Source organism: Amaricoccus solimangrovi (assembly GCF_006385685.1).
In the GTDB taxonomy this organism is placed as follows: Bacteria; Pseudomonadota; Alphaproteobacteria; order Rhodobacterales; family Rhodobacteraceae; genus Amaricoccus; species Amaricoccus solimangrovi.
The window spans coordinates 1-43,635 of record NZ_VFRP01000030.1; the positions used below are offsets into that span (position 1 = coordinate 1).

General features: G+C 69.4%; 32 protein-coding genes, 1 tRNA gene and 3 pseudogenes. 17 read left to right on the forward strand and 19 right to left on the reverse strand.

Translation table 11 applies throughout. From position 1 onward, the window contains the following. Positions 1-202: pseudogene (locus FJM51_RS19825) on the forward strand (IS110 family transposase); the annotation flags it as partial. A 94-nt stretch (positions 203-296) separates the two neighbouring features. Here FJM51_RS19825 and FJM51_RS19830 read toward each other — a convergent pair. The 6 genes from FJM51_RS19830 to FJM51_RS19855 form a co-directional block, all read right to left on the reverse strand. Beyond that, entirely contained in the window at positions 297-1,040 is a 744-nt protein-coding gene (locus tag FJM51_RS19830) for a siderophore-interacting protein (protein ID WP_140455876.1), read from the reverse strand. Positions 1,041-1,094: 54 nt separating this feature from the next. Next, on the reverse strand, positions 1,095-2,204 hold the full coding sequence (locus tag FJM51_RS19835; protein ID WP_140455877.1) for a transglutaminase-like domain-containing protein: 1,110 nt from the start codon (positions 2,202-2,204) through the stop codon (positions 1,095-1,097). 96 nt (positions 2,205-2,300) lie between these two features. Further along, positions 2,301-3,428 carry an ABC transporter ATP-binding protein gene (locus FJM51_RS19840; RefSeq protein ID WP_181164657.1) on the reverse strand — a complete coding sequence of 376 codons (1,128 nt, stop codon included), beginning with the start codon at positions 3,426-3,428 and terminating at the stop codon, positions 2,301-2,303. A 129-nt stretch (positions 3,429-3,557) separates the two neighbouring features. Further along, entirely contained in the window at positions 3,558-4,763 is a 1,206-nt protein-coding gene (locus tag FJM51_RS19845) for a CaiB/BaiF CoA transferase family protein (protein WP_140455879.1), read from the reverse strand. 11 nt (positions 4,764-4,774) lie between these two features. Then, positions 4,775-5,956 (reverse strand): CaiB/BaiF CoA transferase family protein, encoded by a 1,182-nt coding sequence (locus tag FJM51_RS19850; RefSeq protein ID WP_140455880.1) that lies wholly within the window; start codon positions 5,954-5,956, stop codon positions 4,775-4,777. Between the two features lie 2 nt (positions 5,957-5,958). Continuing rightward, a complete protein-coding gene (locus tag FJM51_RS19855) occupies positions 5,959-7,200 on the reverse strand; it encodes an FAS1-like dehydratase domain-containing protein (RefSeq protein WP_140455881.1) in 1,242 nt (413 codons plus the stop codon). Positions 7,201-7,414: 214 nt separating this feature from the next. On the opposite strand from FJM51_RS19855, the gene FJM51_RS19860 reads away from it, so the two are divergent. After that, the gene (locus FJM51_RS19860; protein WP_140455882.1) at positions 7,415-8,809 is read left to right on the forward strand and encodes a molybdopterin-dependent oxidoreductase; all 1,395 of its coding nucleotides are present in this window, start codon (positions 7,415-7,417) and stop codon (positions 8,807-8,809) included. A 55-nt stretch (positions 8,810-8,864) separates the two neighbouring features. Here the strand turns inward: FJM51_RS19860 and FJM51_RS19865 are convergent, their stop codons facing one another. Next, complete coding sequence (locus tag FJM51_RS19865; RefSeq protein ID WP_140455883.1) at positions 8,865-9,767, reverse strand: alpha/beta fold hydrolase; 903 nt, start codon at positions 9,765-9,767, stop codon at positions 8,865-8,867. Positions 9,768-9,789: 22 nt separating this feature from the next. Beyond that, positions 9,790-9,883: transfer RNA gene (locus FJM51_RS23915), tRNA-Sec, on the reverse strand. Positions 9,884-10,064: 181 nt separating this feature from the next. Here FJM51_RS23915 and FJM51_RS19870 point away from each other — a divergent pair. Next, a complete protein-coding gene (locus FJM51_RS19870) occupies positions 10,065-10,958 on the forward strand; it encodes an NAD(P)/FAD-dependent oxidoreductase (protein WP_140455884.1) in 894 nt (297 codons plus the stop codon). A 22-nt stretch (positions 10,959-10,980) separates the two neighbouring features. Continuing rightward, positions 10,981-12,597 carry an MFS transporter gene (locus FJM51_RS19875; RefSeq protein ID WP_140455885.1) on the forward strand — a complete coding sequence of 539 codons (1,617 nt, stop codon included), beginning with the start codon at positions 10,981-10,983 and terminating at the stop codon, positions 12,595-12,597. A 15-nt stretch (positions 12,598-12,612) separates the two neighbouring features. Here the strand turns inward: FJM51_RS19875 and FJM51_RS19880 are convergent, their stop codons facing one another. From FJM51_RS19880 to FJM51_RS19905, 6 genes are all read right to left on the reverse strand, one after another. Further along, positions 12,613-14,658, reverse strand: a complete 2,046-nt coding sequence (locus FJM51_RS19880) for a 3-hydroxyacyl-CoA dehydrogenase NAD-binding domain-containing protein (RefSeq protein ID WP_140455886.1) — start codon at positions 14,656-14,658, stop codon at positions 12,613-12,615. A 3-nt stretch (positions 14,659-14,661) separates the two neighbouring features. Further along, positions 14,662-15,462, reverse strand: a complete 801-nt coding sequence (locus FJM51_RS19885; protein WP_140455887.1) for an enoyl-CoA hydratase/isomerase family protein — start codon at positions 15,460-15,462, stop codon at positions 14,662-14,664. A gap of 10 nt (positions 15,463-15,472) precedes the next feature. After that, complete coding sequence (gene trxB, locus FJM51_RS19890; RefSeq protein WP_140455888.1) at positions 15,473-16,435, reverse strand: thioredoxin-disulfide reductase; 963 nt, start codon at positions 16,433-16,435, stop codon at positions 15,473-15,475. A gap of 118 nt (positions 16,436-16,553) precedes the next feature. Further along, positions 16,554-17,756, reverse strand: a complete 1,203-nt coding sequence (gene pcaF / locus FJM51_RS19895) for a 3-oxoadipyl-CoA thiolase (protein WP_140455889.1) — start codon at positions 17,754-17,756, stop codon at positions 16,554-16,556. Continuing rightward, positions 17,753-19,156 (reverse strand): L-seryl-tRNA(Sec) selenium transferase, encoded by a 1,404-nt coding sequence (gene selA / locus FJM51_RS19900; protein ID WP_140455890.1) that lies wholly within the window; start codon positions 19,154-19,156, stop codon positions 17,753-17,755. Before selA ends, pcaF begins: the two co-directional genes overlap by 4 nt. After that, entirely contained in the window at positions 19,149-20,339 is a 1,191-nt protein-coding gene (locus FJM51_RS19905; protein ID WP_140455891.1) for a lactonase family protein, read from the reverse strand. The genes selA and FJM51_RS19905 overlap by 8 nt, the downstream gene beginning before the upstream one ends. A 191-nt stretch (positions 20,340-20,530) precedes the next feature. Between FJM51_RS19905 and FJM51_RS19910 the strand changes: the two genes are divergently transcribed. After that, positions 20,531-21,778: a LysR family transcriptional regulator gene (locus FJM51_RS19910; protein WP_181164658.1), complete on the forward strand. Its 1,248-nt coding sequence runs from the start codon at positions 20,531-20,533 to the stop codon at positions 21,776-21,778. 5 nt (positions 21,779-21,783) lie between these two features. Here the strand turns inward: FJM51_RS19910 and selB are convergent, their stop codons facing one another. After that, complete coding sequence (selB, locus tag FJM51_RS19915) at positions 21,784-23,766, reverse strand: selenocysteine-specific translation elongation factor (protein ID WP_140455893.1); 1,983 nt, start codon at positions 23,764-23,766, stop codon at positions 21,784-21,786. Positions 23,767-23,937: 171 nt separating this feature from the next. Here selB and FJM51_RS19920 point away from each other — a divergent pair, with 171 nt between their 5' ends. The 12 genes and pseudogenes from FJM51_RS19920 to FJM51_RS19980 all read left to right on the forward strand — a co-directional run bounded on the left by FJM51_RS19920 (position 23,938) and on the right by FJM51_RS19980 (position 40,996). Then, positions 23,938-25,302 (forward strand): CapA family protein, encoded by a 1,365-nt coding sequence (locus FJM51_RS19920; RefSeq protein WP_181164659.1) that lies wholly within the window; start codon positions 23,938-23,940, stop codon positions 25,300-25,302. Positions 25,303-25,415: 113 nt separating this feature from the next. Continuing rightward, the gene (gene selD / locus FJM51_RS19930; RefSeq protein WP_140455894.1) at positions 25,416-26,489 is read left to right on the forward strand and encodes a selenide, water dikinase SelD; all 1,074 of its coding nucleotides are present in this window, start codon (positions 25,416-25,418) and stop codon (positions 26,487-26,489) included. Between the two features lie 43 nt (positions 26,490-26,532). Continuing rightward, on the forward strand, positions 26,533-28,233 hold the full coding sequence (locus tag FJM51_RS23920; protein ID WP_438502770.1) for a UGSC family (seleno)protein: 1,701 nt from the start codon (positions 26,533-26,535) through the stop codon (positions 28,231-28,233). Continuing rightward, positions 28,230-29,294, forward strand: a complete 1,065-nt coding sequence (locus FJM51_RS19940; protein ID WP_181164661.1) for an ABC transporter substrate-binding protein — start codon at positions 28,230-28,232, stop codon at positions 29,292-29,294. The genes FJM51_RS23920 and FJM51_RS19940 overlap by 4 nt, the downstream gene beginning before the upstream one ends. Positions 29,295-29,405: 111 nt before the next feature. Next, entirely contained in the window at positions 29,406-31,136 is a 1,731-nt protein-coding gene (locus FJM51_RS19945; protein ID WP_181164662.1) for an ABC transporter permease, read from the forward strand. Positions 31,137-31,214: 78 nt separating this feature from the next. Beyond that, entirely contained in the window at positions 31,215-31,880 is a 666-nt protein-coding gene (locus FJM51_RS19950; protein ID WP_140455898.1) for a lactate utilization protein, read from the forward strand. Between the two features lie 43 nt (positions 31,881-31,923). Continuing rightward, the gene (locus FJM51_RS19955) at positions 31,924-32,772 is read left to right on the forward strand and encodes an HpcH/HpaI aldolase/citrate lyase family protein (protein WP_140455899.1); all 849 of its coding nucleotides are present in this window, start codon (positions 31,924-31,926) and stop codon (positions 32,770-32,772) included. A gap of 191 nt (positions 32,773-32,963) precedes the next feature. Beyond that, the gene (locus FJM51_RS19960; protein ID WP_140455900.1) at positions 32,964-33,662 is read left to right on the forward strand and encodes a GntR family transcriptional regulator; all 699 of its coding nucleotides are present in this window, start codon (positions 32,964-32,966) and stop codon (positions 33,660-33,662) included. Between the two features lie 197 nt (positions 33,663-33,859). Then, positions 33,860-35,059 (forward strand): efflux RND transporter periplasmic adaptor subunit, encoded by a 1,200-nt coding sequence (locus FJM51_RS19965; RefSeq protein WP_140455901.1) that lies wholly within the window; start codon positions 33,860-33,862, stop codon positions 35,057-35,059. 4 nt (positions 35,060-35,063) lie between these two features. After that, complete coding sequence (locus FJM51_RS19970) at positions 35,064-38,189, forward strand: efflux RND transporter permease subunit (protein WP_140455902.1); 3,126 nt, start codon at positions 35,064-35,066, stop codon at positions 38,187-38,189. Beyond that, positions 38,186-39,559 (forward strand): efflux transporter outer membrane subunit, encoded by a 1,374-nt coding sequence (locus FJM51_RS19975; RefSeq protein ID WP_140455903.1) that lies wholly within the window; start codon positions 38,186-38,188, stop codon positions 39,557-39,559. Before FJM51_RS19970 ends, FJM51_RS19975 begins: the two co-directional genes overlap by 4 nt. 353 nt (positions 39,560-39,912) lie before the next feature. Continuing rightward, positions 39,913-40,996, forward strand: a pseudogene (locus FJM51_RS19980) (IS110 family RNA-guided transposase). A 34-nt stretch (positions 40,997-41,030) separates the two neighbouring features. Here FJM51_RS19980 and FJM51_RS19985 read toward each other — a convergent pair. The 4 genes and pseudogenes from FJM51_RS19985 to FJM51_RS20000 all read right to left on the reverse strand — a co-directional run. Further along, positions 41,031-42,521: an integrase catalytic domain-containing protein gene (locus tag FJM51_RS19985; RefSeq protein WP_181164663.1), complete on the reverse strand. Its 1,491-nt coding sequence runs from the start codon at positions 42,519-42,521 to the stop codon at positions 41,031-41,033. A 152-nt stretch (positions 42,522-42,673) separates the two neighbouring features. Beyond that, positions 42,674-42,862, reverse strand: a complete 189-nt coding sequence (locus FJM51_RS19990; protein WP_140455905.1) for a hypothetical protein — start codon at positions 42,860-42,862, stop codon at positions 42,674-42,676. 97 nt (positions 42,863-42,959) lie between these two features. After that, positions 42,960-43,232: pseudogene (gene eno / locus FJM51_RS19995) on the reverse strand (phosphopyruvate hydratase); the annotation flags it as partial. Between the two features lie 2 nt (positions 43,233-43,234). After that, a partial coding sequence (locus FJM51_RS20000; protein ID WP_306419453.1) for a pyruvate kinase alpha/beta domain-containing protein occupies positions 43,235-43,635 on the reverse strand: 401 nt, incomplete at its 5' end.

Consider the following 43,635-nt stretch of genomic DNA (forward strand, 5'->3'; position numbering starts at 1 on the left):
GCGCGCCCTCGTGCGCGAGGCGCTGTATATGCCGGCCCTCGTCGCCGCACGTTTCAACCCGAACCTGAAGGCGGTGCACGACAGACTCCTTGCAGCAGGAAAACCGGCGAAGGTCGCGATCACCGCCGTCATGCGAAAGCTCCTCATCGTTGCGAACGCATTGTTGCGCGATCAGCGGATATGGACGCCAACGCTGGCTTGACCAACACGGATATTCTAGCGCCTGACCCCGGCGTTGGAAGGCCCTGCCGAGGGTCACATTGACCTTCCGCCGCCGCCCTCCTCGGGCCCGCCTCTCAAACCTCAGTCCTTACATGCGCGTCGGCGACCTCGGCGAGCCAGTATCCGCTGGCCCGAAGCCACTGCTTGGGATGACCGCGGATGTCGAGCACGTGTGCCCGCAACGCCTTGGTCACCCCCGCCTCGGCCGCGATCCAGACGAAGCCCTCGCCCTCCGGCCAGTCGAGCTTAGCCAGCGCATCGAGCAGCGGCTCCGGGTCGGCCGCGCGCTCCTCCGGCCGGTGCACCCAGTGCGCCCGATGGTCTCCGGCCGTGTCGAAGCGCTGCTCCTCCTCCGGGCCGGTCACGGCGACGAGCGTCAGCAGACGCGCGCCGGGAGCGGCCTCCTCGACCCGGCGGCCGATCGCGGGAAGCGCGGTCTCGTCTCCGATCATGAGCCACCAGTCGAAGCTGTCCGAGACGACGACGGAGCCCCGCGGCCCGCCGATCTCGAGCCCATCGCCAAGCTTCGCCTCCATCGCCCAGCGGGTCGCGGGACCGGCCTCGTGGATGGCGAAATCGAGCGCCAGGGTTCCCGCCTCCGCGTCATGGCGGCGTGGCGTGTAGTCGCGCCGCAGCGGCTCCGCTTCTCCCGGCAGGAAGAGCTTCACGTGATCGTCGAAGCCCGCGCTGGCGAAGCCCTCGAGCTCCGGACCTTCGAGCACCACGCGGACCATTCCGGGGGTAACGAGGCTGACCGTCCGAACGGTCAGCCGGCGTCGCCGCGTCGCGTGACGGAGCCGGACGATTTCATGCTTCATGCGCGCCTCTCACGAGGGACTGCTCCGCCCGGCACCCCGATGGCGCCGGATCGATCACGCTCCGACTTCCTCGGCCGTGATCTTGTACGAGAACGTGTCCGCGGCAAGCTCGTCGAAGCGTCCGGCGCGGTTCTCTCCCTGAGGATACATGAGAAACGGCAGCGGGCCGGCGGACGATCCGGGCAGGATCACGTCGCTCGCGGTGTTGTAGGCGATCCAGTTGCCTTCCCAGTTTCCGAACAGCGCGGCGTCCACCGGGGCGATCAGCGGGTTCTCCCGGTCCTTGATCCAGTCCTCGCGCTCCTGACGCATGACCTTGAGCACGTCGGCGGGGTCCATCGCGACCCAGCCGTAATCTTCGAGCCAGACCTCGGCGCGGCAATGCTGGGCGCCGGAAAGCTTCTCGGGGGTACCACCGAGCTGCTTGTAGTCGAACGCCGAAGGAGCGACGCGAACCCCGTAGACATCGCGCGCCGGAACTCCCGACGCGCGGGCGAGCCCGACGAAGAGTCCGTTGAGATCGGCGCATTTGCCGGCGTAGCCGGTCTGGGTCAGGACGGCGGCGATATCGCCCGGCCCGCAGCCGGGAACGGAAGGCTCGCGATGGCAGGTCGCGACGATCCAGTCGTAGATTGCCCGCACCTTCTCGACGTCGGTGGTCGCCCCGGCGGTGATCGAGCGCGCGGTTTTGAGAACCACCCCGTCGAGCGGCTTCATCCGGCTCGGAGCGAGCGCGGCCCGAAGAACGGCGGGATCTTCCTGGGCGGGAGTGTTCGCGGACCAGTCGATCACGCGATCGCGGGTCTCGACCGTGCTGATCAGCGTGAGCGTGGGCGCCGCCTCGTCGGCGGCGAAGGAGGCGCGAAGCATGCGGGCGCCGGAGGCCGGATCCGTCACGATCTCCGTCTTCATCGCGTTCCCGGACCAGCGGTCGTCGCGCGTCCTCTGCCAGTCCGTGGCGAGATCGGGCAGCGGCAGCCAGACCTGCGTCGCGCCCTGACCGGCGGGCGGGACGATCGTCGTCCTGAGCTCGAACGTCCGCCAGGCCGTGCGCGCGGGCGCGTAGACCCGAGCGCCCTCCGCGCGGAGGATGCCGGGCAACGCGGATGCGACCCCGGCGAGAAGGCCGAGCTTCAGAAAGCCGCGACGGCTGGAATAGGTCATGGAAATGCTCCTCCCCGATGATGTCGGGTACCATAGGCGCGCGCCCCCGCGCGCGCCATTGTCAGGCTGTCAGTCCGCGCTCAAAAACAGTGATCGTCAGCCGGCGTCCTGGAACACGCGCACGACATCCGGATCGACGCTCACGGTCACGCCGCGCCCGTCCTCCATGCGCGCGGCAGACATCGAGCGGGCGGCGAGATAGCCCTCGCCGATCCTCAGCCGGTATTCGACGTGGCTGCCGAGGAAGACGCGCTGTTCGACGCTGGCCGCGAAGCTGTTCGGGCCGTTCACGGGTCCGTCGCGCAGCTGGCCATGTTCCGGGCGGAACATGACCTTGACGGGCGCGCCCGTCGCCGTTGGCGCGTCCGCGACCGTGCCGAGAAGGCGTCCGACCGGGGTGTCGACCGCGAGATGGTTGCCCTCCCAGCCCGCGACGGTGCCGCTAAGCTCGTTCACGCAGCCGACGAAATCCGCGACGTATCGGGAATGCGGCTCGTTGAAGATCGCCTCCGGCTCGCCAAGCTGCGCGACCTCGCCCACCTGCATCACCGCGATGCGGTCCGCGAGCGCCGCGGCCTCGACCTGGTCGTGGGTGACGTAGATGGCCGTGAAGCCGAAGCGCCGCTGCATCGCGATGAGCTCGTCGCGAAGGCGCTCGCGCACCTTGGCGTCGAGGTTGGAGAGCGGCTCGTCGAAAAGGATGAGCCCATCGTTCGCAACCAGTGCGCGGGCGAGCGCGACGCGCTGCTGCTGGCCGCCGCTCATCTGGCCGGGGTACTTCAGCGCGTGCTGCTGGAGCCCGGTAAGGTCGAGGATCTTCCGGACGCGCTCGCGGACCTCCGCCTCGGGCACCTTGGAGACGCGCAGCGGATAGCCGACATTGTCGGCGACCGTCATGTGCGGCCAGAGCGCGTAGGACTGGAAAACCATGCTGAGATTGCGCTTCTCGGGCGGCAGGGAGAGGTTGTGCTCGGAGGAAAAAACCGTCTGGCCGCGCACCGTGATGGTGCCGGTCGTCGGCTGCTCAAGTCCCGCGACGGAGCGCAGCAGAGTCGTCTTGCCGCAGCCCGACGGCCCGAGGAGCACGAGAACCTCGCCCTCGTAGATGTCGATGTCGACGCCCTTGAGCGCGTGCACCGCGCCGTAGGCCTTGCTCAGATCGCGGATGCTTACCATGACCTTCCGGTCCTGGGCCGCGGCTGGCGGGATGTCTGCGGTGGTCATGCGGGACTCCGTGCTGGCGGATTGCCGTTGCGGAAGCACGGTAACCGTCGTTTCAGCTGCGATCGCCATCCTTGCTTCCTCCCTCTTCTTTGTAACCGCTCTCCGATTCCGGATCGGCGGGCATGCCGATCAATAGACGACCTTCTCCGCCGCCAATCGATCCATCTCCTCCTGCGACAGTCCGAGGCCGCCCCCGAGGATCTCCGCGTTGTCGGCCCCGATGAAGGGCGCCGAGCCGCGGATCCGCGTCGGGGTTTCGGAGAAGCGGTACGGCGCCGTTATCGTCCTGCGCCGCCCGAGTACCGGGTGATCGACCTCCTCCACCTGCCCGCGGGCGAGGACGTGGGGGTCATTGAAGAGATCCTCGGCCTTGAACGACGGCGTGGCGGGCACGCCCTCCGCCTGGAGCAGGCGCATGGCCTCCACATAGGTCTTGTCCGCCGTCCAGGCCGAGATGCGGGCGTCGAGCGCCGCCTCGTTCGCCTTGCGGTCCGGGGCCGTCGCGAAGCCCGGCTCGGCGGTCCAGTCCGGCGTACCGAGCGCGCGGACGAGGCCGCGCCACTCCTCCTCGTCGCCGACGGCGATCGAGACCCACTCGTCCTTGCCGGCGCAGCGGTAGACGCCGTGCGGCGCCATCCTGGGATCCGCGTTGCCGTGGCGCTTCGGGGAGCGGCCGTTCATCGCGAAGTCCATCATCTGGTCGCCGATCATCGAGTTGATGACCTCGCAGGACGACGAGTCGATGTAGGAGCCCTTGCCGGTCTGCTGGCGGAACCTGAGCGCGACGAGCGCGGCGAAGACGGCCGCGGTGCCCGCGCGGGCGTCGCCGCCCGAGTTCGTCATCGTGTTCGGCTTCTTCTCGGCATAGCCGGTCAGGTGCGAGACGCCGCCGACGCTGGTGAAGCACGGGTTGTAGGCGGCGTAGCGCCGCAGCGGCCCGGTCGCCCCGAAGCCCGAGAGCGACAGCATGATCAGATCGGGCTTCACCTTCACGAGCGCGTCGTAGTCGAGGCCGAGCTTCGTCATCACGCCCGGGCGCATGTTCTCGAGCACGATGTCCGCGGTCGCGACGAGCCGTTTCGCGAGGTCCCGCCCCTGCTCGGTGGTCAGGTTGAGCGTGACGCTCTTCTTGCCGAGGTTGACCTCGAAGAAGTTCGAATTGGCCTCGAGATTGTCCGCGGCGCCATGCCCGTGCTGCGCGCGCTGCTCGTCCGGTCGGGAGCGGGTCTCGACCTTGATCACCTCCGCGCCGAGCGAGGCGAGCTGCATCGTGCACCACGGCCCGGCGAGAACGTGGCCGAAATCGATGACGCGGATGCCCTGAAGTGCGTCCATGATCCCCTCCCTCAGACGGACTGGCGCGCCGGGGCGCGGTCACGAAGTTGGGCGAGCACCTCCTCGGTATGCTCCCCGAGCAGCGGCGCGCGCCGCTTCGCCGGCAAGTCAATGCCCACCGGCCGGGTCGGCTGGCCGATGTATTCGAGCGGGCCCGCCACCGGATGATCGATGGTGACGAAATGGCCGCGTTCGCGGAACTGCGCCAGCTTGAAGACACCCTCGGCCGTCAGGATCGGCGCCGCCGCCGAGCCTTCACGCTGGATCGCGTGGAAGAGCTCGTCCTGCGTCACGGTGCCGGCCCATTCGTTCAGGCGCGCCCGGAGTTCGGCGTAGTTGTCGGACCGGCCCTTCTGGGTATCGAACGGGGGCTTCATGCCCCATTCCGGCTCCCCCATCGCGCGCCAAAGCCCGAGCCACTGCTGCTGCGAGGACAGGATGACCACTGCGAACTCGCCGTCCGAGCACTGGACAAGGCTCTCGAGCAGGCGGCCCTTGCCGGTCCGGTTCGGGCTGACACCGTCGTCGATGAACCGCCGGAGCTGGGACCGCTCGAGCGCCATCATCGCGTGCTGGATGGACACGTCGATGTGCTGTCCGGTACCACTGGCGTCGCGCCAGAAGAGCGCGGCCAGCGTCGCCGTCGCGCCGGCCATGCCGCCGTCGAAGAAGCCGAGATACCCCGGCCCCTGGCAGGGCGGCACGTCGAGATTGATCGCCCACATCGGCAGCAGGTAGCCCTGCCCGCTCGCGTGGTAGAGGTTGAGGTGGCGCGCCTTGTAGTCCCTGTACGGCCCGACCTGCCCGAAGGGCGTGATCGAGGTCACGATCAGGTTCGGGTTCAGCGCCCGCAGATCCTCGTAGCCGAGGCCGAGCTTCGCGAGCTCGCCCGGCATTTGGTCCTCGATCAGCACGTCCGCGTCGCGGAGCAGCGCGCGCAGCGTGTCCCGACCCTCGTCCGTCTCGATGTCGAGCTCGACCGAGCGCTTGCCCGTGTTGAGGTAGAGAAAGGTCCCCGAGGCTTCCGGGTTCGGCACGTCGTCCTTGAACGGTCCGAGGTGGCGCGCGTCGTCGCCGCGACCCGGCCGTTCGATCTTGATCACGTCCGCGCCGAAGTCCGCGAGAAGCTTGCCGCAGTAGGGCCCGGCGACGAAATCGGCGAGCTCGATGACCTTGACGTTGAGCGTATCCATGGTCAGTCCGCCTTCGACGGCAGCTTCACGTGCACCTTCGCCTGCGTGTGCGTGTCGCCGTCCTGGTTCACCGCCCTGACGTCGAGCTCGACGAGGCGCCTGCCCTGGTCGTCGGTGAACTTGCGCGCGACGCTGCCCTTCACCCAGGTCGAGTCGCCGAAGAAGTTGAAGCGGCGGTCTTGGCTGTCCATCGACACCACGAAGCCGTCGTCGCCCATCCAGTCGGTGACGGGATGCACCAGCATCATCTCGTTGTGGATGCCGCCGGCGTTGGCGAGCGGCGAGCCGAACATCTGCGCGGCCCGGTCGGAATAGTGCCAGTCGCGGCGGAAGCGGTGCTCGCCGGTCAGCGGGTCGATCGGGTGGGTCTGCAGGTGGCCCCGCATCGCGGCCCACTTGATCGCGAAGGCGTAGACGTAGCAGGAGACCACCGTCCGGGCCGAGCTGTCGCAGACATCGTAGATGCCCTTGGCGATCGTCGGCAGTTCCTCGCCCTCGACGACGTCCTCCCAGTAGCGGATCTTCGCGCCGCGGCGCTTGGTGCCGGCGAGCTGGGCGTCGAAGTCGTCGTGGATCTCCTTGAGCTCCGCCTCGGAATACTTCCGGTAGTCCTTGCCCGCGTACTTGGCGCCGACCTTCGATTCCTTGCCGCCTTCCTTGGCCTTGCGCTTCGAGGGCGGCGTCGCGAGGTAGATGTTGCGCCCCGTGGCGACTGCGATCGTCTCGTCGCGCTGGTTGACGAAGTAGCGCGGCACGCTCTCGATGAACATCCGGTAGGGCTTGCCCTCGACCTTCTTCTCCTCGAAGCCCGCGTACTTGTCGTAGACGTGGAACTCGTCGCCCGGGCGGAACGGCGCGAAGTATTCGTGCTTGTTGCCGGCGGCGAGGCGGCCGACGCCGGGCACGCGCAGGCGCCCGCCAAAGGACGATCCGAAGGCGATGCAGCTCTCGTAGAGGGGCGGCGCGATGATGCCGCCCCAGCGCGTGCTCTGCGCATAGGTCCGGTTGCGCCAGATCGGATTCGGGTCGCCGATCGCGTCGGCGAAGTGGCGGATCAGATCCTCGGTGACGAGCGCGTTCAGCACGCCGCGCTCGTACTCGTTGTCCATGATGTCGTGGACGGGAACCGGCAGCTTGAGCTCGCCGCGGCCTTCGTTGAACTGCGCGATCAGCTTGTCGAGGCGCTCGTTCCACTCACCGTCGGACAGGTGGTCCCAATCGCGATCCTGCGCCTGGACGTTCATGATGCGCCTCCCCTCGGATGCTCGGCGCCTGTGCCTTGGGCGCTCTGTGTTGATCAATATTGTCTAACAATACCGATGTGCCTAATGATTCGTCAACCCGCCGGATGCGCGGACGCGCCCATGCTCACAAATCCGCACCGACACCTAACCATCGCGGAACGCGCGGGTTCGTCCCGTCCGGCTAAGACCCATCCCATCCAAGAAGGAGGACGCCATGGCCAACCGTCATGTTATCGAAACGCGGTCCGGAGTCGCGGCGGAGCCGAGGTCGCCGGGTCGGCGACGGTTCTTCGTCGGCGCCGCCAGTCTGGCCGCCGGCGCGGTCGCGGCGGGCGCCACTGGCTGGGCCGCCGAAGCGGCGGAAGCGCCGCTCACGATCGCCGAGGGCGGGCGCGGCCCGACGCGGCTTCACCCGTCCTTCGTCAAGGACGTGGGACTGCTGACGGACCTCAACAAGACCAACCAGGGCGGTGCCTGGTGGAACTTCGACACCTACATCACCCCGGTCGAACAGTTCTACATCCGCAACGAGTATCCGACGCCGCGCGCCGAGATCGACCGGCGCGTCGACCCGCGCCACTGGCGGCTCAGGATCCACGGCGACGCGGTCGAGCGCCCGCTGGAAATTACCTACGACGACCTGCTCCGCATGCCGTCCCGCTCGATCATGAGCGTCATGCAATGCGCCGGAAACGGGCGAACGCTGTTCTGGGAGCAGGAGGGCATGACCGCCGAGCCCACCAAGGTTGGCGGCAACGGCTGGGGGCTTGGCGGCGTCGGGATGGCGGAATGGCAGTACGTCCCGATGAGCCACATCCTCGGGCTCGTCGGGCTGAGGCCGAACGCCAAGGCGTGCCTCTTCTGGTCCGGGGTAGACGGCAAGGCCCCGAACACCGAGTCCGACACCGGGCGCCCACTCCCGGTCCGCGAGCTGATCGAGCGGGGCGATGACATCGGCCTCGCGTTCAAGATGAACGGCATGCCCCTGCCTCCCGACCACGGAGCGCCGGTCCGCGCGCTGGTGCCGGGCTGGTGCGGCGGCGCCTCGACCAAGTGGCTGACCGAGATCAAGATCGCCTCGCACGACTTCTGGGTGCGGCTGAACACGCTCGGGCATTCCAACATCGGCCCCGATTATACGCCGCCGATCCCCGCGCCCGACGACGAGTTCCGCTTCGTCACGCCGAAGGACGTGGTGGGGGTTCCGGTGACCTGGCACGTGGCCCGCTCCATGCTGACCATCCCCCTCGTGCTCGAACGGCAGCCCGACATGCCGGGCAACTATCCGCTGGCCCGGGGCGAATGGCCTGCGATGCCCGCCGGTCCCCAGACGCTGCGCGGCTATGCCTGGGCGCCCCGGTACGGCGTCGAGCGCGTGGACGCGCGGGTGAACGGCGGCGAGTGGCAGGCGGCGCGGATCATCGACGTGGAGCCGAACCGCTATTCCTGGGTCCGTTTCGAGCTCCCGTTCGCGCCGCTGCCGGGCGAGTACCTGATCGAGACCCGCGTGACGGACCGGAACGGCGGGGTCCAGCCGGTATCCGTGCCCTACAACAAGGGCGGCTACGACTATGGCGCGATTCCGATCTTCAAGGCGCGGTTCGCCTGACCGGCCCGGCGGCGGGCATCCATCCCGCCGCCCCGCCCGCCGATCGGCGGACGGCTCATACGTTTCCGCGCCGCAGAAAGGCGAGCACGGCATCCGTGAACGGACCCGGCGCCTCCTCGGGGACCGCGTGTCCGCAGGGGAGCGCGGCGCCCGCGACGTCGAGCGCCTTCTCGCGCCAGGTCCCAAGCACGTCGTAGGACTGGCCGACGACCCCGAGCGCGCCCCAGAGCGCGAGCAGCGGCGCGGTGACGCGGGCTTCCGCGTCGGCGGCGTCGTGGACCAGGTCGATCCCGGCCGCGGCGCGATAGTCCTCGCAGATCGCGTGGATGGTCCTCGGATCACGGTAGCAGCGCAGGTACTCGGCGAAGGCCTCGGGTTCGACGGCGCCCGGCGTCGCCGACTGCCCGGCCAAGTGTCGCCGGAGGAAGTACTCCGGGTCATATCCGATCATCCGCTCGGGCAGATCGAACGGCTGGATCAGGAAGAACCACCAGAAATAGCGGGTCGCGAAAGCCTTGTCGGTGCGCGCGTACATCGTCGCCGTCGGAGCGATATCGACGACGACGAGACGCTCGACCGCCTCCGGATGGTCGAGGGCCATCCGGTGGGCGACGCGACCTCCACGATCGTGTCCGACCACCGCGAACCGGTCGAAGCCGAGCTCCCGCATCAGCGCGACCTGATCGCGGGCCATCGCGCGTTTCGAATAGTCGAGGTTGTCTGGACCGCCGGCGGGCTTGTCGCTGTCTCCGTAGCCGCGGAGATCGGCCGCGACCACCGTGTACCCCGCCGCGACGAGCCGCGGCGCGACCTTGCGCCAGACGACGAGCGTCTGCGGATGTCCGTGCAGCAGCAGCACCGGCGGTCCCTCGCCGGCGACGGCCGCCCGGATCGTCACCTCCCCAGCGTCGACGCGGCGGATGTCGAAACCGGGCATCAGGGCCGAGAGCGCGTCCATGGCGGTCACTCCGGGACATGGGTGGCGGAAGAGGAAGGAGTCGAACCTACCGGAGACGCGAGGCGCCTCCCACCGGATTTGAAGTCCGGGCGCCCCACCGGGGACGTTGCTCTTCCGGGAACGAGCGGTAGCGCGAGGGTGTCCGCGCTGTCAACGCGGCCAGCGGCGCCGCGGGCTGGGTTATCACAGAGTTCGAGCGCCCCTTCACGAAGCCGATGCGGCGGGACGCGGGCCTAGCCTCTATTGATCCTGCCAAGGCGCCCAAGGGGGCGCGGGTGAGATCGGGGAGGCAAGAGGATGCGGAATTTCGATGTCGTCGTGATCGGTCAGGGCTACGCGGGGCTGATGGCCGCCAGGCTCGCCGCCGAGCGGGGCCTCAGCACCGCCAATGTCGAGGCGATGTTCGCGGGCGGGCTGGTGATGAGCATCAACGAACTCGAGCCTTCGCCCGATGCCGGCGCGGAGGGCGGCGGCGATCTGACCAGCACGATCGCGATGGAGAACATGGATCGCGGCATCGAGACCATATCGAGCCCGGTCGCCGCCGTCGAGCGGAACGGGACCGGCTGGAAGGTTCGCACCGACGAGGGCGAGCTGGGCGCGAAGAACGTCATCGTGGCCTCGGGGGCGCGCCTGCGCAAGCTCGGCGTGCCGGGCGAGGAGGAATTCTTCGGCCGCGGCGTCTCGGAATGCGCCGATTGCGACGGCCCGATGTATGGCGGCGCCACCTGCGTCGTGGTCGGAGGCGGGGATTCCGCGTTTCAGGAAGCCCTCGCGCTCACCCATTACGCCGAGAGCGTGAAGATCCTGCTGCGCGGGGCGGCGCCCCGGGCGCGCACCGACCTCGTGGAGCGCGTGGCCCGGGAGCCGAAGATCAGCGTGATCACCGGCACGGAGGTCCGCGAGGTCGTCGGTGATGCGAGCGGCGTGACGGGCGTGCGGGTCGCGAACGGGTTGGGCGAGGAGACGCTACCCTGCGCCGGTGTCTTCGTGTTCGTCGGCCTCGACCCGGTCAGCGGATTCCTTCCAGGAGAGGTCGAGCGCGACGCGAGCGGCGCCGTGCTCGCGGACGCGGCTGGCCGCGCCACCCTGCCCGGGCTCTTCGCCATCGGCGCCGTCCGGGCGGGCTTCGGCGGCCTCCTGACCGACGCGGCCGATGACGCCGCCCGCGCCGTGGCCGGGATCGCATGACCTCGCAGGGAAGCTCCGTGACGTGACCGACGCCGTCTCGCCGCTCGCGCCGTTCCGCAACCGGCTCTATCTCGCCTACTGGCTCACCGGCCTGATGGCGAATTTCGGCTGGCTGATCCAGATGGTCGGGGCATCGTGGCTCATGACCTCGATCGGCGGATCGCCGGAGATGGTGGCGCTCGTCCAGACCAGCGTGGCGCTTCCGACGATGCTCTTCTCGCTCGCCGCGGGCGCGATGGCCGACAACTTCGGCCGGCGGACGATGATCCTCGTATCGCAGTCCTTCCTGCTGGTGATCTCGTCGGTGCTCGCCTTCCTGTCCTGGGCGGGATGGGTCAATCCGTGGATGCTGCTCTGCTTCACCTTCCTGATCGGCAGCGGCAAGGCGCTGAACAATCCGGCCTGGCAGACCTACGTCACCGAGTTCATGCCGCGCGAAGACCTGCCGGAGGCGATCGCCGCGAACAGCGTCGGCTTCAACCTCGCGCGCAGCGTCGGGCCGGCCATCGGGGGCGCGATCGTCGCCTCCGTCGGCGCCTTCGCCGCCTTCGCGGTCAACGCGGTCAGCAACATCGGCATGATCGTCGTGATGCTGGGCCGCGGGACAACCGCCTCCGCGTCCGATCTGCCGCCGGAGCGGGTCGGCAGCGCCATGCTCGCGGGCATCCGCTACGTCGCCATGTCGCCGCATCTGCTCGTCGTCATGGTCCGCGGCGCGGTCTTCAACTTCGCCGCGATCTCGGTCATGGCGCTGCTGCCGCTCGTCGCCCGCGATCTGGTCGAGGGCGGCCCCCGCACCTACGGCATCCTGCTCGGCGGCTTCGGGGTTGGGGCGGTGATCGGCGCCCTCGCCGGGGCGCGTCTGCGCCACATGATGTCGCTCGAATGGCTGGTCAGGACCGGATTTCTCGCCTTCGCCGTGGCGGTGGCGGTGATCGCGACGAGCAGCGTCGCGCCGCTCAGCATCCTGGCGTCGGCCTGTGCCGGGGCGAGCTGGTTGCTGACGCTCTCGACGTTCAACACGACGGTGCAGATGACCTCGCCGCGCTGGGTCGTGAGCCGGGCGCACGCGCTTTACCAGGCCGCCTCCTTCGGCGGGAACGCGCTCGGAAGCTGGGTCTGGGGAATGCTCGCCGCGAGCTACGGGATACCGACGTCGCTCCTCGCCGCGGCGGCGGTCCTCGTCTTCGGCGCGGGCCTCGGCCTAGGGCTTCGCCTGCGCGAACTCGGACCGCTCGGCCTCGATCCGTCGGGCCGCTGGGTCGCGCCAAGGGGCGCGGCGGACCTGCGGCCGCGCAGCGGGCCGATCCTGACCTCCATCGAGTACCGGATCGCGCCGGAGGACATCGACGCCTTTCTTCGGATCATGGCCGAGCGGCGGCGCAGCCGGGCGCGGGATGGCGCGCGCGCCTGGAGCCTCGCGCGTGACATGGACGATTCCGAGATCTGGACCGAGCGCTACCAGACACCGACCTGGCTCGACACCCAGCGGTTCCACAGCCGCCGCACGCAGGCGGACGCGGAGCTTTCGGACAGGCTCAAGGCGCTGCACGGCGGGCAGGCGCCGACGATCCGTCACGAGATCGAGCGCCAGCCCGGCAGGCCGGCGCCCGACTGGACCGGCCTCGCCGACCACTGATCCGCGGGGGACGCCTCAGACGGGCTCCGCGGCGAAGATCGCAGCCAGATCGCCGCGCTGGAAGCCGGCCCCGCTCGCCTCCTCGAGCCGGTCGAGATTGCGGGCGACCATGGCAGCGCCGCGCTCGGTCGCCCAGAACACCGGACCCCCTTCCCATTTCGGGAAGCCGTAGCCGTTGGTCAGCACCACGTCGACGTCGCTGGCGCGCGGGGCGACGCCCTCGCCGAGCAGCAGGCATGCCTCGTTCACCATCGCGAGCAGCGCGCGCTCGACGATCTCCTCGGCCGCGATCGCCCGGGGCACGATGCCCTTCTCCGCCCGCGCGGCGTCGATGATCGCCACCGTGGCGGGATCCGGCTGGCGCTTGCCGTCCTCGTAGCGGTAATAGCCTGCGCCGGTCTTCCGGCCGAGGCGCCCGGCCTCGCAGAGCCGGTCGGGGATCGTCACGTAACGGTGCGACGGATCGCGGCTCGCCGCGGTGCTCTGGCGCATGCGCCAGGCGATGTCGAGGCCCGACATGTCCCCGACCGCGAACGGGCCCATAGCGAAGCCGAAGCCCTCGAGCGCGGCGTCGACCTCGGCCGGCGAGGCGCCCTCCTCGAGCAGGAACTCGCACTGGCGGCGGTAGGCCGCGTAGATCCGGTTGCCGATGAAGCCGAAGGCGTTCCCCGACACCACGGAGACCTTGCCGAGCCTGCGCCCGAGCGCGAGCCCGGTCGCGAGCGTGTCCGGCGCGGTCTTCGCGCCCCGCACGACTTCGAGCAGGCGCATGACGTTCGCCGGGCTGAAGAAGTGCAGGCCGACCACGTCCTCGGGACGGCTCGTCGCGGCGGCGATCGCGTCGAGGTCGAGATAGGAGGTGTTGGAGGCGAGCACCGCGCCTGGGCGGGCGACCGCGTCGAGACGCTTGAAGACCTCGCGCTTCACGTCGAGGTCCTCGAAGACCGCCTCGATGACGAGATCGACCTCGCCGAGGCTGTCCCAGTCGAGCGTCGGGGTAAGCCGCCCCTCACGCGCGGCGGCCGCCTCCGCCGTCAGCGCGCCCCTGGCGACCCGCCCCGCGTAGAAGTCGCTGATCCGCGCCCGCCCGCGGTCGAGCGCGGCCGCGTCCTGCTCGACGAGCGTCACCGGCAGCCCCGCGTCGAGCGAGGAGATCGCGATTCCGGTGCCCATGGTGCCCGCGCCCAGCACGGCTACCCTCGCGAGGGGCCGCGGCTTCGCGTCAAGCCCGGGCAACTTCGCCGCCTCGCGCTCCGCGAAGAACTGGTGGCGCAGCGCCCGCGCCTCGCGCGAGGTCCGCAATTCCTGGAACGCGGCGCGCTCGGCCGCCAGCCCCTCGTCGATCGGCGTCTCCGCCGCGACGGTGATGGCCGCGATGGCCGCGCGCACCGCCGGCCGGCCGCGGCCCGCCTTGAGCGCGGCGGCGGCGGCGGCCTCGATCGCCTCGGGGGACGCGTCGGGCACCGGCCGGTCGCGGAGCCGGTTCTTCCCGATCATGGCGCGCGCATGGGCGACGGCCGCCGCGCGCAGCTCCGCCGGCGCGACCGCGTCGATCATCCCGAGCGCCAGCGCCTCCTCGGTGCCGATCCGCGCGCCCTTGCAGACGAGTTCGACCGCCTTCGGGATCCCGGTCAAGCGCGGCAGCCGCTGCGTGCCGCCCGCGCCCGGGATGATCCCGAGCGTGACTTCGGGGAGCCCGACCTTGGTCTCCGCGAGGGCGACGCGGGCATCGCAGCCGAGCGCGATCTCGAAGCCGCCGCCGAGCGCCGCGCCATGCAGCGCGGCGACCACCGGCTTCGCACAGGCCTCGATCGCGGCGATCACGGCCGGGTTCTGCGGATCGGCGAGCGGCTGGCCGAACTCTTTCAGGTCCGCCCCCGCGATGAAGGTGGACCCCGCGCCGATCAGCACGACCGCGTTGACCGCGGGATCCGCAGCGGCGGCTTCGACCGCCGCGAGAATGCCGGCGCGCACGCTGAGCGAACTCGCGTTGATCGGCGGATTGTCGATCACCACGACCGCGACGTCGCCCTCGGGTTCGACCCGCACTACGTCGGCCACCCCTTATGCTCCCGCCTTGGCGCGCCGGGCCTCCGCGGCCGCGGCGAAGGCGCGGACCGAGGCCTGGTGCTCCTCGCTCGTGTAGCATATGCCCTGCGCGGCGCTGCCCTTGGCGAAGACGTCCTCGAGGCTCAGTTCGAAGCTTTGGTCGAGGATGGATTTTCCGAGCGCGAGCGCGGTCGGCGAATTCGCCGCGATCTCGGCGGCGAAGGCCCGCGCCTCCGCAACGTGGTCGTCGCAGAGGCGATCGGCGATCCCGAGCGAGACCGCCTCATCGGCGGCGACCTGGCGCCCGGTGAAGATCAGTTCCTTCGCCTTCGCGAGCCCGATCCGCCGCGGCAGGAAGTACATGCCGCCGCCGTCCGGGATCAGCCCGCGCTTGATGTAGCCCCAGGAGAAGGCCGCGTCCTTCGCGGCGAAGACGAAGTCGCAGGCGAGCGCCGTGTCGGCGCCGAGGCCGGCGGCCGGGCCATGGACCGCGGCGATGGTCGGGACCGAGAGCGTGTGCAGCAGGACCTGCGCGTGATGCACCTGCTGCTGGCGCCGCCAGCCGGCGAAGCCGACGGTGCCGAGCGGCTCGCGCAGCCGCTTCTCCATCCCGGCGACGTCGCCGCCGGCGCAGAAGCTCTTGCCGCGACCCGCGAGGACGAGCGCGCGCACGCACCCGTCGCGGGCGACGCGCTCGAGCCCGTGCACCAGATCGGCGCGCAGGGCGTCGTTCAGCGCGTTGCGCTTGTCGGGGCGGTTGAGGAACAGGGTGGCGACGCCATCCGCGATCTCGAGTTCGACCAGTCCGCTTTCCATGGCAGGCTCCTTAAAGAACGGCGGCCGCGATGCCGTCGAGGTAGCGTTCGGCGTCGAGCGCCGCCTCGCAGCCCGAACCGGCGCTGGTTACCGCCTGGCGGTAGATGTGGTCCTGGACGTCGCCGGCGGCGAAGACGCCCGGAATGCTGGTCTGGGTAGCATTGCCGCGCCGCCCGCCTTGAGTGATGATGTAGCCGTTCTCCATCTCGACCTGCCCCGCGAAAAGGTCGGTGTTCGGCTTGTGGCCGATGGCGATGAAGACGCCCTTCAGCGTCACGTCCTCGGTTCCGCCGTTCGCAACGTCGGCGAGGCGCAGCCCGGTAACGCCGCCCTCGTCGCCGAGCACCTCGTCGACGGTGCGGTTCCACTTCAGCGTCACCTTGCCGGCCTTCGCCTTCTCGAAGAGCTTGTCGTGCAGGATCTTCTCGCCGCGCAGCGAGTCGCGCCGATGCACCAGCGTCACGTGGTTGGCGATGTTGGCGAGATAGAGCGCCTCCTCGACGGCGGTGTTGCCGCCGCCCACCACCGCGACGTCCTGGTCCTTGAAGAAGAAGCCGTCGCAGGTGGCGCAGGCCGAGACGCCCTTGCCCATCATCGCCTGCTCCGAGGGCAGGCCGAGATACTGCGCCGAGGCGCCGGTCGCGATGATCAGCGCGTCGCAGGTGTATTCGCCGTAATCGCCGACGAGGCGCAACGGCCGCTCCGACAGCTTCGCCTCCGAGATGTGGTCGAGCGCGTATTCGACGCCGAACCGCTCGCCGTGGCGCTGGAAACGCTCCATCAGGTCGGGCCCCTGCACGCCGTCCGCGTCCGCCGGCCAGTTGTCGACATCGGTCGTGGTCATGAGCTGGCCCCCGCTCTCGAGGCCGGTGATGACGAGCGGCTGGAGGTTGGCGCGGGCGGCGTAGATCGCGGCGGTGTGGCCTGCCGGGCCGGAGCCGAGGATGATCAGGCGGGAATGGCGAGTGGTCATGGATGCCTCGTTGAAAATCTGGGCCGCGAAATCGCGCGGCGGTTCGGCGCCAACTTAATCCGCGGCGGCGAAGCCGCAATTTCCGGTTCGTGGCGCGGCGCTGCCTTCGCGTGATGGGTCAGGCGCGCTCCAGCGCGATGGCGATCCCCTGGCCGACGCCGATGCACATCGTCGACAGGGAGCGCCGCCCGCCCGTCAGCGACAGCTGGAGCGCCGCGGTTCCGGTGATCCGCGCCCCCGACATGCCGAGCGGATGACCGAGCGCGATCGCGCCGCCATTCGGGTTCACCCTCGGATCGTCGTCCGCGACGCCCAGACGGCGCAGCGTCGCGAGCCCCTGGCTCGCGAAGGCCTCGTTGAGCTCGATGACATCGAAATCATGCGGCTTGAGGCCGAGCCGCGCCATCAGCTTCTCGGAGGCGGGCGCGGGTCCGATCCCCATGATCCGGGGCGGAACGCCGGCGGTCGCGCCACCGAGGATGCGCGCGACCGGCGTGAGGCCGTGGCGCTCGGCCGCCGCCGCCGAGGCGATGATCAGCGCCGCGGCGCCGTCGTTGACGCCGCTCGCATTGCCCGCCGTGACGCTCCCGCCCTCGCGAAACGGCGCCCGCAGCTTCGCGAGCGTCTCGATCGTCGTGGCGCGCGGGTGCTCGTCGCGGTCGACGATCTTCGGGTCGCCCTTGCGCTGGGGAATCGTCACGGCGGTGATCTCGCGCGCGAGGCGTCCGTTCTCCTGCGCGGCGGCCGCCTTGTTCTGCGAGCGCGCCGCGAAGGCGTCCTGATCGGCGCGGGACACCTGGAATTCCTCGGCGACGTTCTCGCCGGTCTCCGGCATGGAATCGACGCCGTACTGCGCCTTCATCAGCGGGTTGACGAACCGCCAGCCGATCGTGGTGTCATGGATCTCGTTGGCGCGGGAATAGGCGCTCTCGGCTTTGGGCATCACGAACGGTGCGCGCGACATGCTCTCGACGCCGCCCGCGATCACGAGCTCCGCCTCTCCCGCGCGAATCGCGCGGGCGGCGGTCATCACGGCGTCCATGCCGGAGCCGCACAGTCGGTTGATGGTGGTTCCGGGTACGGTCACCGGCAACCCCGCGAGCAGGAGCGACATCCGCGCCACGTTGCGGTTGTCCTCGCCGGCCTGGTTGGCGCAGCCGAAGACCACCTCGTCCACCCCTTCCCAGTCCAGCCCGGAATGGCGCTCCATCAGCGCCCTGAGCGGCACGGCGCCGAGATCGTCGGCGCGCACGGGGGCGAGAGCGCCGCCGAAGCGGCCGATCGGCGTGCGGACATAGTCGCAGATGAAGGCATCGGTCATGACAGGTCGACCTCCGGGAAGATAGTGGTGAGTTCGAGAAGCTGGGCGCGGAAAGCCTCCGCGTCGTCGAGGCAGCGCAGATCCAGCACGACCGCGTCGCGTTCGATCCGCCCGATCACGGGGATCGGCAGCCGGCGCAGCGCGCTCGCCAGACGCTCGGCGCGGCCGCCTGGCGCGGGAGCACGGAGCGCGACGCTCTCGAAGGTTTCGAGCGGCAGCGCGCCCGAGCCGACCTGCGCCTCGGTGTCGACGACCGCGACCTCGGCGCCGAGCGCGGCGGCGAGGCTCGGCCGCAGGTCCTCGGCGAGGGCGCGGAGCTCCGCGACCGTCCGCGCGAAGGTCCGGATCGTCGGCAGTGTCTCGGCGAGCCGCTCGGTATGGCGGTAAAGGCGCAGGGTCGCTTCCAGCGCGGCGAGGCGCACCTTGTCGAGCCGCAGCGCGCGCTTGAGCGGGTGGGCGGCGCAGGCCCGGACCAGATCGCGGCGGCCGGCGATGAACCCCGCCTGCGGCCCACCGAGCAGCTTGTCGCCGGAGAAGGTGACGAGATCCGCGCCGTCGGCCAGCGCCTCCTGAACCGTGCGCTCGCGCGCGACGCCCCAGCGCGAGAGATCCACGAGCACGCCGGAGCCGAGGTCGTCGACGAGCGGGAGCCCCGCGTTCCGTGCGATCGCCGCGAGCTCGGCCCCCGCGACCTCGGTGGTGAAGCCCATGACGCGGTAGTTCGAGGTGTGGACCTTCAGGATCAGCGCCGTTTCCGGTCCGATCGCGGCCCGGTAATCGCGCGGATGGGTCCGGTTGGTGGTGCCGACCTCGCGCAGCCGCGTGCCCGCGCTCGCCATCACGTCCGGCATCCGGAACGAGCCGCCGATCTCGATCAGCTCGCCGCGCGAGACGATGGTCTCGCGTCCCTGGGCGAGCGCGGCGAGCACGAGCAGCACGGCGGAGGCGTTGTTGTTGACGACGCAGGCGTCCTCGGCCCCAGTGATCTCGGCGACCAGCCGCTGCGCCGGCTCGTCGCGCTGGCCGCGCCGGCCGGCATCGAGATCGTATTCGAGCGACAGCGGGTGGCGCATGGCCGTGGTGGCCGCCTCGACCGCCGCCTCGGCGTAGAGCGCCCGCCCGAGATTGGTGTGGAGCACCGTGCCCGTCAGGTTGAAGACGCGGCGCGCCCCGGACCGCTCGGCCCCGGCGAGCGCCGCGCCCGCGGCCTCCGCGACGAAGAGGCCGGCATCGACGCGCGCCGGTCCGGGCTCGCCGCCCCGCAGCCGCAGGCGCAGCGCGTCGAGCTCGGTCCGGATCGCGCGGCGCGTCGCCGCCTGGCCGTGGCGCGCGATGAGCGACTGGCCCGTCGGCGTGCGCAGCGCCTCGTCGACGGAGGGAAGCGTGCGAAGGTCAGACACCGGAGGCTCCTCCCTTCCCGGTATTCGCCGCCACGGCGAAGGTCAGGCAGCCCGGCGCGGGATGCGGGTAGCTTCGGCCCTCGCCGCGCAGCAGGCCGTCCGCCCCGAGGGGGAACACGCGCACCTCCCGGCTGGTGACCGCGGCGACGAGGAAGTGACGGCCATCGGGCGAAATGGCCGCGCCCCTGGCGTTGCCGACGCCGAGCGGCTGGGTGGCGAGCGGGCGCAGGGTCCCGTCCTCGGCGACGGCGTGGATGGCCACGACCTCCGCGCCCCGGACGAGGGTGTAGAGGAAGCGCCCGTCGGGGTGGAGGATCAGGTCGGACTGCATCCCCTCCGCGTGCTCCGGGAGCCGCGTTTCCTGGACGAGATCCAGAGCGTCGTCGCCCACCCGGTAGAGGTGGAGGATCGGGGCGGTCTCGAAATTGACGTAGAGAAGCGGTCGCGCGGGATGGAACACGCAATAGCGCGGCGAACTGCCCGGTGGCGCGGGCAGGCTCGCCTTCCGCTCGAGCGCGCCGGCCGCGCGGTCGATGCCGAAAAGGTGGAGTCGGTCGGCCCCCTTGTCGCAGACCACGAACAGATCCCGGTCGGGAGCGCGCACGACCGAATGGAGCTGCGGGTGGGTCTGCGCCGGAAGCGCGCCATGCCCCTCGTGGCGGAACAGGTCAGAGGGAGGCTCGATGGCGCCGGCCCCGTCGAGCGGGAAAAGGACCGTCGCCGCTTCGTCATAGTCGAGCACGACGCGGAAGCGGCCATCGTCGCCGCGCTCGGCGCGGGTCACCGGCGTATGGCCGGTGTGATTGGCGAGCAGAAGATAGTCGCCCTCCGCCGAAAGGGCGGTGTAGGCGGGCAGCGTGCCGAAGCTCGGCTGTCGCGACGCTTCGGAAATCCCGCCCGAGTCCATGTCCAGGTGGAAGGCGATGACCTGTCCCCCGCCTCCGAGATGGTGGCCGGGCAGCGTCAATGCCTCGTGGACGACGTAGAGCAGGTGGCGTTCGGCGTCCCAGGTGATCGCGCCGACGCTGACTTCCCCGGCCGCCGCGCCGATCGGCTCCAGCTCGCCGGTGTCCGGGTCGAAGCGGTGAATGTCGAGCCCGTGGCGGCCCGGAGAAGCCTTCTCCCAGGAAGAAGGACCCTTGCGCCGGTTGCCGACGCACAGCAATGGCTGTGAAATCCCCATGCGCGTCCCTACCCTGTCCGCTGACTTGCTGTCAGCGCTTGCAATTTTGTTAGACAATCTTGTTCAACATGTCGAGCGAAAAACCCACCCGGCGAGGAGGTCTTCGAATTGACAGCGTATTCCCTGTCCGTCAGATCTCCTCTCGGGGGAGGCCAATGGACAATCACGCACCCACCGGGCGTGGAGCTTCGTTGCTGGATCTGGGCGACCAGCTTCAGAACCTGCGAATGTTCCTCTTCGCCGCCGACGCGCAGAGCATCGCCGGCGCGGCCAAGCAGCTCTACAAGTCGCCCTCGGCGATCACCCGGTCGATCATGGAGCTCGAGAAGGTCGTCGGCGTCCAGCTGCTCGAGCGCAATTCGCGCGGCATCCTGCCGAACGCCTACGGCGACGTCGTGCTGGCGCGGAGCCGCCGGATCGAGGCGGAGCTCGGACAGGCGGCGGAGGACCTCGCCACGCCGAGGAGCCAGGGGACACCCCCCTCTCCCAGCGCGATCAGCCATTTCCTGTTCAACGGCCGCAAGCTCAGGCTGCTGATCCATCTCGCCGACAGCCGCAAGATATCGACCGCGGCGGCCCGCCTCGACATCAGCCAGTCGGGCGCGAGCATGGCGCTGTCGCGGATCGAGGCGGCGGTCGGCGAGCCGCTCTTTCACCGCGGAATGCACGGGATGATCGCGACCGAGATGGCCGACGGCTTGGTGATGCGTGCGAAGCGGGTGTTCGCCGAACTCCGGCACATGCTCTCGGAAATATCGATGCTGTCGGGCAGCCTCGCGGGCAGCGTGGTGGCGGGGACGCTTCCGCTCGGGCGGACCTATGTGCTGCCGATGGCGATCGCCGCGACGCTGGAGCGCTACCCGGGCATCCGCGTGACGACGATCGAGAATCACTTTGAGCAACTCGTCACCGATCTCCGGAGCGGCGAGATCGACGCCGTTCTCGGCGTTCCGCGCGACGAGAGCCAGCGACAGGGTCTGAGCGTCGAGCCGCTCTTCCTCGAAGGGCTCCGGGTGATCGCCCGCGCGGGCCATCCGATCTTCGAGCGCGGCGCGATCACGCTCGCTGATCTCGGCGCGGAACGCTGGGTGCTCCCCTGGTCGAACTCGCTCAGTCATCGCCTGATCGAGGAGGCCTTCCGGCTCGAGGGGCTGGAGCCGCCGGTCGCCTCGGTCGAATCGGCCGACCTTCAGGTCATGCGCCAGCTCCTGCTTTCGAGCGACATGCTGGCGATCGCATCTCCCCGGCAGCTGAGCTACGAGCTGCGCTCGGGGCTCTTCCTCGAGGTGCCGGTCGCGTTGCGCGGGACGGAGCGGGAGGTCGCGCTGATGACGCGCGAGGGCGCCATGCTGTCGCCGGCCGCGCTCGCGGTGCTCGATGCGATCCGCGAGCAGGCGACGGCCGATCCCCGGCGGATGGAGTTGCTCGTGCCCGACTGACGGCCTCATCGCCGTGACCGTCTCCGGGCCGGGGTTCTCGCCGCGAAGGCGAGATCGGACAGGCCGCGCTCGAGCTCGGCCGCGCGGCGCAGGATCACTCCGTGGTTTGCCTGGACGGCGCGGGCATCGCCGCGGCGGCGGGTCACTCCTACCCGGTCGAAGAACTCGAGCACCTCGATGACGAGGTTGCGGCCGATTCCCGCGGCGTCGCGCATGTCGGCGGCGGTGAAGCCGGCCTCGCCCTTCCGCTCGGTCAGGGACGCGGCGACGTCGGCGAGGCGGGCAACCTCGGCGCGGGGAAGCATACGCTCGGCGCCGACGCGCCAGATGTCGCCGGTCCCGCGCATGCGCGCGAAGAGGCCGCGGGTCTCGGTCTCGGGCAGGTCGATCTCCTTCGCGATCTCCGCCGTGGTGAACGGCTTGCCGCCGCGCGCGTCGGCGGCGGCCAGAACCTTGTGCCACAGCGCGACATCGGCGTTGCCGCGGGCCGGAATGTGTCCGGGCATGCGCGCGTAGGATCCGCCGGAGGCGATCTCGCGCCGGTCGACCATCTCGCGGCGAAGCGCCTGGCGGGCGGCCGGCGACAGCGGGGTGGCGAGATGGGCGTCGAGTTCGGCGATGGGCAGGCCGTTCGCCTCGGGGTGGTCGCGGTGATAGGTCTTGACCGCCGCGACGATCTCGGCGCGGGCGGCTTCGACGCGGGCGGCGTCGATCGCCCGGGTCTTGCCCATGATGACCGCGCCGGCCGCGCGAACGAGCGCTGCGACGGCATCGGCGCGGAGATTGAAGCGACGCTCGAACATCGGCACGTCGACCTCGTGCCCCGGGATCGCGAGCAGCGCGGCGAGCGCGGCGGCCGGATCGGCGTTTTCGAGCGCCGCCCATACCTGTTCGCGCTGAGCCACGTGACGACGTCCTCCGCTCACGACCGGGTCGACGACGACGCCCCCGCCGAGGGTGGTCCGGCCCGCCTGGTCGCGGATCACGAAGCGGTCGCCCGTCACGGCGAGCGTGGGTTCGCCGAGCACCAGCTGGACGAGGGCCGAGGATCCCGGTCCGATCGCCGCGCCGCCGGGGATCAGCACGCGCGCGGGGATCGCCGCCGTCCCGATATGGAGGTGAACGGAGCCGTTGTGGCGCAGCGCCTCGCCGTCGGGAATGATGCGCAGGCGCGCGGCGAGGCGGCGGGTCGGCTGATCCATGCCCGGAACCACGAGCCAGTCGCCGCGATGGACATGGTCGAGATCGAGGCCGGCGAGGGCTATGGCGGCGCGCTGGCTGGGCTCGATCGCGGCGACGCTCGCCCCGGCGGACTGGAGCCCGCGGACGCGGACCTCGATCCCCTCGGGCGCGAGGATCAGCCGGGCACCGGGGGCGAGCGCGGCGTCCCGCGCCGTCCCGGTCACGACGGTGCCGGTTCCGGTGACCGAGAAGGCGCGGTCGATGGCGAGCCGGAAGGTCCTCCCCGTGTCGGGAGCCGGCGCCTCGGCGCGCGCCGCTTCGACGAGAAAGGCCGCGAGCGGCTCCACCCCCGCCCCGACGGTCGCCGCGACCTCGAAGACCGGCGCGCCGGCGAGCGCCGTCCGGGCGACCAGGGCCGTGACCTCGTCGCGAACGGCGGCGACCCGTCCCTCGTCCACGCGATCGGTCTTGGTGATCGCGACCGCGGCGCGCGGCGCGCCGAGCAGATCGAGGATCGCCAGATGCTCGCGCGTCTGCGGCATGACGCCGTCGTCCGCGGCGACCACGAGAAGGGCCAGATCGACGCGGGTGACGCCCGCGAGCATGTTGCGCACGAATTTCTCGTGACCGGGCACGTCGACGAAGCCGATGGTCAGCCCGGGTTCCGGCCGCCAGTAGGCGAAGCCGAGATCGATCGAGATGCCCCGGGACTTCTCCTCGGGCAGGCGGTCGGTCTCGACGCCGGTCAGCGCGCGCACCAGCGTGGTCTTGCCGTGATCGATATGTCCGGCCGTCGCGACGAGCATGCCTTCCCCCTCCCGGTGAGCGCGCGACCCTATACCGGTCGCTGAGGGGGAGGGATCGGCGGCGGCGTGATCGGGGCTCGATTCTGGTGATGCACGCTGTCGCGGGGCTAGCGGGACGGCGTAGTGACAGGGGCGAGCACGCGATGGCACAGAGGCGCGAAGGAGGCTCCATTGACCCGCGACATGTCGGTCGAGATCGCGACGAAGATCACCGCGCCCTTCACCGTGGCCGCGGTCGGGGATCTCATCATGCCGGAGCCGCTCCGGCGCTCCGACCCGCGTTTCGAGGCGCTGGTGGGTCACCTCCGCGCCGCCGACGTGGGGTTCGCGAACATGGAATCGAGCCTCATCGACCTTCCCCGCTTCGCCGGAGGCGCGGTGGCGGGCACGGCGGCCCCGCTCGCGATGGGCGAGTCGATCAGGGCCATGGGCGTGACGATGATGAGCCGCGCCAACAACCACACCTTCGACTGCGGCCTCGCGGGGATGATCTCGACCGACGCCGCGCTCGACGCGCTCGGGATCACCCACGCGGGGACCGGCGCGAACCTGCAGGAAGCGCGCGCCGCGCGGTTCCGCGAAACCCCCAAGGGGCGGGTGGGCCTGGTCAGCTTCTACTCGATCGCCGACACCGGGCATTTCGGCCCGACCTATGCGAGGACGGAGGCGACGGCGCGCACCGGGAGCATCGGAGGGATGCCGGGCGTGAACCCGCTGCGTGTCACCGGCTACAACGTGGTCTCGCCCGATCATCTCGAGCGGATGAAACGCCTCGCGCACGAGATCTATGGCGAACGGCCCGGCGCGAGCGAGCCGGCGGCGGACGGACGGCCCGAGCGGCTGCGCTTCTTCGACCAGTGGTACCAGGCGGGCGAGGACGTGGGCGCGATCCAGTTCGACATCGACCCCGCCGACCGCGGCGCCATTCTCGCGAGCGTGCGGAACGGAAAGATCTATTCCGATTTCCTGATCGCCACGATCCACGCCCACCAGACCGGCCGGTTCGATCCGACGCTCGCCTTCGGCAAGGTCAAGGGGATGAAGGAGGCGATCGACCATCATCCGGCGAATTTCCTCGCCGAGATCGCCAGGGCCAGCATCGACGCGGGCGCGGACATGTTCGTGAGCCATGGCGTGCACGCGCTGGCGGGGATGGAGATCTACAAGGGCCGGCCGATCTTCTACGGCCTTTCCAACTTCGTCTTCCAGTTCGGGCTCCAGTATGGCGCGAGCTCCGACGTGATGGAGAACTGGAAGACGAAGAACGAGCTCGAGAACCCCGCAAGCCACGTCGCGATCCTCGTCACCTGCCATTTCGACGGCGGAGAGTTGACGGAGGTGCGCGTCCACCCCGCCGACCTCGGCGGGGCGAAGCGGCCGATCTCGCAAATGGGCATCCCGCTCGTGCCCGAGCCCGAGGACGCGGCCCGGATCCTCGCCGACTTCGCCGCGTATTCCGCCCCGTTCGGCACGCACGTCGAGATCGAGAGCGGCGTCGGAGTCGTTCGCCTCGGCGCCGTGACTCGGGTGCGCTGAGCCGTGCGCGCCGCGTGATGACCGTTCCAACTTTGTGATGTGAGGTTCGAACGGCCTGTCCGACGCGCTATGTTCACGGGAACATGGGTCCGAGGGGATCCGGGGAGGAAGGGATGATCGCGACCGATACGCTGGCGAAGCCGGAGGAGCCGCGGCTGACGTCGCTGTCCCATGGCGGCGGCTGCGGCTGCAAGATCGCGCCGAGCGTGCTGTCGCGCATCCTGCGCGGGGAGGCGGCGATGCCGGTGCCCGAGCAGCTGCTCGTCGGGATCGAGACCTCCGACGACGCGGCGGTCTGGAAGCTCAACGATACCCAGGCGCTGGTGGCGACGACTGACTTCTTCATGCCGATCGTGGACGATCCGGCCGATTTCGGGCGGATCGCCGCCACCAACGCGCTCTCCGACGTCTATGCCATGGGCGGAACGCCGATCATGGCGCTCGCCATCGTCGGCATGCCGATCAACGTGCTGTCGCACGAGACCATCGGCGCCATCCTCGGCGGTGGCGCGGCGGCCTGCCGCGACGCCGGAATCCCCGTGGCCGGCGGGCACACGATCGACTCGGTCGAGGCGATCTACGGCCTGGTCGCGCTCGGGCTCGTCCATCCCGACCGGGTCCGCGCGAACGCGGCGGCCCGGCCCGGCGACGTTCTGATCCTCGGCAAGCCGCTCGGCGTCGGGGTGATGTCGGCGGCCCTGAAGAAGGGCGCGCTCGACGCCGATGGCTACGCGCAGATGATCGCGACGACCACGAGGCTCAACACGCCCGGGCCGGAGCTCGCAGGCATCGAGGGCGTGCATGCGATGACCGACGTGACGGGCTTCGCGCTCGCCGGCCACGCACTCGAGATGGCGCGAGGCTCGGGATGCGACATCCGGCTCGACTGGGAGGCCACGCCCCTGCTCGCCGGGGTCCGCGATCTCGCGCGCCGCGGCTTCGTGACCGGCGCTTCCGCCCGCAACTGGGCGAGCTACGGCGACGAGGTGGTGCTGCCCGCGGGGTTCCCGGCGGAGGACCGGGCGCTCCTGAGCGACCCGCAGACCAGCGGCGGCCTGCTCGTCACCTGCGATCCCGCCTCCGCGGAGGCGGTGCTCGCAACCTTCCGCCGCCACGGCTTCGCCGAGGCGGCGGTGATCGGCGGGGTGGACGCGTCCGACGCGCCGCGCCTTCGCGTGAATGCATGAAAGAGGAGACGATCCGGTGACGGACGAGAGCACTTACAAGGTCGTGTGGCCATCCAGCCCGCGCCAGCACACAGGCCACAAGCTCGCGAAACGCCTCGATGATCTCGACGGCAAGGTGGTCGCCGAGCTCTGGGACTGGGTGTTCAAGGGCGACATCATGTTCGACGTCTGGGAGCGCGAGCTCAAGGCGCGCTACCCCAACATCACCTTCGTCTCCTGGCGCGAGTTCGGCGAGATCCACGGCGCCAACGAGCACAAGGTGCTCGAGGAACTGCCGCAGAAGCTCAAGGATTTCGGCGTCGACGCCGTGATCTGCGGGGTAGGCTGTTGAGGCTCCTGCACGGCCGCCGTGACGCGTGCCAGCGTACTTGTTGAAAAACTGGGCTATCCGACCGTCACCATGCTTTGCTCCGGGTTCGTGAACCAGGGCAAGATGACGGCGAAGGGATTGGGGATGCCCAATCTCCCGCACACGATCCACCAGGGTCATGTGAACATGGTTCCCGACGACCAGCTCGAGAAGACCGTCGCCGGTCCGATGCTGGAGCAGGTCATCCAGGGCCTGACCGTTCAGCCGCCGGAAGCGCGGATGGCAGGCGAGCCGGGAATGCGCGACATCATCTTCGAAGGCACCTTCGAGGAGGTCAACGAGCACTTCCTGGAGAAGGACTGGAGCGAGGGCCTGCCGGTCGTTCCGCCGACGCTCGAGAGGGTCGAGGAATTCCTGCGCTTCACCGACAAGAAGCCCGAGGAGGTGCTGGGCAAGGCCCTGCCGGACTCGCGCGACGCGACGGTCTGGAGCGTCGCGGTGAACGGCGTCATGTCGGGCTGCCGGCCCGAGTACATGCCGGTGCTCGTCGCCATCGTCGAGGCGATGATGGATCCGGTGTTCGGCCACGAACACCTCGGCCACACGCCCGCGACCGAGACGCAGATCATCGTCAACGGGAAGATCCTGAAGGAATTGGGGTTCAACTTTGGACAGGCCGCGCTCCGGCCGGGCTTCCAGGCGAACACCAGCGTCGGCCGGTTCTGGCGCATGTACATGCGCAACGTCTGCGGCTTCATCCCGCACGGCACGGACAAGGGCTGCTTCGGCGGCAACTTCCGCATCGTGCTCGCGGAGAGCGAGGACCTGACCCACGAGATGGGCTGGCCCACGCACGCGCAGGAGGAGGGCTACGAATACGGCGAGAACGTCGTGACCATTACCGCCTGCACCGAGATGACCCAGGCCATCGAGGTGGGCGATCCGAACGCGGAGCAGATCCTGAAGAACATCGAGGCCCGTATGGCCGACAACAACATGTTCATTCAGTTCTTCTTCCGGGGGATGGTGACGCGGCCGCTCGTCGTGATCACGCCGGCGATCCTCAAGGTCCTGACTGACCAGGGATGGACCAAGGAGCGGGTGCGCAAGCACTTCTACGAGAATGCCAAGCTCCGCGTCTCACGGCTGTCCGGCATGATCCTGAACCGCTTCTACCGGGGCATCAACGAGAAGTGCTGGCCCGAACAGCTCGGCACCTCGATGGACGTGGAACGCGACATCCAGATGGTCTCGAAGCCCGAGGATTTCCTGATCGTCGTCGCCGGCGATCCGGACCGCGACCACACGATGATCGGTTCGGGCAACGGCTACATCGGCTTTCCCGTCACCAGGAAGATCGCGCTGCCGGAGAAGTGGGGCGAACTGCTGGCGGAAACCCGGAACAAGAAGAAACAGGGAGCGATACAGACATGAAGCGACCAATCACGGCCCTCGGGGGCCTTCCGAGCGACAGGGCGGCTGGGTTCGGCCGTCGCGACCTGATGCGGGCCGCCGGACTGGCCGCCCTCCTCGGCGCCTCCGGCGGCCTGGGCCTCGGCCTTCCGGCCGCCGCGCAGGACGAGGCGCTCATCGCGGCGGCCCAGGAAGAGGGTCACGTGATGCTCTACACGGCGTCCGAGGAGTCGATCATCGCCGCGCTGAGCGCGGCGATGAGCGACAAGTACGGCATCACGCTGGAATATCAGCGGTTGAACTCCCGCGACGTCGCCGGCCGCTATTCGGCCGAGGCGGAAGCCGGCAAGACGGTGGCGGACGTCATCCTGACGGGCGATCCGATCCTGATCGACGATTTCTCGGCCAAGGGCTGGATCGCGCCGATCGATGCCAGCCAGATCCCGGGGTTCGACGCCTGGCCCGCCGAGTTCAAGAACGACCATTCGGTGATCGTGTCGATCAATCCGCAGACGGTCGCGATCAACACCGACAATCTGAAAGCACCGATCACCAGCTGGCAGGATCTGCTGCGTCCCGATCTGAAGGGCCAGATCGTCACAGTGGATCTCAAGCGCGTCGGCCTGGTGGCCTTCGCAGCCTACGATCTGATGCTCAAGACCTATGGCGAGGAATTCCTCACCAAGCTCGGGCAGCAGGACCCGAGGCTCTTCGACAGCGGCCCGTCGGCGATCCAGCAGCTCGCGTCGGGCGCCGCGGCGGCGTACTTCCCGGCGTCCACCACCCAGTCCCAGTCGATGATCGACATGGGCGCGCCGGTCCAGGCGATCATCCCGGAGGGCGAACCCTACACCGGCGTGATGTCGCCCGTGGCGATCTCGGCCAACGCGCCGAGCCCGAACGCCGCCCGGCTCTTCGTCAGCTTCGTCATGAGCGAGGAGGGGCAGAAGATCCTGAACGAGCACACCGCCTCGCCGAACAACACCCCCGGCACCGGTGAGCTGAAGCCGGGCTTCGTACCGCCGGACATGGAATCCTCGGCGGCCAACAAGGACAAGATCATCCAGCTGATGGGGCTCTGAGGCGAAACATCGCGATACAACCGGGCTGGCGACGCCGCCAGTCCGGCGGGCAGACGCGCGCCGAAGAAACTCCGATCCCGAAGATCGAAGGGTTTTTCCAGAATGCCGAACATGCAAGTCGCCAGCGGTCCGGCGCGAATGGCCCGCCCCGGCTGGTTTTCCAACCCGATCGGGCTGCTGGCCACCGCGCTCCTGATCGGCGTCGGCTTCCTCGTCCTCTATCCGGTGTTCCTGCTCATCGAGCGGGTCATCGCCAATCCCGGCGAGGATGGCCTCGGGATCGACGCCTCCATCTGGGGCACGCTTCTCAACACGTTCCTGATCGTGGGAGGGAGCAGCATTCTCGCGCTCGCCTTCGGCTCGCTGCTCGCGATCATCAACGAGCGGACCGATGGCAGCATCCGGGGCCTCGGCACCTTCATGCCCGTGGCGCCGCTGATGCTTCCCTCCATCACCGGCGTGCTCGGCTGGGTCGTGCTCTTCGATCCGCGCGTCGGCATGGTGAACGTGATCCTGCGCGACGTCTTCGGCTTCGCCGCCGGATCGGGCGAAGGGCCCATCAACGTCTACTCCTGGGGCGGCATGCTGCTTGCCTACACCGTCCATCTCGTGCCGGCGATCTATCTCATCATCGCCGCCGCGCTCCGAAGCCTCGATCCCTCGGTCGAGGAAGCGTCTCGGATCTTCGGGGCGGGTCCGATCCGCACCTGGTGGCGCGTGACCCTGCCCGCGATCCGGCCGGCGCTGTTCGAGGCGTGGCTGCTGTCGGTCATCAACGCGATCGCAATGTTCGCCGTGCCCGTCATCCTCGGCACCGGCGCCGGCGTCGAGGTGATCTCGGTCAGCATCTGGACCTATCTCACGCAGTATCCGCCCAACCAGCAGGCGGCGATCGTCCTCGCGGGTGGCATGCTCGCGGTCGTCCTGCTGCTGCGCGGCATCCAGTGGCGTTTGGTGCCGAGCGGACGGCAGGCGGTGATCGGCGGTCGTGGCGTGCGCGGCACGATGGCGAGCCTCGGCGCGCTCCGCCACGTCGCCCGGGCCATCGTGATCGGCTACATCCTGATCTCGCTGGTCCTGCCTCTGATCGGTCTCTTCATCGTTTCGCTGGAGCCGTTCTGGACCGCCAATGTCCCTTGGGAGCGCCTCTCCTTCTCCAACTACACGCGGATCCTGACCCAGAACCCGACCACCATCCGGGCGCTCGTCAACTCGCTGATCCTCGCCGCCATGGGCGCGACGATCTTCATGGCGGTCGCGGCCTTTCTCCGGCTTTACGCCCGGCAATCCACCGGACAGACCGGCAAGGGGCTGTTCAGCCGCAGCTTCGACGGCATCGTGGACTTCGTGACCTCGATGCCGGCGACCCTGCCGCACAGCATGGTGGGCGTCGCCTTCATCCTCGCCTTCAGCCGCTGGCCGCTGGACCTCTATGGCACCATCTGGATCCTTCTGCTCGCCCACGCGGTGATGGAGCTGCCCTACGCCTCGGCCTCGGCCAAGTCGGCCGCGAGCTTCATCGGCCGGGAACTCGCGGAATCCTCTCGGATCTTCCGCGCCTCCGAGGGAACGACGATGTGGAGGATCCTGGTTCCGCTGGCGCTGCCCGGCCTCGCGGCCGGATGGGTGCTCGTCTTCATCAAGATCCTCGGCGAGGTGACAGCCTCGGCGATCCTGGCGGGCACATCCAATCCCGTCGTCGGCAGCGTGCTGCTTGACCTCTGGCTCCAGGGCAACTTCCCGATGATGACCGCCTTCGCGCTGATCATCTGGGTGATCACCTCCGTGCTGGTCATTCTGGTCCTGTGGCTCAACAACCGCAATCTGGCACGCGCGCGCTGAACCCCTCCGAGGACCGCCGCGGGGCGCCGTGCGACGGCTACCGCGGCGTGCCTCACCCTGCAATCAGGAGCATACGCCATGGCAATGGGCGATACCGATCTCAGCGCTGAGATCAAGCAGTACAACCGCGAGCGCGCCGAGACGGTCGTGAAGAACCTGCGCGAGAAGTACATGGACGGCTACTTCGTCGAGACCCGCGAGGACGCGCTCAAGCTGGTTCTAGACCTGATCCCGGAAGGCGCCCAGCTCGGCCGGGGCGACTCCGTCACGCTGAACCAGATCGGCGTGTTCGAGGCGCTGACCGAACGGGGCACGAACGAGTTCATCAACCCGGTCCGGACCGACGTGCAGGGCTACAACCCCCCGCGCGAGGAGCGCCGCAAGATGCAGCGGATGACGCTGCTCTCGGACATCTATCTCACCGGCACCAACGCGATCACCATGGGCGGCACGATCGTCTCGACCGATGGCTCGGGCAACCGGGTCGGTGCGATGATGTTCGGCCCGAAGAAGGTCATCATCGTCTGCGGCTGCAACAAGATCTGCGCCGACGTCGACGACGCGCTGCGCCGCATCCGCGACTGGGCCGGCCCGGTCAACGCCTGGCGGCACCGGCTGAAGCACCGCAAGGACGACGGCCTCGGCTGGGGCGTGCTGCGCTACACCGCGATCATCGACGGCAACCAGCCGGTCGAGCAGGGCAAGATCTGCGTGATCCTCGTCAACGAGGACCTGGGTCTGTGATGGCCCGCGCGGACATCGGAATGATGATTTCAGGGAGGCATCAATGACCCCGAGAAGCTGGCTGATCGTGCCCGCCGACAACGAGGAGAAGATCGCCGCCGCGCTCGGCTCCGCCGCCGACGCCGTGATCTTTGATCTGGAGGACAGCGTCGCGGCGAGCGAGAAGGCGCGCGCGCGCGACATCCTGCGGGGCCTCGGCGCCCGGACCGCCGGGGGCCCATCGCGCTGGGTGCGGATCAATCCGCTCGAGAGCGAGTTCTCGGGTCCGGACATCGGTTGCTGCGAGGAGCTTGAACTCGACGGTCTCGTGCTGCCGAAGGCCGAGGAAGGCGAGCAGGTCCGTCGTCTGGCCATGGACGTGATGGAGGCCAGCTGGCGGCTGCACGCGATGGTCGGCGCGACGCCCGCGAGCCTCTTCGGCATGGACTCCTTCATCGGCGCCGCCGCCTCGCTCACCACGATGAGCTGCGGCATCGACGACCTCTCGACCGCGCTCGGCGCCTCGTCGAAGTTCGACGCCGACGGAAGCCTCAGCTTCACCTATCGTCTCGCCCGGTCGCTCTGCCTCACCGCGGCGCGAGCGGCGGGGGCGCAGCCGGTCGACGGCGTGTTCCGCGACGTCACCGATGTCGAGCGCCTGCGGCGTGAGGCCGAGGCCGCGCGGCGCGAGGGCTTCACCGGCAAGCTCGCGATCGATCCGTCCCAGGTCGAGGTCATCAACGAGGCCTTCACGCCGACCGCCGAGGAGGTCGCGGCGGCGCGGGCGATCGTCGCCGCCTTCGAGGCCGAGCCGCGGCGGGGATCTCTGGCGGTCGGGGCGCGGCTCATCGACCGTCCGCGGCTCGCGCAGGCCCGCGGAGTTCTGCAGCGCGCGGGCGCCGCGAAGGAGTGAGCGCGATCGGGCGGGCACAGGCCGCCTTTGCCGCGGCGCCTCCATCCAGGGGCGCCGCGTTCGGCGTCCGCTCGGACGGGGCCGAGACGCCGCCGCCCGCAACATTGATGGACGATCTGGTTGACGATCTCGCTATCGTGACCTAGCTCTGGTGCCGGCGGGGGACGAGTATCGCGGGAGAGTTCTGTCGCATGGAGCAGTTGAAGGTGGATTCGTCGAAGTCGGCGAAGCCTCTCGCCCAGGCTGCCGTCACCGACCGCATCCGCCAGGCCATCCTCGAGAATGACCTCGCGCCCGGACAGCGCCTCATCGAGGCGGAACTCTGCGATCTCCTCAAGGTCAGCCGCGGCACGATCAGGATCGCGCTTATGGATCTCGCACACGAGGGTCTCGTCGAGCGCGTCGCAAACCGGGGCGCGCGCGTGCGGGTGGTAACTCTCGAGGAGGCGCTCCAGCTGGCCGATGTGAGGCTGGCCGTGGAGAGCCTCTGCGTCGCCCTCGCGGCCGAGCGGATCACGGACGCCGAGGCGGCGACGCTCCGCGCGCTCGGCGAGGACCTCAAGAGGTTCGAGGCGGAAAACGACGTCGCGGGCTTCGCGAGCACGACGCACCGGATCTTCCTGACCTACGTCGCCGCCTCCGGGCAGGTCGTCGCACGGGAAGTTCTCGAGCGGCTGCGCGACCGCAACGCCCGCCACCGCTTTCGCCTGTCGTTCCGCCCGGGCCGCGCGAAGGTCTCGCTGCCGCAGTGGCTCGAGATCATCGACGCGATCTGCCGCCGCGACCCCGAGGCCGCGCAGGCGGCGCTACGGCGTCACGTCGACAGCGTCAAGGAAGCGATGATCGCCGTCTCGAGGGACGCGCTCGTGCTTACGAAACACGTGTCCTGATTCTGGCACGGGCGCGGCCCTTCGGGAAGGAAGCGTTTCGGGCAAGGTGCGCGGCTCGATCTTTCCGTATGGCAGATCATCAACTCGACGCGAGGAGCGGGGGCAACCGCGGCGTGAAGCGACGGAACCCGCCCGCTCGCGCGTCAAACGATCCATCATTTCGAAGCGTTCGAGCAGTTCATGAAGAGACAATCCGCATGCTGAGGGGCCGGCTTCCGCGGCTTGCCCTGGCTACCGCCTTCATCGCAGTCGCGGCGGGCGGCGCGCTCGCGCAGGGGCGCGGCGGGCAGTCCAGCGATCCGAAGCCGGTCGGCGTGATGGATGTCGCCGAACAGGCGGTGCCCTTCACCGTCGAACTGCCCGGGCGGGCCGTCGCGTTCGAACAGGCCGACATCCGCCCGCGGGTTGAGGGCGTCATCAAGGACATCCCGTATCGGCCCGGCGTCCCGGTCAAGGTAGGCGACGTGCTGTTCCGCATAGAGGACGACAGCTACCAGGCGAACCTCGCCGCCGCCGAGGCCGCGGTCTCGCAGGCGGACAGCGCGGCGCAGGCGGCCCAGGTCACGCTCGACCGCTATACACAGCTCGAGGGCGCCGGTGTCACCAAGGAGACCGTCGACGCGGCCCGGGTCGCGCTCCTGCAGGCGCAGGCGACGCTGAAGAGCGCGCAGGCCTCGCTAAAGACCGCCCAGCTCGAACTCGACTGGACCGAGATCCGGAGCCCGATCGACGGCATCCCCGACGTCGCCGCGGTCTCGGTCGGCGCGCTCGTCACCGCGAACCAGACCGACGCGCTCACCACCGTGACGCGGCTCGATCCGGTCTACGTCGACGTGGCGGAATCGAGCGCGAGGATGCTGCGGGTTCGGGAGCGGGTCCGGGCGGGCAGCCTGAAGCTCGGCGACAAGATCGGCATGACGCTGACGCTCGAGAACGGGCAGGTCTACGACGCGACGGGCGAGATCGTCAGCCCCGGCATCCTGGTCTCGCAGACCACGGGCACCTTCAACATCCGCGTCCGCTTCCCGAACCCCGACCGCCAGATCCTGCCGGGCCAGTTCCTCCGCGTTCAGGCGATGCTCGGTACCACCCAAGGTATCCTCGTCCCGCAGATCGCCACCAGCCGCTCCTCGACGGGCGTGTTGACGGCCTTCGTCGCGCGGAGCGGCGAGGCAGTTCAGGTGACGCTGGCCGACGCTGGATCCTACGAGAACGCCTGGATCGTAAACGAAGGGCTGGACCGGGGCGACAAGTTAATCGTCGACGGCCTGAAGAACCTGCGCGCGGGTGCCAAGATCAAACCGACCGAGGTGACGATCGGCGCCGACGGGCTGGTTCAGGACGCCCCGGCGGCACCCGCGGACGCACAGGCGGCGCCGGCCGAGGCCGGTAACTGACCGCATGGCCCGCTTCTTCATTCACCGCCCGATCTTCGCAATGGTGCTCGCCATCGTGACGATGCTCGCGGGCGGCTTCGCGATCACCCGGCTCGCCGTCTCGCAATATCCCGACATCGCGCCGACGACCGTGCGCGTCTCCGCCACCTATTCCGGCGCGACGGCGGAGGCGGTGCAGAACTCGGTGACGACGACGATCGAGGACGCGCTGACCGGCATCGACGGCCTGCTCTACACGGTCTCGACCTCCAGCGAGGGCTCGGCCTCGATCACGCTGACCTTCGACGAGAGCGTCGATCCGATCGAAGCGCAGAACGAAGTCCAGACCAATATCCGCCAGATCGAGAGCCAGCTTCCGACCAGCGTCCAGCAGCGCGGCGTCCGCGTCCGGCGCTCGAGTTCGTCGATCCTGATGGTCGGCGCCCTGGTCTCCCTCGATGGCAAGCGCAGTCCGGTCGAACTCGGAGATATCCTGACCAACTCGGTCGAGGACACGGTCCTGCGCACCACGGGCGTCGGCGACCTCAATGTCTTCGGCTCAGGCTATGCGATGCGGATCTGGCTCGACCCGATCGCACTGGCGCGCTACGCGCTGACGCCGAACGACGTCACTTCGGCGGTCGAGGCGCAGAACACCACGGTCTCGGTCGGCTCGCTCGGCGATTTGCCGAGCACGCGGGGCCAGCAATTCACCGCGACGATGACGGCGCAGAGCCAACTCCGGACAGTGGCCGACTTCGAGAACATCCTGCTCAAGACGGACGAGACCGGCGCCGCGGTCACGCTCGGCGACGTCGCCCGCGTCGAGATCGGCCAGGAGAACTACGGCTCGAACTCGCGCTTCGACGGCCTGCCCGCCGCCGGCTTCGGCGTCAACCTCGCGACCGGGGCCAACGCCGTCGACACCGCCGCGGCGGTGCGCGCCACGCTCGACAGGCTCGCGCCTTCCCTCCCCTCCGGCGTCGAGTTCCGGATCGCGCATGACACGTCGCCCTTCGTCGAGGCCTCGATCGAGAAGGTCTACCACACGCTGATCGAGGCGATCGTCCTCGTCCTGCTCGTCATCCTCGTCTTCCTGCAGAACTGGCGCGCGACGCTCATTCCCATCGTCGCCGTGCCCGTCGTCCTCCTCGGCACCTTCGCCGTGCTCTGGGGCCTCGGCTATTCGATCAACACGCTGACCATGTTCGCGATGGTCCTCGCCATCGGCCTGCTCGTCGACGACGCCATCGTCGTCGTCGAGAACGTGGAGCGGCTGATGCGAACCGAGGGACTTTCCCCGATGAAGGCGACGGAGAAGAGCATGGGCCAGATCACCGGCGCGCTCATCGGCATCGCCCTGGTTCTCTCGGCCGTATTCCTTCCGATGGCCTTCATGGGCGGCTCGACCGGCGTGATCTACCGGCAGTTCTCGGCGACGATCATCACCGCCATGCTGCTCTCGGTGCTGGTCGCGGTCATCCTCACCCCCGCGCTCTGCGCGATCCTGCTCAGGCCCCACGCGGGCGAAGGCTTCGCGCCGGCGCGCTGGTTCAACCTGGGCTTCGACGCGCTCACGCGGGGTTATGCCGCCGCGGTCCGGCGCATCGTCGCTCACCCCTTCTGGATGCTGCTCGTCCTCGGACTCCTGGTGTTTGGCGCCTGGCAGCTCTACGGCCGGATAGACTCGTCCTTCCTGCCCTCGGAGGATCAGGGCTCGGTCATGGCGCGGATCCAGCTCGGGGAGGGCGCGACGCAGGCGCAGACCATCGCCGCGGTCGAGGATGTGGAGCGGTATCTGAAGAGCGCGGAACCCGACGGCCTCGCGTCCACCTTCGCCGCGCTCGGCTTCGGTTTCGCGGGCACCGGGCAGAACACCGCGATGATGTTCGCGAGGCTCAAGGATTTCGCGGACCGGACCGACCTCAACCTCTCCGCGAGCGCGATCGCGGCCCGGGCCAACCGGCATTTCGCAGGTTATCGCGCGGGCCAGGTATTGTTCATGCAGCCGCCGGCGATCCCGGGGCTCGGCAATACCGCCGGCTTCTCGATGTATCTCGTCGACCAGTCCGGCGCCGGCATCGACACGCTGATCGAAGCGGCGAAGACGCTGGAGCAGACCGCGGCCGGCGATACGCGCGTCGCGAACGTGGTCGCAGAGGGCGTCGACGCGGAAAGCGCGCTCCGCATCAACATCGATCAGCAGAAGGCGGAGAGCTTCGGGCTCAGCCTCTCCGACCTCAACCAGATGCTCTCGGTGATCTTCGCCGGCGACGAGGTGAACGATTTCGTGCTCGGCGACTCGCTCCGGCCCGTGATCGTCGAGGCCGACGCGCCCTACCGGATGCAGCCGGGCGACATCGACGACTGGTACGCGCGCAACGACACGGGCGAGATGGTGCCGTTCCACGCGTTCGTCACCACCGGCTGGGCGCCGGTCACGCCCAGCCTCGCCCGATACAACGGCTCGACCGCGCTCCAGATCTCGGGCGAGCCGGGCGCGGGCGTCTCCTCGGGCACGGCGATGGATGCGATGGAGGAGCTGGTGTCGCAGCTCCCCGGCGGCTACGCCGTCGCCTGGACCGGCATCAGCTACCAGGAACGCCAGTCGGGCGACCAGGCGCCCTATCTCTACGCGCTCTCGGTGCTGGTGGTCTTCCTCTGCCTGGCCGCGCTTTATGAGAGCTGGACCATCCCGCTCTCGGTGATGCTCGCCGTCCCCGTCGGTGTGCTCGGCGCGCTGGCGGCCGCCCTGTTCTTCGGCCAGGCGAACGACGTCTATTTCAAGGTCGGCATCCTCACCACCATCGGCCTCGCCGCGAAGAACGCGATCCTGATCGTCGAATTCGCGGCCGATCTCGAGAAACAGGGGGAGAGCCTGCTCGACGCGACGGTGGAGGCCGCGCATCTGAGGCTTCGCCCAATCCTGATGACCTCGCTCGCCTTCTCGCTCGGCGTGCTTCCGCTCGCGATCGCCACCGGCGCGGGCGCCGCCGCGCAGAATGCGATCGGCGTGGGCGTGCTCGGCGGCATCCTGACCGCCACCTTCATCGGCGTGTTCATGGTGCCGGCCTTCTACGTCGTGGTCCGCCGGACCTTCGGCAGCCGGAAACGCGCGACGCCCAGCCAGGGAATGAGACCCGCCGGATGACGTCGAAGCTCAGCCTCCTGAAACGCCCGCCCGCGGGTCTGGCTCTGGTCCCCGTCGCCTGCCTGCTCGCCGCCTGCGCCGTCGGCCCCGACTACCACGCGCCCTCGATCTCGCTCTCCTCCCGCTTCGCCGAGAGCGGCGCGGCGAGCGACGGCGACGTTGCCCTGGAACGCTGGTGGACCGGCTTCGGCGATCCGACGCTGAACGCGCTCGCCGATCAGGGTCTCGCGCAGAACCTCGACATTCTGACCGCCGTGGAGCGGATCAACCAGTCCGAGGCGGTCCTGCGCGCCACCGGTCTGCCCGCGCTCGTCTCGGGTGATATCGCCGCCGGCACCGGCCGCTCGAAGCAGCAGGGTTCCATCGCGACCGAGTCCTCCGCGACCGCCGCGGCCGATCTCGTCATCGATCTCTTCGGCGGCGAGCGCCGCGCCCAGGAACAGGCGACGGCTCAACTCCAGGCCAGTGAGCTCGATGTCGGGACCGCGCGGCTCGCCTTCCTCTCCAGCCTTGTCGGAGCCTATGTCGATGCGCGCTATTATCAGGAAGCCGCCGCGATCACCCGCGGCCTGATCGAGAGCCGCCAGCAGACCCGCGACCTCGTGAAACGCCAGCAAAGCGTCGGCCTTGCCACCGATCTCGATGTGCTCCAGTCACAGGCGCTGCTCGATCAGACACGAGCGACCCTGCCCGCGTTCGAGCAAGGCTTCGCAAGCTCGGTCTTTGCCATGGCGACGCTGCTCGCGACGCCGGCGGCCCCCCTGATGACGAGCCTCCAGCGCGGCGCCGCGCAGCCCCGTCCCCCGGCGGGCGCCGGGGCCGGCATCCCCGCCGATCTCTTGCGCAACCGTCCCGATGTCCGCGCCGCCGAGCGGAGCTACGCCGCCGCCGTCGCGAACGTGGGCGTGGCGGAGGCCAGCCTCTATCCGAGCCTGGACCTCGCAGGGGCGATCACAGCCTCGAACCCGTCGAGCTGGAGCTTCGGCCCGGCCCTCGTCATTCCGGTCCTGAACCAGCCCCTGCTGCGCGCGAGCCGCGATCAGGCGATCTCGGAGGCGAAGCAGGCCGAGCTCGGCTGGCGCCAGACCGTTCTTTCCGCCGTCGAGGACGTGCAGACCGCGCAGGGAGCCACGATCCGCGGCCGCCGGGAGCTATCCGCGCAGCGGGCGGCGACGGAGAACTACGGCCGCGCCCGTGATCTTTCCCAGCAGACCTACGAGGCCGGCACCACCACCTTCCTCGATTTTCTCGATGCCGAACGCTCGGCCGGAACCACGGCCCTCGCCCTCGCCCTCTCCCGGCGCAGCCTCGCAATTGACTGGGTCTCACTCCAGATCGCTGCCGGTCGCGGCTGGGCCGCCGGCCCGTGACATTGCCGCGCGGCTCAGCCGCCGGTTCCGCGGGACGGCGAAGCTGTCGGCCGGGCCCCGCGTCACCCTCACCCGACCAGGCGACTTACCTCCATGCCGCTTCCGATCGGAAGGAGGACGCTGGCGAGCGCGGGCAGCCCGCCCACGCGCGTGGCGTAGGCGTCGATGGGTCGTGTCAGCGGAGGTGGTGTAGGAGCGCCGACCTTCGGAGAGGTCCGAGCCTGCTCAGGCGGCCACGGCGGGCAGCCTGACGGTGGGATTGTCGGTGACACGCGCCAGGCTTTCAAGATGTCGTCATGGGGCGGCCTGGAGCGGATACGCTGGGCGCGTCCGGCATCGGGGAGGAAGACGGCATGAAAGCCTTCATCGGCATCGACGTATCGCTCGCGAGTTCGGCGTTCTGCGTGCTCGACGAGCACGGAAACATCCTGAAGCGCGCGCAGGTGGTCAGCGAGCCCGAGGCCTTCGTCGCGTTCCTCCGCGAGCTGCCCTGGCCCATCGAGGCGATCGGCCTTGAGGCCGGACCGCTCTCGCAATGGCTCCATCGCGAGCTCGCCGAAGCCGACTTCGAACTGGTCTTGATGGAAACGCGCCAGGTCAAGGCGGTGCTGAAGGCGATACCGGTGAAGACAGATCGCCGGGACGCGGAGGGCATCGCCCAGTTGCTCCGCATGGGCTGGATCCGCCCCGTCCACTGCAAATCCGTTTCCGCGCAGGAGCTTCGCGCTTTGCTCAGCGCCCGCGGGGCGGTCCAGAAAGCCGCGCTGGACATCGAGCAATCGCTGCGCGGTGTGCTTCGCAACTTCGGTCTGAAGCTCGGTCGGATCAGCCCAAGCCGCTATGAGGCGCGAGTCCGCGAACTTCTGGCGGACAATGCCATGCTCGAGGCAGCGGCCACCGCCATCCTGAAGGCTCGCGCGGCGCTGCGAGCGGAGTTGTCCGTCCTCGAGGGTCGGCTTCGCGATCTCGCCCGGCGGGACGAGGTCTGCCGGCGGATGATGACGATGCCCGGCGTCGGCGCCGTGGTCGCGCTGACCGTCCGCGCGGCCATCGATGATCCGGCAAGGTTCCGTTCGTCCCGCGATGTCGGTCCCTGGGTCGGGCTGACGCCCCGACGCGATCAGTCCGGTGAACGCGATCTCGTCGGGCACATCACCAAGGCGGGAGACGCGATGCTGCGAACCGTCCTGTTTCAACGCGGCGACGGTGATGATGCATCGGGCTCGCCCCTGCTGGCTCAAAGCCTGGGGTTCGCGGGTGGCCGGCCGGCGTGGGCAAAAGCGCGCGACGGTCGCGGTGGCGCGCCGCATCGGGGTGGCTCTTCACCGCATGTGGATGGACGGCACGGACTTCCGCATGACCCGAGACACGGAAACGGTCGCGATCATCGTCTGTCAAACGAACTGGGGATTTGACCCCGCGTATTGCCGCAAGTGAGAATGTTACCGAGCCGAGCCTCACCATTCGCGCATCATGCGGCGCTGTTGAGGGAGCGCGCGATGAGCGCGATCTCCTGTTCGAGCAGCTCGACGCGGAGGAGCCTTACAAGTTTCTGGACCGAGCGGGGCCCGACCAGATGGCCGCCGTTGCGATGGGTCAGCCTCTCCTGGATGGCAGCCGCGGTCAGCGTCGGATCGACAGTGAGCCAGACGCGGACTTCGGCGACATAGGGATCCAGGCGCGACGGCCGACGCTGGATCGGCTTCGTTCTGCGATAGGCCCGACGGTGAAGCCGGGGAGGCGATTCCGACCGGGCGATGCTCGCGACCGTCGTGCGATCCTGCTCCGTCACGGGCGCGGCTTCGGCTTCTCGCGCGCCCTTCAACCCGCGCCGATCCACCCGTTGTCCCAGCTCGTCCTGAGCCTGGCGGATCAGGCGCATGAGCTCCACCGGGTCGGATGCCGCGCGTAGCTCGAGCACGCGCTCCCGTGTCGCCGGGGAAAGATCCTCACGCGCCAGGAGGCGCGCCGCCGGCGTCGTCGGCCGATCCCAGGTCTTGCGCACCTTCGCGCCAATCCGGACCTTCGATCTGAGCTTGAACGAGGGCTGGTAAAGGTTAACGTGCAGGCGGGCAGCGGCGTAGAGCCGGCCCAGGGAATGCGCGGTATCGAGACCTTCGAGGCGCCCGTATCCGATGAGGCGGCGGACGATCGCCCCGTTCTTCTGTTCGACCCAGGCCTGATCGTTCTTCTTGTAGGCGCGAGACCGGGTCACCGTCAGGCCATGGGCGCGGCACCATGGCACGACTTGGTCGTTCATGAAGCTGCCGTCGTTGTCGAAATCGATGCCCCCGAGCGGGAAGGGAAACAGCGCCATCGCCGCCTCGAGCTCCTTGACCACCAGGGGCGCGCTCCGCGTCACCACCGGCACGCACTCCGTCCAGCCGGTCGCGATATCGGTCAGCACGAGGGTCTGGACGAAGGATCCCGCGACATCGGTGCCTCCATGCGCGACGAAATCCGCCTCGACGAAACCGGGCGCCGGATCGCCCCAGTCGTTGAACGTTCGGACCGGAACCTCGCGCCGGATCGCCGAGCTCATGCCAGCCCTCCGTCGGCGTCCCGCCTGAGCGGAGATGCGCGCTTCCGCGAGCAGCCGGTCGATCGTCGCCGGGCTCACCTTCAGGAGTTGGGTGGAGAGATCGCTGGCATCGTCGATGACCCCATGACGGATCGCCGCCGGCAAGAGCAGCGGGATCATCTCCCGGAGCCGTTTCGAGCAGACCCGATCCGACAGGTTCCAGAGCACGAGCAACGCCGCCCGCACCTCGGCGCCATAGCTCGCCCGTCGGCCGCGCCGCTTCGCCTTCGGCACGGGCTCCCGCGCGAGCAGTCGGATCGCGTGCTTGCGGTGATAGCCGGTCAGCGCGGTGAACTCGTCGAGGATGCGGCCGCGCTCATCACGATCGCCGCGTCGATACCGATCTCCCACAGCCGCCAAGAGCTCCGCGCGCGTCGCCATGCTGATCCTCCGAACCATCCGTGCTCCGCGACAAGGTCACTCCCTCGCGCGACGCTATCCGGCTCAGCCGCCGGTAACAGTTTCAATGAGGCAATGCGCCCCGTTGTCGCACCGAAGAACTGACCCCTGTTCATGATGCGTTGGTTTCGAGTTCAGCGGGCGCCGTTCCGGCCTTCTGCGTTCACATCGAGCCGCGCGAAGGTGTCGCCACCCTCGGTGAAGCTCGCCGAGGCGAAATGATCGAAGCCGAGGCCGATGCGAGGCATGGCGCGGTCGCCGCCGAGGATGTACGCGGCGCGGACCTGGCCGGAGGTCGACCACTGGACGTAGTCGGCGGGCACGGGTGTGCCCCTCCAGCTTCGGTGATCTCGACGTCGCCGTACCCGAAACTGAGCGCGGCGGAAAGCTCGAGCGCGTCGAAGCGCCGTTTCACAGGCTGTCGATCGCCACCTGGTCGGTGGCGCTGAGGCCGGTGATCGCCTCGGCGATCGGGCCGTCCACCGACTCGACCGCCTTCAGCACGCCCTTGCCGCCGAAGCGCGACGCGTTGCCGTCGCGCAGCTCCACCGCCTCGTGCGCGCCGGGCGAGGCGCCGGAGGGAACCGCCGCGCGCCCCATGGCGCCGTCCTCGAGCAGGACATCGACCTCGACGGTCGGGTTGCCCCGGCTGTCCAGGATTTCACGCGCTACGACGTCGATGATGACCGACATGGTCAGACCCTTTCGGTTTCGAACATGTCGGCGCGCGCGGCGTTGCGCGGGCTTCCGTCGAGCTCCACCGGTAACTGCTCGATGCGAAGCAGGTTCGTACTGCCGGGAACGCCGAAAGGCACACCAGCGGCGATGGCGATGATGTCACCCGCGCCTGCGAAGCCGCGGTCGGCGGCGGCCCCGCAGGCCATGGCCACGATGGCGCGCCCCCCCTCGGCGGGCGGGGTGACGATCGGGAAGGTGCCCCAGACGAGCGCGAGCTGGCGCGCGACGGCGGGGCTCGGAGTGAGCGCCGCGATCGGCGCGGGCGGGCGGACGCGGGCGGTTCTGAGACTCGTCGCCCCGGAGTCGATGTAGGTGACAAGGGCCTTCACCGGCAGCACGGCGGCGGCCTCCCGCGTCA

Excerpts from the sequence above, each read along its gene's own strand:
- FJM51_RS19830 (WP_140455876.1), bottom strand. The coding sequence starts at position 1,040 with ATGAAGCATGAAATCGTCCGGCTCCGTCACGCGACGCGGCGACGCCGG.
- FJM51_RS19835 (WP_140455877.1), bottom strand. The coding sequence starts at position 2,204 with ATGACCTATTCCAGCCGTCGCGGCTTTCTGAAGCTCGGCCTTCTCGCC.
- FJM51_RS19840 (WP_181164657.1), bottom strand. The coding sequence starts at position 3,428 with ATGACCACCGCAGACATCCCGCCAGCCGCGGCCCAGGACCGGAAGGTC.
- FJM51_RS19845 (WP_140455879.1), bottom strand. The coding sequence starts at position 4,763 with ATGGACGCACTTCAGGGCATCCGCGTCATCGATTTCGGCCACGTTCTC.
- FJM51_RS19850 (WP_140455880.1), bottom strand. The coding sequence starts at position 5,956 with ATGGATACGCTCAACGTCAAGGTCATCGAGCTCGCCGATTTCGTCGCC.
- FJM51_RS19855 (WP_140455881.1), bottom strand. The coding sequence starts at position 7,200 with ATGAACGTCCAGGCGCAGGATCGCGATTGGGACCACCTGTCCGACGGT.
- FJM51_RS19860 (WP_140455882.1), top strand. The coding sequence starts at position 7,415 with ATGGCCAACCGTCATGTTATCGAAACGCGGTCCGGAGTCGCGGCGGAG.
- FJM51_RS19865 (WP_140455883.1), bottom strand. The coding sequence starts at position 9,767 with ATGGACGCGCTCTCGGCCCTGATGCCCGGTTTCGACATCCGCCGCGTC.
- FJM51_RS19870 (WP_140455884.1), top strand. The coding sequence starts at position 10,065 with ATGCGGAATTTCGATGTCGTCGTGATCGGTCAGGGCTACGCGGGGCTG.
- FJM51_RS19885 (WP_140455887.1), bottom strand. The coding sequence starts at position 15,462 with ATGGAAAGCGGACTGGTCGAACTCGAGATCGCGGATGGCGTCGCCACC.
- trxB (WP_140455888.1), bottom strand. The coding sequence starts at position 16,435 with ATGACCACTCGCCATTCCCGCCTGATCATCCTCGGCTCCGGCCCGGCA.
- pcaF (WP_140455889.1), bottom strand. The coding sequence starts at position 17,756 with ATGACCGATGCCTTCATCTGCGACTATGTCCGCACGCCGATCGGCCGC.
- FJM51_RS19905 (WP_140455891.1), bottom strand. The coding sequence starts at position 20,339 with ATGGGGATTTCACAGCCATTGCTGTGCGTCGGCAACCGGCGCAAGGGT.
- selB (WP_140455893.1), bottom strand. The coding sequence starts at position 23,766 with ATGCTCGTCGCGACGGCCGGACATATCGATCACGGCAAGACCACGCTG.
- selD (WP_140455894.1), top strand. The coding sequence starts at position 25,416 with ATGATCGCGACCGATACGCTGGCGAAGCCGGAGGAGCCGCGGCTGACG.
- FJM51_RS19940 (WP_181164661.1), top strand. The coding sequence starts at position 28,230 with ATGAAGCGACCAATCACGGCCCTCGGGGGCCTTCCGAGCGACAGGGCG.
- FJM51_RS19945 (WP_181164662.1), top strand. The coding sequence starts at position 29,406 with ATGCAAGTCGCCAGCGGTCCGGCGCGAATGGCCCGCCCCGGCTGGTTT.
- FJM51_RS19950 (WP_140455898.1), top strand. The coding sequence starts at position 31,215 with ATGGCAATGGGCGATACCGATCTCAGCGCTGAGATCAAGCAGTACAAC.
- FJM51_RS19955 (WP_140455899.1), top strand. The coding sequence starts at position 31,924 with ATGACCCCGAGAAGCTGGCTGATCGTGCCCGCCGACAACGAGGAGAAG.
- FJM51_RS19960 (WP_140455900.1), top strand. The coding sequence starts at position 32,964 with ATGGAGCAGTTGAAGGTGGATTCGTCGAAGTCGGCGAAGCCTCTCGCC.
- FJM51_RS19965 (WP_140455901.1), top strand. The coding sequence starts at position 33,860 with ATGCTGAGGGGCCGGCTTCCGCGGCTTGCCCTGGCTACCGCCTTCATC.
- FJM51_RS19970 (WP_140455902.1), top strand. The coding sequence starts at position 35,064 with ATGGCCCGCTTCTTCATTCACCGCCCGATCTTCGCAATGGTGCTCGCC.
- FJM51_RS19975 (WP_140455903.1), top strand. The coding sequence starts at position 38,186 with ATGACGTCGAAGCTCAGCCTCCTGAAACGCCCGCCCGCGGGTCTGGCT.
- FJM51_RS19985 (WP_181164663.1), bottom strand. The coding sequence starts at position 42,521 with ATGGCGACGCGCGCGGAGCTCTTGGCGGCTGTGGGAGATCGGTATCGA.